This window comes from Pseudomonas sp. GM78 (genome assembly GCF_000282475.1).
Taxonomy (GTDB): Bacteria; Pseudomonadota; Gammaproteobacteria; order Pseudomonadales; family Pseudomonadaceae; genus Aquipseudomonas.
Window position 1 is genome coordinate 55,520 of sequence record NZ_AKJF01000005.1, and the last position, 56,976, is coordinate 112,495.

Here is a 56,976-nt window from a genome sequence, read left to right on the forward strand (position 1 = left end):
AGGTTGATCAGGTAGGGTGCCAGCATGTGCACGCTGAACATGCGGGTGAATGCCGTGGCATCGGTGCCTGGGGTCTCGGCCAGCCATTCGGAGGCGTTATGGATAATCGCCCGCAGGCTGTCGGTGTGTGTTTTCAGTTCACTGATGAAGGTGAGGATCCCGGCTTCGCTGGAGAAGTCCGCGAACAGCCCGATGGCCCCCAGGTCGCGCAGGGTTTGCACGCCGGGACGTTCGCTGCGGTAACTGAAAATCACGCGATGGCCGTCTTCGAGCAATCGCTGCGCGCAATGCAGGCCGACACGCTGGCCGGCACCGGTGATCAGAATGGGGGCTGCAGAAGAGGTCATGAACGGCTCGCGTCGCGGTAAGAGCAAAACTATACCAGCGACGAGCCGTGAGCCTACAGGTTTTGGGTAGTCGGTTGCGCGGGCAATGGCCGTGTGGGCGCGCTGTTCAGCCAGTTGGCCAACAGACGGGTCGACAGCGGAATGAAGAAGTAGACCATCAACGGTGTCAGGCACAGAGTGCTGATCAGCACCCGAGGCAATAGCGTCATCTCGCCCAGCAACGGCCCAAGCATAAAATTGAACAGCAGTGACACCGGAAAGAACGCCAGCCAGATCGCAACGGCCTGTTTCCAGCGTGGCGGGCGTTGTCCCGCTGCGCCGAACCAGCCTTCGATGCCGCTGACCCGATGCTCCGTCGGGTGGGCGAACAAATCGCTGCCACGGGCCAGCCAGGCGGTGCGCGAGGCGGAGTGCTCCCAGGCGTGCAGCGTCGGCTCGTCGGCGAAGCGGAAAATAATCTGGAATTCGTTATCGCCGGGCGGCGGAGCGAGCACGCCGGAGCCCAGGTAACCGGGGAAGTCGGTGGCCAGTTGTTCGCCTTCGCGCAGCCAGGCCATCAAGTCCTGATAGCGTCCATCGGCGACGCGACGCGCAACCATCAGCGTGACGGGGGAGGTAGACATCATGTATCTCCGTAAACAAATGCGTCGCTCCGGGTAGGAGTTTCGCCAGGTGCAGCGCCGGGGTGGTGGGCTGCATCTTGGAACAAGCAAATAGTATTCCCGATTCTACCTGCGACGTCGGTGCCCCCGGTAACAATCTATTTCTTGAATGATTGAGGTGCAGCGGAGGTAGAATGGGACCTGATTAATACATGGACGTAGGCCTCTAAATGCCTGTCTTGACCGACGTTGCCCCGGATGTGTCGCCAGCGCTCTCCCTGGAACGGGTAGAGCTTTTTCCGATACGCGAAGTGGCGCGCCTGACCGGTGTGAACCCGGTCACGCTTCGCGCGTGGGAGCGACGTTATGGCCTGATCGTGCCCACCCGCACCGAAAGCGGGCATCGCCTGTATTCGTTGACCGACATCGAGCGGGTCCGCAGCATCCTCAACTGGATCGAGCGCGGTGTAGCGGTCAGCAAGATCGCCAGGATCCTGGCCAAGGCGGCGCCGTTACAGGCACTGGCGCACATCATCCCCAGCGATCTGGTGCAGGCGGATTACGCACAGTGGCAGCAACAGCTTGCGGCCGCGGTCAGTGCGTTTGACGACGCCCGACTGGAGCAGGTCTACGGACAGATTTTTTCCAGTTACTCCCAACCGGTGGTTTTCCAGGACATCCTGCTTCCGCTGTGGAGGCAATTGCTGCAGCGCCAGGATACGTTTGGCCGGGCCAGCGAATGGTTGTTCCTCGATGGGTTCCTGCGCTCGCGGGTGGTGCAGCGCTTGCTGCTGATCCGTGACCGACACCCCAGGCGAGTCATCGTCAGCGCCTTGGCAGGCCAGTGTCGCGAACTCGAGTTACTGATCGCCGCGCTGTTCCTGGCCAATGATCAAATGGGGGTGCGGGTGCTGACCACCGGGCAACCGTTCGACGAACTGACCCTGGTCTGCGAGCGGATCAAGCCCCGGGCGCTGGTGCTGTTTTCCAATCACGTCCCCACCCCTGACTTGCCCCGACGCCTGAATCGCTTGGCAATGAGCCTGGATTGCCCCTTGTTGCTGGCCGGTGAGGCTTGTGACCTGGCGCAGGAAAGCCTCGCCGGGTCCTCGATCGGTTGCCTGGGCAACGAGGGCACGGTGATGCGCCAGCGCCTGAACCAGTTTCTGGCCGGCAGCCTGGATACCTGATGTTCAGGGGTTCAGAGGTGCAGGGTGGGATGGGTCAAACGATGCTGTTGCAGGATGAACTGACGCAGGCGCTCGGTTTCGTCCAGGTCGTTCTGGCTCAGATGGTAGGCATAGAAACCCTTTTCGGTTTCCTTTTCGAGGGTCCCGCGCAGGGCGATTCGTTCATAGCCTGAGGGGCTGAACCACAGGGCGAAGTGCTTGGGTGCCTTGGTCTTATTGCGAATCTCCAGCAAAACCCCTTTGAACGAAACCTCGTGCACCCACAGGGTGCCGGGTTGGCCCTTGGCGTTTTCCAGCGCCACCGGCTCGTCGAGCACCAACCGCCATGGCCGCACTGATGGCCCGCCTTCATAGATGCTGGGCACACCCAGGCGCAGGTGCATGGCATGAAACTCGTCTTCCACCAGGTGCAGGGGGAAGGTCATTTGCTGGTTTTCGAAATTGGCTTGAAGGGTGACTTGCTCATGCGCGGCCAGGCGCGTGAGCAGGTCACGGATCTGCGACCCACCGTTGACCAGCAGGCTCGACGTCGCATCCCGCACATTCAGCTGCGGGTTGTGTTGCATGGTCTGGATAAAATCCAGCTCATCCTGGGTCAGGAGCGCGTCGCGTTGCATGGTGGGCTCGAAAGATTTAGTTACAGAGGCACTGGTGATTGTAGTTAATGACAATTGATTCGCTGTTTAGTTTTGGCCGTTCGTCGCTTTGAGCGCAGCAAGTTCAGCCTGGACTTCTGCCAGTTGCGCTTCCAGCTGCACCACCCGCTGCTGTGCCTTGACCTGTATGGTCACGTCTTTCTGCACGCCGATAAAATAAACCTGGCCGTCATTCGGATTTTTCACCGTTGAAAGCGACAGTTCGTTCCAGAACGGCGTGCCATCCTTGCGATAATTACGCAGGATTTCCCGGCAGGCGCCTTCACTGTTCAGCGCGTCACGAATCTTCGACAGCGCTTCCTGGTCGCGGTCGCCTGACTGCAGGAAGCGGCAGTCCTGGTAGAGGATTTCTTCACTGGTGTAACCGGTCAGGCGTTCGAAGGCCGGGTTGACGTAGATCAGGATCTTGTCTTGATCGCCTTCCTTTTCGGCAATCACGATACCGTCGTTGGAGGCATTGATCGCCAGCTGCAGCAGTTTCGCGTTGATCATCGGTGAAACCCTTCCTTGTTGGTTGTCTGTGGGATTCTAAAAGAACAATGCAGACCGTGCTGTTAATATCCCGGTCTTTTATTCAGCTTCAGGATCAGATTGATGAAAGTCGCCATCATTTCCGGCTCGGTGTACGGCACGGCTGAAGAAGTTGCCCGCCACGCCGCCAGTATTTTGAAAACCGCCGGTTTCGAAACCTTCCACAACCCCCGGGCAAGCCTTGCCGATCTTCAGGCCTTCGGTCCCGAGGCCTTGCTGGCGGTCACCTCCACCACCGGCATGGGCGAGCTACCGGACAACCTGCAACCCCTGTACTCGACGATTCGCGACCTGTTGCCCGCCGCCTGGCGAGGCTTGCCGGGGGCCGTGATCGGCCTGGGCGACGCGAGCTATGGCGATACCTTTTGCGGCGGTGGCGAGCTGATGCGGGAGCTGTTCGGTGAGCTGGGTGTTCGCGAAGTCCTGCCGATGCTGCGCCTGGATGCCAGTGAAAGCGTGACCCCGGAAACGGATGCCGAGCCCTGGCTGGCGGAACTGGTCGACGCGCTGCGAGGCTGATCGACAACGCTGGTGCAACCGGCAGCCAGGCCATGGACCCCGACTCTTTGAGTCACTGACTCGCTCGGCCATCAAGCTGGCTGCCAATGCAACTACGCGAACCCCGGAGGGTGACTAGACTCGGTAGTCATTGGAAACACTCCATAATAAAAACCGAGGTTCCTTGCCGTGAGCGTAGCCCCCGTCCAGTCCTCCTCCAGTGTCAAAGATCAGGTCAGCGCTGCCGAGTGGCAGACCCGCGTCGACCTGGCTGCCTGCTACCGCCTGGTCGCCCAGCATGGCTGGGATGATCTGATATTCACCCACATCTCCGCCAAGGTGCCGGGCACCGAAGACTTTCTGATCAACCCCTACGGCCTGATGTTCCACGAAATTACCGCGTCGAGCCTGGTCAAGGTCGATCAGGCCGGTAACAAGCTGATGGACAGCCCCTACGAGATCAACCCGGCGGGGTACACCATCCATAGTGCGGTGCACGAGGTTCGCCACGATGTAGAGTGCGTGCTGCACACCCATACGGCTTCGGGCGTGGCGGTGTCGGCGCAGCGACAAGGCATTTTACCGATCAGCCAGCAGTCGCTCTTTGTCCTGTCGAGCCTGGCGTATCACGCCTACGAAGGTGTTGCGGTCAACCATGAGGAAAAGGCGCGACTGCAAGCCGACCTCGGCGCCAGCAATTTCCTGATGCTGCACAACCACGGTCTGCTGACCTGCGGTGGCAGCATCGCCGACACCTTCCTGATGATGTTTATCTTTCAACGCGCCTGCGACATTCAAGTCATGGCGCAAAACGGTGGGGCCGAACTGATTGCCATCGAAGCGCAGATTCTGGCGGGTGCCAAGGCGATGATCGCCGGTGTCACCAAAAGTGCTCAAGGAATGGGCGGAGCGCTGGCCTGGCCAGCGCTGCTGCGCAAGCTCGATAAACTGGACCCGGGGTATAAACTCTAATGCAGCTCGCCGAGATTCCCCTGAGTGTGTGGCGCAAGCGCAGCCAGACTTTCATGTTTCGTGGCCAAGCCATCCGTTACTGGACGGCGGGGCAGGGTGAGCCGTTGTTGCTCATCCATGGCTTCCCGAGCGCAAGTTGGGACTGGCATTACCTTTGGCAACCGTTGGCCCAGCGCTATCGGGTGATTGCCTGTGACATGCTCGGTTTCGGCGACTCGGCCAAACCGGTGGATCACGAATACAGCCTGCTGGAGCAGGCCGATCTGCAACTGGAGTTGTTGGCGCACCTGAAGGTCGAGCAGCCATTGCACCTGCTGGCCCATGATTACGGCGACAGCGTGGCCCAGGAACTGCTGGCCCGGCATTACGAAGCGCGCATCCACCTCGCCAGTTGCGTGTTCCTCAATGGCGGGCTGTTCCCCGAAACCCATCGCGCGGTGCTGATGCAAAAACTCCTGCTCAGCCCGCTGGGCTGGATGATTGGTCGCGCTTTCAGTCGCGATGGGCTGGTGAAGAGTTTCCGCCAGATCTTCGGCCCGCAGACCCGTCCCAGTGAAAGCCAGATGGATGATTTCTGGAGCTTGGTCGAAAGCAATCACGGGCCACGGGTCATGCATAAATTGATTGCCTACATCCCCGAGCGGCGAACCCATCGCGAGCGTTGGGTTGGCGCGATGCAGCGCGGCGAAGTGCCGCTGCGGGTGATCGATGGTGAGGTCGACCCGGTTTCCGGTGCCCACATGGTCGCGCGCTACCGTGAGCTGATACCCAACCCGGACGTGGTCTTGCTCAGCGACATCGGTCATTACCCGCAGATCGAAGCGCCGTGCCAGGTGCTCAAGCACTACCTGGCCTTCCGCGATCGGACGGCCTCACCGCCACTCAAGGTGGCTTGTTCGTAGGAACCGGCTTGCCGGCGAAGGCGTCCTTGAACATTGCGCCGCTCTTGCGGGCATTCTCGCCCCTGTAGGAGCCCGGCTTGCCGCACCGCTGGCTTCTACGACGTTTGTGCTCATCATCCCCCTACCTTATCGCACACCATTCAGCCTTCCCCCTGTTCATTGTGGCCCGTAGCGCCGTGCCTGAAACTCCAAGCCAATGTCCCTGGCCTGCTGGAGTTCCCCATGAATGAGTCTGTGCGTTTCGAAGATAAAGTCGTGATCATCACCGGTGCGGGTGGCGGCCTGGGACGGGCGCACGCACTGCTGTTCGCCAAACAGGGTGCCAAGGTACTGGTCAACGACCTCGGCGGCTCGACCCAGGGCGAAGGCGCCAATGCCTCGGCGGCAGACCGCGTGGTCAACGAAATTCGCGACGCGGGCGGCACCGCCGTGGCCAACCACGACTCGGTCACCGACGGCGACAAGATCGTCCAGCACGCCCTCGACGCCTTCGGCCGCGTCGACGTGGTGGTCAACAACGCCGGCATCCTGCGCGACAAGACCTTCCACAAGATGGAAGACGCCGACTGGGACCTGGTTTACCGCGTCCACGTCGAAGGCGCCTACAAAGTCACCCGCGCCGCCTGGCCGCACCTGCGCGAGCAAAACTACGGCCGGGTGATCTTCACCGCGTCCACCTCAGGCATCTACGGCAACTTCGGCCAGTCCAACTACGGCATGGCCAAGCTCGGCCTCTACGGCCTGACCCGCACCCTGGCCATCGAAGGCCGCAAGAACAACATCCTGGTCAACGCCATCGCCCCCACCGGCGGCACCCGCATGACCGAAGGCCTGATCCCGCCGCAAGTGTTCGAACAACTCAAACCGGAACTGGTCAGCCCGTTGGTGGTGTACCTGGCCAGCGAAAACTGCCAGGAAACCTCCGGGCTGTTCGAAGTCGGCGGCGGCTGGATGGGCAAAGTGCGCTGGGAACGCAGCCTCGGCGCCGGGTTCGATCCGCGGGTGGGTTTCTCGCCGGAAGATGTGGCGGCGCATTGGCAGCAGATTTGTGATTTCGAGGGGGCGGCGCATCCGAAGGACAACATTGAGGCGCTGAAGGAGATGATGGGGAATTTGCAGAAGTATTCGTTGTAAGAAATTGAAAAAGGGTGGCAAGTGTGAGTGCTTGCTCCCTTTTTTACGTGTGTTATCCGGCTTTGAATCCGGTTTTTCCGTTATCTAGTCGCCACTGCTTTATTGCATCTATCACACCTTTCGGGCTGTCCTCAATGCCCTCTCTAGGGTCATACAAAATTCCTGTGCCATCGGGATGCTCTGAGGTGATAACAATGTTCTCAACAATTGCATCGTGTTCTTCTTCAGAAGCGTAATTACCTTCGAACAAACGTTCGACCAGAGCCATGTATTCGGCTTCTGTGTATTCTTCCAGTTTGCTCTTGAGAGTCATTCTTTCACTCCTTTTGCCTTTGTGTGAGTTTGGATGTGCGATTTGGGTGTCATTATTTGAAGGTTGTCCATGTCGTAGACTTCGCCGCCTTCCGCGATTGGGATGATATGGTGGATTTCGTACTTGATTCTCTTACCCACTTGATCTTGAGGAGAGGCGGCTGGGGCGAGACCTTGTTTCATGTCCATTTGCCTCAGTTTTGTAAACTGGCCGTTCAATAGCTCATCGTTACTCACAGCTTTCCAAAATTCGCTGCGGAAATTGTTAAATGTCGAAAATCTCCGTCCTCGGAGCTTATCTGCAATCTGCGCGGGAATCGGCGCACCTTCGGGCATTGAGGCAGTTCCCATCCAATTTCCAGATACTAACTGTCCTGAACCGTTAGATACACCAGGCTCGTTCCGCCGATCCCTGAACATCACAAACTGAGGCGGAATACCCGAGTCAATCGGAAATACATAGACGAAGCCACCGAAGCTATAGAGATCCAGCTCCGGGTTTTCGTCGATCCTTCCTTCGAGGGCGGTTGCGGTAGCTCCGGTGTAGGGCGCGACGTCCGGTTGTGCCGCAGGAAGAGCTGTTGATGCATCGCCCGGGCTGACAATTGGCGTCCATGTCATGCCGGGGGACTGGGCGGTCGAGCTCTCGGTCCTGTAAACATTCAGACCCGGATCGTAGGTCGCGAGACGCACCGGTACTTTGCGCGACACCGAGGTGACATTTGTGGCTGCGACGGAAAACTCTGTGGTGTTATCCACAGTCCGGGTTCCGACGGCGACCGGCAGTTCGATGTCTCCGTTGGCTTGGGCAACGGCACGCAGTTGATTGTCGTCATACGTCGTGAGATCCGAGAGTGGGACGCTCAAGCCGTAGGGTTCTTTGTTGTCCCGTAGCGCGTAGTAAACCAGTGCAGCAACGCCAACAACGATAACCACGCCTGAGGCTGCTCCGACAGCGGCTGCCAATGCGGTGATTGCGGTGGCTGCAGCTGACCGCAGGGCGGTCCTGATCGCAAGCGCGGTTGCTGTTTCAATGGCCAGCGTGCCAGCACCTACAGCGAACACCGGACCATTTGCAGCCGCCGCGCCCGATACGGGAAACGGGCGAATGCCTTTGCCGGCGTTCAGTGTTTCCATCGCGTCACGGAGCGCTTGTTCCTCCGCTTGCCGTTGCATCTCAAGGCGCAACTGCTCGGCTTGCCGTTGAACCTCGGCCTCGGCTTCCAGGCGAGCCTGTTCGGCAGCGATGTAGCGTGCGGCAGCTTCAGCGGCAATCCGCGCTTGCTCGGCGGCTACTCGCTCGGCTTCTGCCAGTGCCGCTAATCGGGCCTGCTCTTGCGCATGGGCGAGTGCCTCAGCTTCTGCCCTGATGCGTGCCTGTTCAGCCGCGACACGTTGTGCTTCCTGTTCCGCGGCAACCCGTCGTTCTTCAGATTGCGCACCGGCAAGTAGATTCTGTACGTGTGCCTGCTGACTATTCAAAAGTTGAATGTGCTCTGTCAGCAGCTTTGCGGAGTAGCCAGCTTTAAAAGACGCAACCCATTTTGAATAGGCAGGACCATAGGGCGTTACTGCCCCATCCAAAGCTTGAGCTCTGGCAAGGTAATCACCAATGGTTGAATTGAGAGGGCTGCGCCCGTAAAAGGAATCGGCGAGTGACGTCTGCGTGTGCAGTTCAGTCGTCTTCTGCTGGGTTAAAATGTTTCTGATGTTCAGTTCGTGCTGGTATGCCTGTGCGGTTGTCGATACTGCGGCCGGGAACTGGGCTCTCAGGTTCGCCAGGTCAGCCTCGATTGCTACTCCTGAATTTGCGGAATTAACCGTCTAGGCAGCTTTAACGGCGTTTTCCGTAGCTTTAATATTGTCTCGGGTTTCGCGCCTTAGTCCTTCTGTATTTGTAATCCCAGAGCCCATTCCTCCAGCTCGTGTTGGTGGAATGCGAAAACCACCACTTTGAGGATTTTTCCCTGGCATTGGTCGTGCTTCTATATAAGTTGTTGCTTCTATAATTCTGCCATCTTCATCTGCTCGGATGTCAATTGGCGGCAGGGGCAACGGTGGTCCTTGTTTCTCTGACATTGGTTAATCTTCCTTGTGCGTGATTAATCGATGCTGCCGAATAATGCTACGTCAGGAATGTTTGGGACGGGTCTGAGGTGGTTGTGAGCTGTTACATATAATGTTGAAAGGAGTTTCGCGGTATTAGATGCGAAGGCAGGAAGTTCGCGCGCCTTAAAAGATATTTCTTATGCAGTTGCAGGAAGTGTCTTGTAGGATCCATGTTAAACACTGAGTTTAAATTGACTGCCACCACAAACCCTTCGCCCATAAAAAAGGCCGCTGCAAACGCAGCGGCCAAAAAAGACGTTGGATCCAGGAGCTACAAATCAACGTCGATGTACACGTGGTGATGACTCGATGCGTTCAAATCATCTGAAATCTGTAGCGAACGGCGAAGGCGCAAGGCCTTTCGTTGCGTCGCGCTGTGCGGCTGTTTTCCCCAAAGCGCATGGCAAGAATAAGTCTTTGCCGGCAAAGGAAAAATAGCGATCGGGGAGATGCACCGTTACCACTGGCGTAACAGTCCTGCCTGGCAGCAGCGTAGACCATGTTTCCAATTGATGCCGCTACATCCAGTGTGTCTATGCCCCGTGCAATCTCCCCGCTCCATGCAGGTATTCATCCTTTGGAGCGACACCACGAATACCTCCTTGGTGCGCTTATCGCTCCCGGCGTGCGGCAGTAGGGTGTGGCCTTCTGTCACTCACCGGGGAAGACGCATGACAAAAACAACAATGCGCGCCATCTTCACACCGCAGGCGTTGGCCGTTTCGGTGGCCTTGGGGTGCTGTGCCCAGGCGCAGGCGCTTTCATTCAACATTGGGGAAATCGAGGGCACGTTCGACTCTTCGCTGTCGGTCGGTGCGAGCTGGGGCATGCGAGATGCCGATGATGCCCTGGTCGGCATCGTCAACGGCGGCAGCGGGCAGGCGTCGACCGGTGACGACGGGCGCCAGAACTTCGGCAAGGGTGAAACCTTCTCGAAGATTTTCAAGGGCATTCACGACCTCGAGTTGAAGTACGGCGACACCGGTGTGTTCGTCCGTGGCAAGTACTGGTACGACTTCGAATTGAAGGACGAAGACCGGCCTTTCAAGCCGATCAGCGATCACAATCGCAAAGAGGGTTCCAAGTCGTCCGGTGGGCAAATCCTCGACGCCTTCGTCTATCACAACTATTCCATCGCCGACCTGCCGGGCACGGTGCGCGCCGGCAAGCAGGTGGTCAGTTGGGGCGAAAGTACCTTCATCAGCAACTCGATCAACAGCATCAACCCGGTCGACGTGTCCGCCTTTCGCCGTCCCGGTGCCGAGATCAAGGAGGGCCTGATTCCGGTCAACATGCTGTTCGCCTCCCAGGGGCTGACCGACAAATTAACGGTCGAAGGCTTCTATCAACTGGAGTGGGACCAGACCGTCGTCGATAACTGCGGCACCTTCTTCGGTGTCGACGTGGTGGCCGATGGTTGTAACAAGGGCTACACCGTGGCGAGCCCGGCCATTGCGCCATTGCAGCCGATTGCCGCCGCCTTCGGCCAGGGTTTCGAGGTCACTAGCGAAGGCGTGGTGGTTCCCCGTGGCGGCGACCGCGATGCCCGCGATTCGGGGCAGTGGGGCACGGCGTTGCGCTGGTTGGGGGACGACACCGAGTACGGTCTGTACTTCATGAACTATCACAGCCGCACGCCCAATGTCGGTACGACAACGGCCGGTCTTGCGACGCTGGCGAGCCTTCCGCGCATCGTCGCCACCGCCAATGCCATCGCCCCCGGCACGGGTTCGGCACTGGCGCAAAGCGTGATGCTCGGTCGCGGCCAGTATTACCTTGAATACCCGGAAGACATTCGCCTGTATGGCGCCAGTTTCTCCACCACCTTGCCCACCGGCACGGCGTGGACCGGCGAGGTCAGCTATCGCCCCAACCTGCCTGTGCAGGTCAACACCAACGACCTGACCCTGGCGATGCTCAACCCGATCGCCGGTGGCGCGGCATCGCCGATAGCGACTTCGCCGGGTGCCGACAACACAGGCTACCGCCGCAAGGAAGTGACCCAGGTCCAGAGCACCCTGACGCACTTCGTCGATCAGATAGCTGGCGCGGATCGCCTGACCCTGGTGGGTGAAGCCGCGGTGGTTCACGTCGGTGGCCTGGAGTCGCGCAGCCAGTTGCGCTACGGCCGGGACTCGGTGTACGGGCAATACGGTTTCGGTGGTGATACCGATGGTTTCGTGACCTCGACCTCCTGGGGTTATCGCGCCCGCGCCATCCTCGATTACAACAACGTCATCGCCGGGATCAATTTCCGGCCCAACCTGTCGTGGTCCCACGACGTCGCCGGCTACGGCCCCAACGGGCTGTTCAATGAAGGTGCCAAGGCCGTCAGCCTCGGCGTCGATGCCGACTACCGCAACACCTATACCGCAAGCCTCAGTTACACCGATTTCTTCGGGGGTGACTACAACGTGCTCGAAGACCGCGATTTCGTGGCGTTGAGCTTTGGCGTGAACTTCTGACCTGGCTGAAAGAGGATGAATTCGATGCGCAAGATGATTCTGCAATTGGGCAGCGCCCTGGCCTTGAGTCTGCTGGCCGTCAACGTGATGGCGGCGGTATCGGCGGAGGAAGCGAACAAGCTCGGTACCAGCCTCACACCGCTGGGCGCCGAGAAGGCCGGTAACGCCGCTGGGTCGATTCCGCCGTGGACCGGCGGCATTGCAAAAAATGCGGGTGCCGTGGACAGCAAGGGCTTCCTGGCCGATCCGTTCGCCAATGAAAAACCCTTGTTCATCATCACCGCGGCGACGGTCGACCAGTACAAGGACAAACTGTCCGATGGCCAGATCGCGATGTTCAAACGCTACCCCGAGACCTACAGGATCCCGGTCTATCCAAGCCATCGCACAGCGGCGCTGCCACCAGAGATTTATGAAGCGGCCAAGCGCAGCGCGCTGAACGTGACACCGACCAATGAGGGCAACGGCCTGGCCAATTTCACCGGCAATCGTTACTACGCCTTTCCGATTCCGAAGAACGGGGTCGAGGTGATCTGGAACCACATCACCCGTTACCACGGCGGCAACCTGCGTCGCACCATTACCCAGGCAACGCCCCAGTCCAATGGCGATTTCACGGTGATCCGCTTCAAGGACGAAGTGGCGGTGCCGTCGCTGCTGGGTGACCTCAAGGCAGGCAGCGATGAAAACGTGCTCAACTATTTCAAGCAGGAAGTGACCGCACCAGCCCGTCTGGCGGGCAACGTGCTGCTGGTGCACGAAACTCTCGACCAGGTCCAGGAACCCCGCAAGGCCTGGATCTACAACGCAGGTCAGCGCCGGGTTCGACGGGCGCCACAAGTGGCCTATGACGGCGTCGGCACCTCCTCTGACGGGTTGCGGACCACGGACAACTTCGACATGTTTTCCGGAGCGCCGGATCGCTATGACTGGAAACTGATCGGCAAAAAAGAAATGTACATCCCCTACAACAGCTACAAACTGGACTCGCCCGATCTCAAGTACACGGATGTGATCAAGGCCGGGCACATCAATCAGGACCTGACCCGTTATGAGCTGCATCGGGTCTGGGAAGTCGTCGCCACGGTCAAGCCCAATGAGCGGCATGTGTATGCCAAGCGTCACATGTACATCGATGAAGACACCTGGCAGGTGGCCCTGGCCGATCACTACGACGGGCGTGGCCAGCTTTGGCGAGTGGCGGAAGGACACGCGCAGTTCTACTACGACCATCAGGTCCCGGCCTACACGGTCGAAGCGCTGTATGACCTGATCGCCGGTCGCTACATCGCCTTGGGGATGAAGAATGAGGAGAAGCGCAGCTTCGAATTCAACATCGCCGCCAAAGCAGGGGACTACACACCGGCGGCGCTACGGAGCACAGGTGTGAGGTAGATTTCCTACAGCGGATACACAAAAAGGTGACCTCGTGGTCACCTTTTTTATAGGGCTTGATCAGTGTGTTGAATACTTCTTCAACAAGCGCTCAACAGAGGACTAGGGTGGCGCCACAAAAATAAAAAAGGCGCACCACTATGACCGCCATGACGACGTGTCTGGACCGTCCTGGACTCCTGCCTCGATTGTCTCCCCATCACTTGTATCGTGCGCGTCTGGTCGAGCCGTTGCTGGCCTCGACGGCGCGGGTGAAATTGCTCTGTGCACCGCCCGGCAGCGGCAAGAGTGCGCTGCTCGCAGAATGCATGTTGAATGCACCGGCAAAATGTGAGGTTCGCTGGCTGCCCTTGGCGGGTGAGGCGATCAGTGTGGGTGGCTTTTGCCAGCGCCTGGCGCAAACGCTGGGGCTGACAACGTCGGATGAGTCCGGACTATTGGAGTCTCTGGCTCGATTACCGACAGCCACCTGGCTGTTTATCGATGACTATTGCAGAGTCCCTGACCCGGAGCTGGACCTGTTGCTCGACCGGTTGCTGGCCGGCAGCAGCCCGATGCTCACCTGGTGGCTGAGTGGGCGGCGGCGTCCGCAATGCAACTGGCCACGGTTGTTGCTCGATGATGAACTGTACGAGGGCGAGTGCGCTGCGCTGGCGTTCAATCAAGGTGAAATCGAAAAGCTGTTGCATCACCTGGAACCGGCCCAGGCCGCGAAAGGTGCCGAGAGGATCTTGCGCCACAGTGGTGGCTGGTGCGCCGGGGTGCGGATTGCGCTGCTGCAAAAATGCGACTGGACGCGCCACGACGCCCTCTACGGTCGAGCGGATACCCTGCACGACTACCTCGAACATGAACTCTTCGCCAACCTGACACCGGAACTTGCCGAAGCCTGGCGGGTGCTGGCGCTGTTGCCGCGATTCAACGCCCGGCTCAGCGATCACCTGTTCGGCGCGGGCGAGGGCGCGCAATACTTGAGTGCGTTGCAGGCGCTGGGCTGTTTCATCGAACCCTGGCAAGGCTCGCCGGACTGGTTGCAGATTTTCGCTCCACTGGCCCTGTTGATGCGCGATGAACAATGGCCGGCCGCACGCTTCTGGCATCGTCGTGCCTGCCAGTGGTTCGTCGCCGAACAGGACTGGAAGGCCGCGTTCGAACAGGCGTTGCTGGCGCAAGAGTTCGAGGTCGCGGTCAGCCTGTTGCAGCATTTCAGTTTCGAGCAGTTGTTCGAAGAGCAGACCGTGGTACTGCTGCTTCGTTTACACGAACAACGGGGCGAGGAACTGCTGTTCGGTTCGCCGCAACTGGTCGGGCTGATTACCGCGGCGCTGTTGTTTGCCGGGCGTTTCGAGCAGGCGGGCGAATGCATCGAACAGTTGTCACGCTTCACGCCCCAGCCGTCGGCAACCCTCCAACGGCAATTGATCGCACGTTGGCAGGCTCAACAAGGGTGGCTGCTGCATTTGCAGGGGCGCATGGACGCATCGCGGGCGCACTTTCTCGAGGCACTGGGCGAACTCGACCCCGAGTGCTGGACTGCCCGGCTGATGTGCCTGTCCGGCTTGACGCAACAGGCTTTGCTGCGGGGCGAGCTTGATGTCGCTCAGGCGCTTAACCGCGAAGCGCTGTGCCTCGCCCGAGCCCAAGGATCGCTGGTTTTCGAGGGGTTGCTGGAACTCGATCACGCCCAGTTGCTCGAGCAGCGCGGAGCATCCTGCAGGGCCGATGACCTGCTCGCCAACATGCACAGCCTGCTCTGCCGGCAGCATTCGAATGCCGAACCCCTGTTGGGACGGATCGCCCTGCGTCGTGGCCGATTGAACTTGAGTCTGGGTCGGGAGCAGCAGGCGGCACTGTACTTCGAGAGCGGGCTGCAGATCTGCTTGCGCAGCCAGGACAAGCGAGCGCTGTATGGTTTTCTGGGGCTGGCACAACTGGCGGCCAATCGCCTGGATTACGCTCAGGCTTTCGACCGGCTGCGTGACGCCGAACGGTTGATGCAACAACGGCGGATTCCCGAGACGGTCTATCGCGGTGTTTTGCTGCACACCAGTATCCATTTCTGGTTGCAACAAAGGCGACCGGAACTGGCTCACCAGGCCCTGACACGGGTGCTGCGTCACTATCACGGCGCCGCTGCACGACAGGCCCCACCGGCAACGCTGGAGATGATCGACGGCCTGGAGTATCTGCTGGTCCTGACCGAGGTTTACCTGGGGCAGGCGCAAACACCTCAGGAGCGGCTTGAAGTCCAACTGCAACGGGCCAGCCGGCGGGGGATGACGGCATTGCAAGCGCAATTGCATCTTGCCTTGGCTGAAGTGGCCTGGCTTAAGGGTGACCCGGACGTTGCCCGGCAATCACTGGCGCAAGGTTTGGCTCTGGTTGAGCGGTGCAATCTGCAACAGGCCTTGCGCGATCTGCAGTTGCGCCAGCCGCAGCTGCCGCAAGCCATTGGCCTGACCGAATCGCGCGATGATCACCAGGCGCCGGGTGCAGCCCAGAACCACTTGAGCCAGCGTGAGATACAGGTGCTGCAGTTAGTGGCGCAGGGCAACTCCAATCAACAAATTGCCGATCTTTTGTTCATTTCCTTGCATACGGTCAAGACTCACGCGCGACGTATCAACGGGAAGCTGGGGGTGGAGCGCAGAACGCAAGCCGTGGCCAAGGCGAAAGTCTTGGGTATTGTTACTTGATGTGCGAATTGTAAGGCGTTTTGTTTGTTCATGAATGCACACAAGTTTCGGGGTGTACTTCTATGGCCGTAGTGCTTATATGTTTGGAGTCGCCCCGGAAGTTTCAATCATTCAGTTTGATTTTTTCTACACGCTGATATGGGGGTTCACAGTAACGACCAGCATAATAATGTATGCAAAAAGGACAGTGCATGGAAATTAATGGATTAACCAATGAGCCCGCGTACAAACTTCAAGAAGAAGTTTTGCGCCCCTCCAGGCAAGCACCCCAGCTGCCGGATTGGCTGCAACGTGCAAGTGAGGAAGATCGCCAGTACTACTTTGATGCCGAGCAGTCCCTGACAGAAAGCGAACAGGCGCTGGATACACTGCTTGGAGAAGTAAAATCCCTCAAGGCGTTCGCCAGATTTCAAGCGCGGGAAGTTGTTCGAATCCTCTGCGGTGAGGTTGTTGACCCGGACCATATTTTCGTCAGCGCTCACTACACATTCTTCGTCGGCAAGCAAAAGGTTGTGCAAAGCAATCGCTTGACGCTTCCCGAATTCATGCTCAACGATTTGTACGGCTCCACCACCCTTCCGTTGGAGATCAAACTGGAAGGGGAGGCGTTACCGTCCGGCGTGACCGCAGAGGATCTTCTGGAGGTGATGGTTGACGCGAGCATGCGCGCATTCTATGCGGAACAATTCGAAAAGAAATACACGGACGAAGCGGTGCTTCAAGCGCAACAGATTCTGTTGAGCAGTCGTATACGACTGAGTTCATTCAGCGCGAAGCTACAAAGGCATATCAGCGACGAGAGCCTGCAGATCGTCGCTATCTCCTCGCAAGGTGATGAGCGTTGTTCCATGGGAGCGATCTCGTTCGGTGATGCGAAGGGCGCTTTCGAGGGGATGATTGTCTGTTGCGGGTCGCAGGGCGAAGAAGGCCTTTGTGTGCTTTATGCACCGCAGGCTCCAGGTGGCAGGAGCTGGTATGAGTTCGCGAGCTTCAGGCAGTTGAATTTCCATTTGTTCGATTGGACCGCTCAACCCGAAGGGCGCAGTTACCTGAGCCGCCAGGCGCTGGCCAGTGAACGCGCCAGCTTCGACGCGTACATGAGACGTCTGCAGGACCTGCCAAGTCAGTGGTGTGGTATCCAGCGCAGCCCTTGGCCAAACAGCGCAGAGGGTGCATTGCGCCAGGGGGTTATGCTGCATGTCGATTGGTTGCGGGGGGAAATGCAAGCGGTTGTTCCTGCCGGCTATCGTTCGGCCACAGCCACCCAGCGACAATGTTTTGCCCGGCTGAACATCGAGCTCAAAGGTTTGACCCGACTTGCAAGCCGCGAGGCAGCGCTGATCAGTTACGAGGATTTCGCCACCAAGCTGATCAAGGAGCGCGCAGAGGAGGTCCTGGCGCAACACGGCGAAACAGTCGACATAGATCCTGACCTGATTGTGGTGAGGCTTGATGATTCCAACGAGATGACCTTGTCCCGGATGATCATCGATGAACATCACATTACCGAAGAGAGTGGCCCAACCCATAACCCCGGAATTTACCCGTCCATACGTCTCTCACCCGGTCATCCACCCGTATCCAGCCTGCTGATCAAGTATTTGCCTGGCTGGTCTAAAACTTTGCGCCCAGGTGAGCGGTACCTCGCCATGTTGAAAGCTGATTACCTGGATCAGAACGCGCCGGGTTATGCCTTGAAGCGCGACGTCTATGCGGATCTGCGGCGCAATGAAATGCATCGTTCAGCGCTGGAAGCGCTGTTCATTGGTCATCTTGAACGCAAGCAATTTGAGCAGATCGAAGGGCTGATTGAACAGTCGCACGAAGTAGAACCTGACCCAATCGAGCATGTTGAAGATCCCGAGTCCCCTCAACGGGAGGGTCTCTACAGGTTTTATCTGCAAGATTGCCAGGTCGACGGTCTTTATGTTTTCCGCCTCATGCACAATGGTGTCGCGGATGATCTGCTGTATACCCCCTCTGCACCGGATTGCAGATCGTTCAGGCCCTTGGCCGAGTTTGCCAGATCGGTGAAAACGGCAGGGCTTGGCAGTTATTACAGCAAGCGAGCCAAGTTGACGCAGCAGAAAGTCGTCAGTGCATACCTCGAGAAAGTGAAGCTGCGCAGCATCGAGGACATCCCTCATCTGCAACTCGATAGTCGAGTCCGGGATTTCTCCCGTTGCTACACCGATGCAATGGCTCAGATCATTGACGACGTTGATGCCAAGACGACCAGTCTTGCGGAGATTGTCGGCAAGCTGATCTACGACACCGCAATCGCGGCGGTCACCATTGTCAGTATCCCTTTTGCACCCATCGGGCTCGCGTTAAGTGCTGTCGTGATGACGAAGGCAGTGTTTGAGGGGGCGAAGGCGTTTCAGGAAGGGAACTACGAGAAGCTGTTCTCAAGTTACCTCGATTGCATGATGGAGCTGGCCACGATGCGCATCGGCAAGTTAGGTTTTTCGATGATGCAGAAGGCCATTGCCAAACAGCTCGGCAATGCTAATACCTGCATGGGTGTCATCTCTGCGTGCACCGGCAAAACGGTGGACCTGGCCATTGTCAGCCAACTGATGAAGGAGTCGCTCGCCGAGCCTGATTCCAGCGAGCAAACGATTTTGATGTAATCCGGCTAGCCGATGACGGTGGGCGGTTCATACCCCATCCGCCAACTCACGGCCCGTGTCGCCGCCAGCAAACGCTGCGCCGCCGGGCCGTTTTCGTCGGCATGAAACAACGAGGCCGGGCCGACAATGGTGACGACTGCCACCACGTGCCCGACGGCGTTGAACACCGGTGCCGACAATGCATCGACACCCGGCATCAACAAACCATGAACATGATGCAAGCCGCGGCTGCGGATCTGCCCACATAGCGTTTCATAGACCTGGTCATCGCCGAGGGGATGAGCGCTGGCCGACAGCAGTTCCTGTTCACGCAACTCTACGGTTTCACGCTTGGGCAGGTACGCGCCGAATACCAGGCCCGTGGAGGAACTGAGCAATGGCAGCACCGACCCCAACTGCGTCACCACCGTCACTGCCCGCACCGCCGGTTCGATATGCACCACGGTGGCGCCCTGATTGCCCCATACCGCCACAAAACAGGTTTCGTTCAGGTCGTCGCGCAACTCGGCCAACGGCAGGGCGGAGACTTTCAGCACGTCCATACTGTTGAGTGCCGCCAATCCGACGCGCAAGGCTTCGCGGCCCAGGCCGTAATGGTTGGTTGCCGCATTCTGTTCGGCAAAGCCACTGGCGATCAGCGCCTGCAAGTATCGGTGAACCTTGCTCGCCGGCATTTGCACGTGCTCGGCCAGGCGCGAGAGCGAAGTCGAGGGCGACAACTCGGCCAAGGCCTTGAGGATGTCGGTACCCACCTCGGCCGAGCGGACTTTCTGTTTACCGTTGCTGTCAGGCTTTTCCATGGAGGCGTTGTGATCCCGGGACGAATGGGCGTCTTTATAGCTTGACGGTCAACGCCAATCAAATTACGTTATGCGTAATTGGATTACGATAAAAATAACCTCGGCGTGCCACGAACTCTGCAGCAGAGCGACCGGCCACTGTCGACTCTCTGTTCAGGAGGCTCCATGAACTCCGATTCAACGACGCCAGCACTGGCTTATCAGTCAGGCTTCGGCAACGAATTCAGCAGTGAAGCATTGCCTGGCGCACTGCCCGTCGGCCAGAACTCCCCGCAAAAAGCCCCTTACGGTCTCTACACCGAACTGTTCTCCGGCACCGCGTTCACCATGGCTCGCAGTGAAGCGCGGCGGACGTGGATGTACCGGATTCAGCCTTCGGCCAATCACCCGGCATTCGTCAAGCTCGATCGGCAATTGGCCGGCGGCCCATTGGGCGAAGTAACCCCCAATCGTCTGCGCTGGAACGCGCTGGACATTCCCGCCGAGCCAACCGATTTCATCGATGGCCTGGTGAGCATGGCGGCCAACGCCGGCGCGGATAAACCGGCGGGGATCAGCATCTACCAGTACTGCGCCAACCGTTCCATGGAGCGCGTATTCTTCAATGCCGACGGCGAAATGCTGCTGGTGCCGCAACAGGGCGGCCTGCGCATCGCCACCGAACTGGGCGTGCTGGAAGTGCAGCCGCTGGAAATTGCGGTATTGCCTCGCGGGCTGAAATGGCGCATCGAACTGCTTGACCCGCAAGCGCGCGGTTACATTGCCGAGAACCACGGAGCGCCAATGCGCCTGCCGGATCTGGGGCCGATCGGCAGCAACGGCCTGGCTAATCCGCGTGATTTCCTGACGCCGGTGGCTGCCTACGAACATCTTCAACAGCCCACGACCCTGGTGCAGAAATTCCTTGGCCAGTTGTGGGGTTGCGAGCTCGATCACTCACCGTTGAACGTGGTCGCCTGGCACGGTAACAACGTGCCGTACAAATATGACCTGCGCCGTTTCAACACCATCGGCTCGGTCAGCTTCGACCATCCGGACCCGTCGATCTTCACGGTGCTGACCTCGCCGACCAGCGTCCACGGCCTGGCCAACCTCGACTTCGTGATCTTTCCACCCCGCTGGATGGTGGCCGAGAAAACCTTCCGTCCACCGTGGTTCCACCGCAACCTGATGAACGAATTCATGGGCTTGATCCAGGGCGAGTACGATGCCAAGGCCGAAGGTTTCGTGCCCGGCGGCGCGTCGCTGCACAGCTGCATGAGCGCTCACGGGCCAGACGGCGAGACCTGCACCAAGGCGATCAACGCCGACCTGAAACCTGCGAAAATCGACAACACCATGGCCTTCATGTTCGAGACCAGCCAGGTGTTGCGCCCGAGCCGATTTGCCCTCGATTGCCCGCAACTGCAAGACAACTACGATGCTTGCTGGGCCACTTTTCCCGCCACTTTCGACCCGACCCGGAGATAACCCATGACGCAAACTTCCATTACTCGCAGCTGGGTTGCTTCGGCCAACGGTCATGCGGATTTCCCGCTGCAAAACCTGCCACTGGGCGTGTTCAGCGTGAAGGGGGCGGCGCCGCGCAGTGGCGTGGCCATCGGCGACCATATCTTCGATCTGGAAGCGGCACTCGATGCCGGCCTGTTCGACGGCGCTGCAAAAGCTGCGGTCGAAGCCAGCCGTGGCGGTCAGTTGAACGCGTTCTTCGAGCTGGGCCGCGAAGCTCGTGTAGCCTTGCGTGAGCGTCTGATCGAGTTGCTCAAGGACGGCAGCACCCTGCACGGCAAGATCGAGGCCCAGGGCGCAAAACTGCTGCCTCTGGCTGCTGATTGCCAGATGCATGTGCCAGCGAAGATCAACGATTACACCGACTTTTACGTAGGCATCGAGCACGCACAGAACGTCGGAAAACTGTTCCGCCCGGACAACCCGTTGCTGCCCAACTACAAGTACGTGCCGATCGGCTATCACGGTCGCGCCTCGACCATACGCCCGTCGGGCACCGACGTGCGCCGTCCGAAAGGCCAGACGCTGCCGGCCGGTCAGACCGAGCCGACGTTCGGGCCCTGTGCACGCCTGGACTACGAATTGGAATTGGGCATCTGGATCGGCCAGGGCAACGACATGGGCGACTCCATCGCCATTGGTGACGCCGCTGACCACATCGCCGGTTTCTGCTTGCTCAATGACTGGTCGGCGCGTGATATCCAGGCTTGGGAATACCAGCCGTTGGGTCCATTCCTGTCGAAGAGTTTCATCACCAGTATTTCCCCGTGGGTCGTGACCGCTGAAGCGCTGGAACCGTTCCGCCTCGCCCAGCCGGCACGTCCGGAAGGCGATCCGCAGCCGCTGCCGTACCTGTTCGATAAACGCGATCAAGCTGCTGGTGCGTTCGACATCGAGCTGGAAGTGCTGCTGCTCACCGAAGCCATGCGCGAGCAGAACCTGCCGGCCCATCGCCTGGCCCTGAGCAACTCGAAACACATGTATTGGACCGTGGCGCAGCTGGTTGCGCATCACAGCGTCAATGGCTGCCAGTTGCAGGCCGGCGACCTGTTCGGTTCGGGCACCTTGTCGGGGCCGCAAAACGACCAGTTCGGCAGCCTCCTGGAAATCACCGAGGGCGGTAAAAAGCCGATCGAACTGGCCTCGGGCGAAGTGCGTAAATTCCTTGAGGACGGCGATGAAATCATCCTGCGTGGCCGTTGCAGCCGCGAAGGGTTTGCGTCCATCGGTTTTGGTGAATGCCGCGGCAAAGTGTTGCCGGCTCGCTAAGGGGATCGGTTCATGGAACTCTATACCTACTACCGCTCGACATCGTCGTATCGGGTACGGATTGCGCTGGCGTTGAAGGGCCTGGATTACCAGGCGCTGCCAGTCAATCTGATCGCGCCATCCGGTGGCGAGCATCGCCAGCCAGCGTACCTGGGTATCAATCCGCAAGGCCGCGTGCCGGCGTTGCGCACCGATGAAGGCGAGCTGCTGATTCAGTCACCGGCGATCATCGAGTACCTGGAGGAACGTTATCCACAGGTGCCGCTGCTGTCGAAGGATCTGGTTGCCCGCGCCCGTGAGCGTGGCGTGGCGGCGCTGATCGGCTGCGATGTGCATCCGCTGCACAATGTCAGCGTGCTCAATCGGCTGCGTCAGTCGGGCTTTGATGAACCGCAGGTGGTCGAGTGGATCGCGCACTGGATCAACCAGGGGCTGGCGACCGTGGAGCAGTTGATTGGCGATGAGGGTTACTGCTTTGGCTCGCAGCCCGGGTTGGCGGATGTGTACCTGATTCCACAGCTATACGCCGCCGAGCGCTTTAACATTTCCCTTGAGGCTTATCCGCGAATCCGCCGGGTAGCCGCGCTGGTGGCCAGTCATCCGGCGTTCATCAAGGCGCATCCGGCTAACCAGCCTGACACGCCTTAACACCTCACGCGTAACCCTGTAGGAGCGAGCCTGCTCGCGATGGACGTGAACGATCACGCGTTAAACCAGATGCCCCGCAGCGCACTCAGGTTTTTCGCGAGCATGCTCGCTCCTACAAAGGGTGTGGTTAGTGAACGATCGAATTAGGCGGCAAATGCCCCAATCGCTCGGTCAGGCGAATCCGCTGGATCGGATCGTCGCTGAGCAGCAGTGCATGTTCCAGGTCGAAGCGCTCGGCATTCGGGCAGTCCAGGCGTTGGTAGAGACTGGCCCGGGCCAGGTAGTCGGAGGCGCTGGCGTCGCCCAGTTCCAGCACGCGTTCGGCGTCGATCAATGCGCCAATGTAATCGTCGTGGGAAAGATGCAGCTGGCGCAGGTTGCGTGACAGGCGTTGGAGCATTTGTGCGGGTGTGGCGGTGACCAGGTGCTCAGCGTTGAGTTGCATGTTCGGGCCGTACTGACGGTGCAGCAGTTCCCGGCAATCGTTGGGATACAGGCGCCGGCCGCCGCAGGGGTCGAGCAGGTGATCGGCGCCTGGCACCCGCAGCAGGAAATGCCCCGGGAAGTTGACGCCGACCAGCGGAATTTCGAGGCCTCTGGCCAGTTCCAGGGCGATCAGCCCCAAGGCCAACGGTTGCCCACGGCGACGCTCCAGGACTTTATTGAGCAACGCCACTTGCGGTCGCAAGGGGGCGAAATCATCCTGAGCAAACCCCAACTCGACCATGCGCCTGAGCAACGGTTGCGCCAACTCGCTCACGGGCAGCATCGGCAAGCCTCCACTGATCCGCAGTTGCAGCTCCTTGAAGTGCGCCAACACTGACTCGGGGTTCACCTGATTGTCATGTTCGACGGCAATCCATAGCGCTGCCTCGAACAGCGCAGGCGGTGATCGTTGCAGGCAGGCGAAAAACGATTGGCGCGGCGTCATGAAAATCTCCGGGCTATGCCTCGTTTTAGACCGGTCTTTGCCATTCGTCCAGTACCGTACAGGGGCCAGTTTCGGTTATTTCCTAAAGCGTGCATGGCGTCTTCGCTTATTCCGGTGCGCTTCTGCAATTTTTGTGCGCAAGCCTATACTGGCGACTACAAGAAGTGATTCGGGAGCCTTACGATGTTCGCTCTCATGCAAAGCACTCGCCTTGAATCGCTACATCTTAGCGTCGACCCGGCCACCGGGTTGAAGGCGGTGATTGCCATTCATAACAGCCGTTTGGGGCCTGCTCTGGGCGGTTGCCGTTATCTTGCCTATCCCAGCGACGAGTCTGCAGTCGAGGATGCGGTGCGCCTTGCCCAAGGCATGAGTTACAAGGCTGCCCTGGCCGGCCTGGCCCAGGGCGGCGGCGTGGCAGTAATCATTCGCCCCGTTCACGTGGCCAATCGCGCTGCGCTGTTCGAAGCGTTCGGGCGCTGCATCAATCAACTCGACGGGCGCTACATCACCGCCATCGACAGTGGCACCTCGGTGGCGGACATGGATTGCATCGCCCAGCAGACCCAGCACGTCACCAGCACCACGTCGGCGGGCGACCCCGCGCCTCATGCGGCGATGGGCGTGTTTACCGGTATCCGCGCCACGGCCATGGCCCGGTTGGGCAGCGATAACCTGGAAGGCCTGCGCGTTGCCATCCAGGGCCTGGGCAACGTCGGATTTGCCCTGGCAGAGCAGTTGCACGCCGCCGGGGCCGAGCTGCTAGTGAGCGACATCGACCATGGCAAGGTCCAACTGGCGATGGAGCAACTGGGCGCGCACCCGATTGCCAACGACGCATTGCTCAGTACGCCTTGCGACATTCTTGCGCCCTGCGGTCTGGGCGGGGTGCTGAACAGCCACAGCGTGACGCAGCTACGCTGCTCGGCAGTGGCCGGTTCGGCGAACAACCAACTGACCCATCTGGACGTTGCCGATCAGCTGGAGCGGCGGGGCATCCTGTATGCGCCGGATTATGTGATCAACGCCGGTGGATTGATCTATGTCTCGCTCAAGCATCGCGGCGAAGAGCTGGGCACCATCACCGCGCACCTGTCGAAAATCAGCTCGCGACTCACCGAAGTCTTCGCCCACGCCCAGGCGGAAAAACGCTCACCGGCCCGAGTGGCGGACGAGTTGGCGGAGAAAGTGCTGTATCGATAGAAAGATCAAAAGATCAAGATCAAAAGATCGCAGCCTGCGGCAGCTCCTACAAGGGCTGCGATCTTTTGATTTTTACGACGTTGACTTCGCTGTTTTCGCAGTCTTGGCAGGCTTGGCCGGGGCAACCGATTCTGCGCTTTTCTCTTCAACAGCCGCAGGCGCTTCAACAGCAGCAGGTGCTTTAACCGGCTCTGCGACTTCTACTGGCGCCGTGAGCAGTTCGGACAAGGCGTCCGGCTGGCTCTTGAACGCCTTGGCGAACACGTCGCGGTTCTTCGCCATGTAGATCCCGACTTCTTCAACTTGCTGTTCGGTCAGGGACGGAACGGCTTTTTGCAATACGTCAGCCAGCAACTCGGCCAGCTCGAGCATTTTGTCATGACGGTCAGCTTCGGCTTTATCCATGAACAAGCGCTCCAGATCTCGGCTGCTGCGGTATACCACTTCGACGGCCATTCACCACCTCACATGCCTTCAAATTTGTTTGTCTGATTCGACTACTGTATCTATATACAGCAAAGGATAAGCGAATCCTCAAGGTTTGGGTAGTGGCTTTTCAATGTAGGCCGGTTTCGGGATTTGTCAGGCCTCTGCTAAAGGTAGCTTGGTAAAGGTAGCTGCGACCAAACGCCACGGAGCAGAATCCGGGGCGGCTCGCCATCATGGTAGTGGCCTTGTTTCTGCATGCAGAACAACCGTCACGTCCAACCTGCATTATCCGGTCGAGCCGACCTAAGGAAGCATCATCGTGAAAATCAACTGGGCCGAAAAGCTGCGGCAGAACGTGCATGAACTGGCCGAGTCACTGGGCAACCTGTTCGTCGAAACCTTCCACTACCTGGCGCTGTTCGCCATTGGAGCGGTGACCGCGTGGGCAGCGGTGATGGAGTTTCTCGGGATGCTCGAGCAGGGGCATATCAAGATCGACGACATCCTGCTGCTGTTCATCTACCTGGAATTGGGTGCGATGGTCGGGATTTACTTCAAGACCAATCACATGCCGGTGCGTTTCCTGATCTATGTGGCGATTACGGCGCTCACGCGGCTGCTGATTTCCAACGTGTCCCATCACAATCCACCGGACCTGGGAATTATTTACCTGTGCGGCGGGATCCTGCTGCTGGCGTTTGCGATCCTGGTGGTGCGCTACGCCTCCTCGCAATTTCCCTCGGTGAAGATCGAGCATCCGCACCGCAAGACCGGTGCGGGCTCGGGTGAACATCCGGAAGTGGAGAAGGGTGAGCTTTAAAGCCTGACGGCCGGGCGCGGCCGGTTTTTCACAGGCGGTGGCGGCAGGCTGTGCGTGCCGCCATCGATCATGGCTTCGAGGATGGCCACCGCGCTGTGGCCCTGTTCGATGGCAATGCCGAACTGAATGCTCTGCACCAGGCGTTTGAGGCGTTGAGGGTCGTTGCGTTGTTCGGCGCTGATCATACGCTTTGCGACTACTCGACCATTGTTGGACAGGGTCAGCATGATGCTGCCATCAAGACCCTGAATGCTCAGGTTGATCTGATAGTCCGCTGCAAAAGCATCGGTAATGAGCTGAAAAGGGTTGTCCATGATGCGTCACCGCTTGATTGAACGTGCAGTTGTTGACCGGCCGTGATCGGGTTGGTTCGCAACGCCGGACCACTGGCCATGTTCTCGTCAATATCGCCATCATTGTTCCAAGGGGGATGTAGCAAGGGACATGCCGGAAAAATTGTCAGACAAGAAATGCAGACGGTACGAGCGAGCTTGCTCGCTATGCAGGTCAACGATGACGCGGGATATCTGGTGCCACTCGGCGCTCTCAGGTTTTTCGCGAACAGGCTCGCTCCTACAGGGGAGCTGCCCGATTCAGGGCACGAACCGCCCGCGTGCCACCAAACCGGTCAGCATTCCACCCAGCTCACTGCCAGGCCACCCCGTGATGTCTCTTTGTACTTGTCGTGCATGTCGGCACCGGTATCGCGCATGGTGCGGATCACCCGATCGAGTGAGATGAAGTGTTTGCCGTCGCCGCGCAGGGCCATTTGCGTGGCGTTGATCGCCTTGACGGCAGCAATCGCATTGCGCTCGATACACGGCACTTGCACCAGCCCGCCGACCGGGTCGCAGGTCAGGCCGAGGTTGTGTTCAAGGCCGATCTCGGCGGCGTTTTCCAATTGCTCCGGCGTGGCGCCGAGCACCTCTGCCAGGCCGGCGGCGGCCATGGCGCAGGCAGAGCCGACCTCGCCCTGGCAGCCGACTTCGGCGCCGGAGATCGAGGCGTTTTTCTTGCACAGGATGCCTACGGCGGCCGCGCCCAGGAAGAACGCCACGACGTCGTCGTCCGACGCGTCGGGGTTGAATTTCATGTAGTAGTGCAGCACCGCCGGAATGATCCCCGCTGCGCCGTTGGTCGGCGCCGTCACCATGCGACCGCCGGCGGCGTTTTCTTCGTTCACGGCGAGGGCGTACAGGTTCACCCACTCCATGGCCGAAAGGGTCGAAGTGATGACGTTCGGCTTGCCGATTTCCAACAGGCTGCGGTGCAATTTCGCCGCACGTCGCGGCACATTCAGACCGCCAGGGAGGATGCCTTCGTGCTCCAGCCCCTGCTCGACGCACTCGCGCATCACCGACCAGATATGCAGCAAGCCCTGGCGTATTTCCTCGTCACTGCGCCAGGCCCGCTCGTTGGCCATCATCAACTCGCTAACACGCAGGCCGTGCTGGTTGCAGAGCTTGAGCAGTTCGGCGGCGCTGGAAAAGTCGTAGGGCAACTCCACGTCGCGGGTCGGCGAAATACCGGACTCGGCTTCTGCCGCCTCGATGATGAAACCTCCACCGACCGAGTAGTAGGTCTGTTCGAACAGTTCGCCGGTTTCGCCGAAGGCTGTCAGGGACATGGCGTTGGGGTGGTAGGGCAAACTCTCGTCAAGCAGCAGGAGATCGCGCGACCAGTTGAAGGCAATGCTCGCTTGGCCAGCCAGCAACAACTCGCCGGTTTCACGCAAGGCATGGATCCGGCTGTCGATGGTGGAGGGATCGATACGGTCCGGCCATTCGCCCATCAGCCCCATCACGCAGGCACGGTCGGTGGCGTGACCGACACCGGTGGCCGACAGGGAGCCGTACAAGCGGATTTCCACTCGCCGTACGTCAGTCACTGAACCCTGGTCCACCAGCGCCTGGGCGAAAGTCGCCGCAGCACGCATGGGACCGACGGTATGGGAGCTGGACGGGCCGATGCCGACTTTGAAGAGATCGAAAACACTGATAGCCATGCTAAAGCCTATTCCTGCAATGGAAGATGAATCGCTGCCATTTTTGTAGGACAAGCGCAATTTCAGCGATACTGCCTCTCTCAGTCCTACGTGACCAACGAAACTTCCTAAGACAGCCTTTAGCAGGACTAAACGATGAGCCGTCAATTACACGCCCAGACTTACGTCTGGCTGCAGGTGTTTTCCTGTGCCGCACGGCACTTGTCGTTCACCCGTTGCGCCGAAGAACTGCACATCACGCCGGGGGCGGTTAGCCAGCAGATTCGGCAACTGGAAGAGCGCCTGGGGTTTCGCCTGTTTCACCGGCGTGCCCGGGGTGTGGAGCTGAGCGCCGAGGGCCAGCGACTGGCCATCACGGTCAACGAGGCCTACGGCAGCATCGACGCGGAATTGCGCCGGTTGGACGCAGGCATGATCAGCGGCACGCTGCGCGTGCGCTCGATTCCGTCGTTTCTGAGCAAGTGGCTGACGCCGCGCCTGCCGCGCTTGCAGCAGCGCTTCCCGGACATCCAGCTACGCCTGGTCGCCGAAGACAGCAGCGTGCCGTTGCACGAAGGCGATTTCGACCTGGCCATCGATCTGAATGACGGCAGCTACCCAGGCTTGTTATCCACAGCCTTGCTCGACGAGCAGATTTTCCCGGTGTGTGCCCCAGGCCTGTTGCGCGGTCGTCCGCCGTTGCATGGCCCGGCGGACCTGCTGCATTTTCCGTTGCTGCATGACATCACTGCCTGGCGCGGCAGTTACGAATACGCGGAATGGGAGTTCTATCTCGATGCCATCGGCTTCGAAGGTGCTGACGTGCGGCGCGGGCATACCTTCAATCGCAATCACTTGACCATCGAGGCGGCCATCGCCGGGATGGGCGTGGCGATCGCACGACGTACGCTGCTCAATGACGAGCTGGAGCGGGGCGCATTGATCGTACCGTTCGGCCTGGCGGTGCCCAATCACAAGCGCTACATGGTGCTCTACGCGCCGGGGGCGTTGAGCCATCCAGGCGTGCGTGCGGTGCATGACTGGCTGGTGGAGGAAGCGGGGATCTTTCGCGGTCTGCACCCGCTGGGGGAGGGGCAAATGTGAGCAATTATTACGTAAGAGCCAGGCTACCCAACTCCCGACCTTAACAGCGCTTTTGCCGGTTGTCCGGCTTTTTTTGCGATTAGATATTTATCTTTTTTTAGGGGTTGAATTGTTCATCGTACAGACCGATTGTGTAAGCAAGAGGTCACGGTGATGACGCCCAAGGGCTTAGCTGACCGGCCTCTCGCGAGCTAGCTGAAATAAGGGATGAACTATGCAAATCCAAGTCAATAGCGATAACCATATTCAAAGCAGCATCCGACTGGAGGAGTGGGTACGAACCACCATTGAGAGCACGCTCGAACGCTACGAAGAGGATCTGACCCGCGTCGAGGTTCACCTGCGGGACGAGAACGGCGACAAGCCTGGTCCCCATGATTTGCGCTGCCAGCTGGAAGCGCGGCCAAAAGGCCACCAACCGATTTCTGTCACCCATAAAGCCGCCAGCCTGGAACTGGCGATCGACGGAGCTGCCGAGAAACTCGAACACGCCCTTGAACACCTGTTCGGCAAACTGCGCGGAAAACCACGCGCTGCCGTGGTGCCTTTCGAGCGCCGGCCTCACGCCGACAAGCTGCTGGAAGAAGAGTTTCTTGAAAACGAACAGGCTGCGCAAAACGCTTGATGCCTGATTGACCTTCCCAATGAAAACGGGCCTGCCATGCAGGCCCGTTTTGTTTTGGGGAGGGGGTAAACGGTCGTTCCCACGCTTTGCGTGGGAATGCATCCCGGGACGCTCCGCGTCCCTGCATTGAAAGCGGACGCGGAGCGTCCATGGCGGCATTCCCACGCAGAGCGTGGGAACGATCATCCCTTGCTCGGTTTAGAACGCCACCGACGTCTGCAAGTAAACCGTCCGCGGTTCCCCCACGTACTTGCCCTTGTTGTTGTCGTCGAACGAACGGGTGAAGTACTGATGGTTGAGGATATTCTTCACGCCCACCGCCACCGTCAGGTCCGATAACTGCGGCCCGAAGTCATAGGCGGCGCGGCTGCTGAACAGCATGTAGCCGGGGATTTTGCCGGTACTGCCATCGGCGCTTTCGGCGGAGGTGTTGGCGTTGTCGGCGAACTGGTCGCTCTGATAGCTGCTGTCCAGGTTCAGCTGCCACGGCCCCTCGGTGTAACCAACGCCCAGGGTGCCTTTGTGTTTTGACGAGAACGGTACACGATTACCCTTGTTCGGACCGTCTTCGCGGATGGTCGCGTCAACATAGGCGTAGGTGGCGTACACATCGAAGCCCGCCAGTGCCGGGCTCAAGTCATCGAGGGCGTAGTTCACACTGGTCTCGATGCCTTGGTGGCGCGTCTCGCCACGGGCGATCACCGAATCGTTGGTCTGGTTACTTTCATACTGGTTATCGAAGTTGATCAGGAACGCGCCGATTTCCGCGCGCAGTGGGCCATTGTCGTAACGGGTGCCCAATTCCCAGGTGCGTGCCTTTTCCGGTTTGACTTCGCCGCTGGTCACGCGATTGGGCATCTGGCTGTACTGCACGCTACCGAACGAACCTTCGGTATTGGCGTACAGGTTCCAGGTGTCGGTCAGGTGATAGAGCACGTTCAATGCCGGCAACGCCGTGTTGTAGTCGCCCTGGTACTTTTCATTGGTCAGGTTGTTGGTTTGCTGCGAGTCGATCATTTCGTAGCGGATGCCGGGTGTGATGGTCCATTTGCCGATGTCGATCCGGTCATCGAGGAAGAATGCATTGGCTTCGGTGCCACCGCGCGTGTCGCGGTCATTGCGGCTGCTGGTGGTCGGGTATTCGTTGCTGGCAATCGATGTGCGGTAGCGCAGTTCGTGGCCGGCCTCGTTGATGTAGCGGTAGCCGATGCCGACTTCGTGGCTGGTGGCGCCGAGGTCAAAGCCTTGGGCAAAACGGGTTTCCAGGCCGCGCACCCAGTACTCGCGTGGCGACAGCGACAGGAAGGTGCCCTGGTCCAGATAGCCACTGCGCAGGGTCTTGGTGAAGAAGGTGTTGGCGGTGAACTCGCGACGATCCTGCTGGTAGCGATAGCCGAAGTTGAACATCGTGCGGCGACCCCAGAACTGGTCTTTCGGGCGGGTCGACTGGTACGGATCGGCATCGTAGTCGGCGACGTTCAGGCCCCCGGGCATGTCGGCCTTGCCTTCGTAGTACTGCGCCATGGCGTTGAAGCTGTTGGCGTCGTCGAGCTGGTATTTGCCCTTGAGAATAAGGTCGTCGATTTCGGTGTCGCTGTGTTCGCGCCAGTCGCCACCGCGCGTGCCGGAATACAGCAGTGCGCCACCCAGGCCATTGTCTGCGGTGCCACCGGCCAGCAGGTTACCTGTGGTCTTGAAGCCGTCGTGGCTGGAGGACGGGCTGGTCTCGGTCTGGAAACCCCCTTTGACCGTCGGCTCATCGGGAATCGCCCGGGTCACGAAGTTGACCACGCCGCCGACGTTCTGCGGACCGTACCGCACGGCACCGCCGCCACGCACCACATCGACCGCGTCCATGTTGCCGAGGCTCACCGGGGCAAACGACAACTGCGGCTGACCGTAGGGCGCGAATGGCACGGGGATGCCGTCCATCAGCACGGTCGAGCGCGAGGCCAGGCGCGGGTTGAGACCGCGAATGCCGAAGTTCAGCGCCATATCGTGGCTGCCGGTACCGTTGTTGTCTGGCGCGTTGACGCCGGGGATGCGGTTGAGCACGTCCCGGGCTTGAGTGGCGCCCTGGCGTTCGAATGCTTCGCGGCGGATCACATCCCGGGCACCGGGGTGTTCGAAGACATTGATTTGCGAAGCATCGCCGAGCCAGTCGCCGACGACGGTTGAACTGTCCAGTTCCAGCGCTGCGCCGCCCACCGGTTGCAGGCTGAAGGCGTTGTCGCCCTCGCTGCGGGCTTGCAGGCCAGTGCCTTCGAGCAGCGCGTTGAGTCCTTGCTCGGGGCTGTAATTGCCTTCAAGGCCACGACTTTGCACACCGCTGGTGACTTGCGAGCCAAAGGTGATGAGCACGCCCGCTTCACGGCCAAATTGGTTGAGGGCGTTTTCCAGGGAAGACGGCGCGATGTGGTAAGCCCTGGTGTCGGCGGCGTACCCCTGCGGCAGGACAGCGAAACTCAGGCTGGCGCCGAGCAGCAGATGACGCAGGGTGCGGGCCAGCGGGGTGAGGCGGGTGGGTTGCATGAAGGACAATCCTGAGAAGGGGAATCAAGGTGGCTTTCCTTCTCTGTCACGCCAGATCTGAAAAACGGCTCATTGATCGTTCCCACGCTCTGCGTGGGAATGCAGCCCGGGACGCTCCGCGTCCCATCAAGCCAGCTAGGCCCGTGCTTCGACGGACACCCAGTACCGCGTAAAGCGCCTCACCTTCACCGGCAGGCTGATCTCCAGCAATTGCAGGATTCGTTCGCTGTCATCCAGCGGATAAGTCCCGGAGATCAGCAGGTCGGCGACCTTCGCATCGCAATGAAGTTGTCCACGTCGATAGCGGCCGAGCTCCTCAAGAAAATCACCGAGTCGCATGTGCGCCGCCACCAGCATGCCGTCGGTCCAGGCACCGCTGTTGGCATCCAGGGGCAGGGCCTTTCCCACGCCTTTTGCTCCAAAACCCAGTTGTCGGGCGCTGGGCAGCATCAGCGGTGAACCGCCATCGGGGGTCAATTCGACGCGGCCTTCGAACACCGCCACTTGGGTGTGGTCGGCAAACTGCCGCACGTTCAGGCGAGCCCCTTGGGTATTCAACAGGCCGTGGGCGGTCCGCACCTGGAATGGCTGGTGGGCGGTGAGCAGCATCTCGCCTTCGAGCAAGCGGATCAGCCGCTGTGGGCCTTCGAGGCGCACGTCCGCCGAGCTGGCAGTGTTGAGTTGCAACTGGTCGCCATTGCCCAATGGCACTGTGTGCCGTTGGCCGACAGGGCTGCGGTAGTCGGCCAGCAAGGGGGGCAACACGTTGTGTTCACGCATGCCCCAGGTGAGCGCCGAGCCGGCGCCGAGAATCAGCAGCAGCTTCAGCGCCTGGCGCCGGCTGGCGGATGTCGGCGCGTTCAATGCGGCGTGCGCCAGCGGAGACGATAAACCGCGCAGCCGCTGGTTGACCCGCTGGATATGCGCCCACGCCCGTTGATGCTCACTGTGCGCGTCATGCCATTGTTGCCACGTCTGTTGCTGGCGCGGGTTCAACGGCCCTTGCTGCATTTCCATCAGCCAGTGCACGGCCTGCTCGGCAACCTGGCTGGAAAAGTCTGCTGGAGTGTTCATAGGGCGAAGTAGCAGCGCATGGCCGCTTTGCTCAGGTGCCGCTTGACCGTGGCGATGGAAATGCCCAGTTCGGCGGCGATCTGTGGATAAGTCAGGCCATCGACCTGGGCCAGGAGAAACGCACGTTTGACCAGGCGCGGCAGGCCGTCGAGCAACTGGTCCAGCTCTACCAGGGTTTGCAGGATGATGGCTTTTTCTTCCTCGGACGGCGCGACCCGTTCCGGCATTTGCGCCAGCGCTTCCAGGTAGGCGCGTTCCAGATCCTGACGGCGGTAATGGTTGAACAGCACGCGTTTGGCGAGGGTGGTCAGGAATGCACGGGGCTCGACGATCTGTGGCGCTTCTCGCGCAGTCAGCACGCGCATGAATGTGTCCTGGGCCAGGTCCGCGGCGCTGTCAGGGCAGCCGAGCTTGCGCCGTAACCAACCGTTGAGCCAACTGTGGTGGGCGTTGTAGAGGGTTTCGACTGGATGGGCTGGCAGCAACGGGATCACTCGGGACGCATCTGGATGCGTTAGAGAACAAGAATTGTTCGCATTGTAATTGTTTAAGACAACTTGCGGCAATCAGTCTGACCAGTCGCTCTCATCCGACAGCTTTGCGTATGAGAATATTTATCATTAGTATTGCGCCTTGCTGGCCCCGTGACGTTCATGCGGCCTCCCACGGTTTCAAGGTCGCGACATGAAAGCCAAAAGCCCCACGCTCCCCGTTTCCTATCGACTGGCGGTCACTTCGCGAGTGCTGGCGGCCGTGTTCGGCGGGTACCTCGTGACGGCGTTGGCCAGCGCTTGCCTGACGCTTTGGGCACCCATGGCCCGCACCGACGCGGTAGTGACCGGGATGATGAGCTCATTCGTGGTCTATCTGCTGGCTGTGATCTGGTGTTTTGCCTGTCGCACGGCGTGGCGGGCATGGTTCGGAATGATCGTGCCTTCTGCGCTTCTGGCGGCGGCAGCGGGCTTGGCGTACTGGATGGAGCGGTCATGAAAGAGGGCTTTCGCCAGGCGATGGCCTGGCTGCACACCTGGGCCGGCTTGATCTTCGGCTGGCTGTTGTTTGCGATTTTTCTAACGGGCACGCTTGCTTATTTCAAGGGCGAGACAAACCACTGGATGCAGCCGGAAATCCCTGCCCGATCAGTGTCCACCGAAGCCAGTCTGGCGTTGGCCCAGACTTATCTTCAACAACACGCTCCGGGCGCTGCGCGCTGGATCATCGATTTACCGGGTGCCCGTGATCCCCGCCTGTCGGTGCGCTGGCAGCAGACGCCAGCCAAGCCCGGTACGCGCGGCCAGCTCACGGAAAAACTTCTCGACCCGCAAACCGGCAATGAAGTGCAGGGCCGCGACACCCGGGGTGGCGAGTTCTTCTATCGCTTCCACTTTCAACTGCAAATGCCTTATCCGTGGGGCCGCTGGTTGTCGACCCTCGCGGCCATGGTGATGTTTGTCGCGCTGATCAGCGGCATCATCACCCACAAGAAAATCTTCAAGGACTTCTTCACCTTCCGCCCGCGCAAGGGCCAGCGTTCCTGGCTCGACGGGCATAACGCGGTGGGCGTGCTGGTGTTGCCCTTCCACCTGATGATTACCTACAGCAGCCTGGTGATCTTCATGGCGATGGTGATGCCGGCGAGCATGCTGGCGGCGTACAAGGGTGATGCCCAGGCTTTTTATGGCGAAGTGTTCCCGGCTGCGAATACGCCGCCATCGGCTGGCCAACCTGCACCGTTGGTGGCGTTGGCGCCATTGCTGGAGCAGGCGCGCGAGCAATGGGCAGGTGGTCGGGCCGCACGCGTGACGGTGAGCAATCCTGGCGATGTGAATGCTTCGGTGGTTCTGGCCCGGGAAAGCGCGGACCGGGTGGTCTACGACTATGGCAGCGCCGTGACCTTCAATGGCGTGAGCGGTCAACTGCTCGACTCGACACCGCCGCGAACGCTGCCGATGGCGATTGCTGGCGGGTTCTATGGCTTGCACATGGGGCATTTTGCCGGCCCGGTGTTGCGCTGGCTGTATTTTATCTGCGGGCTGGCGGGCACGGCGATGATCGGCACCGGGCTGGTGATCTGGCTCGGCAAGCGCCAGCTCAAACATGCCAAGAGCGGTGTGATGCCGTTCGAATTGCGTCTGGTGGAGGTCCTTAACATTGCCAGCATGGCGGGGTTGCTGGTCGCCGTCGCCGTGTTCTTCTGGGCCAACCGATTGCTGCCGGTCGAGATGGCCGGTCGGGCGGATTGGGAGGTCAACAGCTTCTTTGTGGTGTGGGGCTTGAGCATGCTGCATGCCATGGTCCGCCGAGGTCGCGCCGCCTGGATTGAGCAGCTTACGCTGGCGGCGGCGCTGTTCGGCGCGGTGCCGTTGCTCAATGCCTTGACCACGCCATACCACCTTGTCGTCACGCTCGCAGGAGGTGATTGGGCCATGGCCGGTTTCGATCTGGCGTGCCTGGCCAGCGGTCTGTTGCTCGGTTGGGCAGCGTGGAAAATGCAGCGTGCAGGGCGGGCTGAAGTCCGTGGTCAGCAACGCGTCCGATCGACCCGCCTTGTGCAGGAGACGAACTGAATGTTGCTGGCCTCACTGCTTTGCTACCCCGGGTTCATGGCTCTGTGTTTATCGATGGATCGGCACCATGCCGAGTTGCTGGGGCGAAAACCGCCGCGTTGCTTGCGCTTGGGGTTGAAGCTTGTGGGCGGGATACTGTTGACCTTGTCACTCTGGGCCGCGGTGTCGGTCACAGGCGGGGGGCTGGGTTTGGTGGAGTGGTGCGCGGTGCTGATGCTCAGTGCCTTGCTGCTGGTGTTGTTGCTGCCGTATCGCCCGCGCCTGGCGTTGGCGCTGGCCGGGGCGAGCCTGTTGGCCAGCCCGATTGCCGCCATGGCGCAGTACTGAATCGATGACGTCTCCCGAATCTTCCGAAATCGAGCACGCCGAACCACGCGGCGACCGTGCGCATTTTCTCAAGGTGTTTCTCTCCCAGCGTTCGCAAATGGAAGCGCTGGTGAGCCGTCGCGTCGGTTGCCGGGCGACGGCGGCGGACCTGGTGCAAGACTTATTCGTGCGGTTCTGGCGACGCCCTCTGGTGCAAGTTGAAGAACTCAGCACCTATCTGTTGCGCTGCGCCGGCAACATCGCCATCGACCACTTGCGCAGCGAAGGCACGCGGGTGCGGGCCAACGAAGGTTTGATGGCTGAACCGGCAGACAGAGTGGGCAGCGAGCCGCAAGCGGCGCTGGAGGCAGGCAACGATCTGCGCTACGTCGAAGCAGCGTTGCGCGCATTACCTGAGCGCACGCGGCAGATCTTTTTGCTCAACCGCATCCATGGTCGCAAGTACGCCGAGATCGCCAAGGCCATGGGCCTGTCCCAGAGTGCCGTGGAAAAACATATGATGCGCGCGCTCGAGGCCTGCAAGGCCAGCCTTCGGGAACCCGACCCGCGCACGCCAGGGAAAGCACAGTGAATAGCATCGAACGCGTCGTGCCGACGCCTGCTCAGGAACAGCAAGCGCTGGCCTGGTTAAGCCTGTTGCATGACCAGCCCAGCAGCGGTGATCAGGCCACTTTCAGCCAGTGGTTACAGGCCGACCCCGCCCATGCCGAGGCGTACGCCCGTGCACAAGTGCTGTGGGAATTGAGCGAAGTGCCGGCGCGCACGCTCGCCGATGAGGACGCGCTGGCCTTGCAGGGTTACCTCAACGCCATGAATCGCTCACGGCCCAGCAGCGTTCGGCGTTGGTCGGGTGCGCTGGCCATGGCGGCTTGCCTGCTGCTGACGATCAGCCTCGGCAGCGGTTGGCAGCCGTTGCGTTGGATCGACGACCTGGGCGCCGATTATGTCTCGGCGCCAGGGGAAATCCGCACCGTCACCCTGGCCGATCAATCGCAGGTCACCCTGGATGCCGACAGTGCGATTGCCGTGGATTTCAGGGGGGGTGAGCGGCATGTGCAGGTGCGCCGCGGCGCCGGATTTTTCAGTGTGACCCATACCGGCGAGCCGTTTGTGGTCGACGCCGAGAAGGGCCAGGCGCGGGTGCTCGGCACCCAGTTCGAAGTGCGACTGCAGCCCCGTGGGGCGCAGGTGACGGTGTTGTCTGGCCGGGTTGGCGTGACGGCCGACAAGCACGCGCAGCAGCAGATCCTGACGGCCGGCCAGCAAGTGGCTTACGGCGAAGGCTCGGCGGAAAAACTTCACGCGGTGGACAGTGAAGCGCAGTTGGCGTGGCGCCAAGGGTGGCTCACTTACTACAAGGCGACGCTGGCGGATGTGGTTGAGGATCTGCGGCGGTATTACCCGGGAAGGATCGTGGTGCTCAATGATGAGCTGGCCAAGCGCAAGGTCAGCGGCAGTTTTCCGAGCAAGGACCCGCAGGCGGTGTTGAGTTCATTGCAGGGGGTGTTGGGGTTTGAGCAGCATCAGGTACTGGGGCATCTGATTATTTTGCGCTGACATAAAGTCAAAAGATCGCAGCCTTCGGCAGCTCTTACAGGTTCACGCGATCCGATGTAGGAGCTGCCGCAGGCTGCGATCTTTTGATCTTTCTAAAAGTTTTCAACTTTCTGCTGAGGTAAAACCAAACGCCATCCGTGTAGTGACTGAAACTGCGATTCATTCGCATCCGTTGCGGTTCTACACAGGTCATGAGTCATGAAGTCCAGGGCAATATCGGGTTCGATCAAACAATGGTTGGGTGTGTCGGCGTTGAGCTTCGCGGCGTTGACGCTGCTGCCGTTGAACGGGGCGATGGCCGCGCAGGCCGGCACCGCGCAAAGTACGCTGTTCAGCTTTTCGATGGCCGCCAAACCACTGCCCCAGGCCTTGAGCGACTTCAGTCACGTCACCGGCATCAGCGTGGTCTACACCGATGAAGCGCCTTACGGCCTCACTGCCCCGGCGCTCAACGGTCAGTTGAGAGCCGAGCAGGCCCTGCAGCGTTTGCTCAGCGGTTCCGGCCTGACCTCGCGGCGCATCGATGGCCACACCATGGTCCTGGAACCGCTACCGACCGAGGGCGCGTTGAATCTGGGCGCCACCACCATCACCTCGGTAATGGACCAGTACACCAGCTACCAGCCGCCGCCCACCAGTTCGGTGATGCGCTCCTCGACACCGCTTCAGGAAATTCCCCAGACGGTCAACGTGGTCCCGGCCCAGGTCATTCGCGACCAGGCCCCGCGCAACCTGGATGACGCGCTGGCGAACGTCAGCGGCATCACCCAGGGCAACACGCTGGGCAGCACTCAGGACTCGGTGATGACCCGCGGTTTCGGCGATAACCGCAACGGCTCGATCATGCGCGACGGCATGCCGGTGGTGCAGGGGCGGGGCATGAACGCTACCGTGGACCGGGTCGAAGTGCTCAAGGGCCCGGCTTCGTTGCTCTATGGCATCCAGGATCCCGGCGGCGTGGTCAACATGGTCAGCAAGCAGCCGGAGCTTGATCCCTACAACGCCCTGACCCTGCGTGGCTCGACTTATGGCGAGGGCAAGAACGGCAGCGGCGGCACTTTCGACAGCACGGGCGCCCTGGGCGATTCCGGGTTCGCCTACCGCATGGTGCTGGACCACGAAGACGAAGAGTACTGGCGCAACTACGGTGTGCACCGCGAGACGCTGGTAGCGCCGTCGCTGACCTGGTTCGGTGAAAGCACCCAGCTGACGTTCGCCTATGAACACCGGGAGTTCCTGACCCCGTTCGACCGTGGCACGGTGATCGATCCGCGTGACAATCATCCGCTGGACATCCCCCGTGATCGCCGGCTCGACGAACCGTTCAACAACATGGAAGGGCGCTCCGACCTGTATCACTTCCAGGCCGATCACGACCTCAACGACAACTGGAAAGCCCATTTCGGCTACAGCTGGAATCGCGAGACCTATGACGCCAGCCAAGTGCGTGTGACCGCCATCGACACCAGCAAAGGCACGCTGACACGCAGCATGGACGGCACGCAGAATGCGATCAGCACCGACCGTTTCACCACCGCCAGCCTCGAAGGCAAGGTCGATGTCGCCGGCATGCAACATGACCTGGTGCTCGGGATCGATGACGAGTACCGCAAGATCTACCGCGCCGACCTGATCCGCCAGAAAAGCCTGACCACCTTCAGCTACCTCGACCCGGTGTACGGCCGCGAAGTCCCGGGCACCACGGTCAGCCCGGCCGACAGTGCGCAGACCGATATCCTGCGCAGCGATTCGGTGTTTTTGCAGGACTCGATCCACCTCACCGACCAATGGATCCTGGTGGCGGGCGGACGTTTCCAGGAGTATGACCAGTACGCCGGCAAGGGCGTGCCATTCAAGGCAAACACCGACGGCAACGGGCAGAAGTGGGTGCCGCGCGCCGGTCTGGTCTATCGCTACACCAACGAACTGTCGTTCTATGGCAGCTACACCGAGTCGTTCAAACCCAACTCGACCATCGCACCATTGAGCGGCAGCAGCACGGTGCTCGATGGCAGCATTGCGCCGGAAGAAGCCAAGTCGTGGGAAGTGGGGGCCAGGCTGGAAATGCCGGGCCGCGTAACGGGCAACATTGCGCTGTTCGACATCAAGAAACGCAACGTCCTGGTGGCTAACGCCGAAGGCCCGGTGACCCTCTACAGTGCGGCAGGCGAAGTGCGTTCCCGTGGCCTGGAAGTGGACTTGAGCGGCCAGCTCACGGACCGTTGGAGCATGATCGGCAGTTATGCCTACACCGATGCCGAAGTCACCGAAGACCCGGTCTATAAAGGCAAACAACTGCAGAACGTGGCGAAGAACAGCGGCTCGCTGTCGGCGGTGTACGACTTCGGCAGCGTCATCGGTGGCGATCAGTTGCGGGTTGGTGCTGGGGCGCGTTATGTCGGGGAACGAGCGGGCAATGCCGTGAATGATTTCGACCTGTCGAGCTACACCGTGGCCGATGCGTTTGCCACCTACGACACTCAACTCGACGGGCAGCGGCTCAAGTTTCAACTCAACGTGAAGAACCTGTTTGACCGCACGTACTACACCTCGGCGGCGAGCCGGTTCTTTGTGTCGATGGGGGATTCGCGGCAGGTGACGTTGTCGAGCACCCTGGAGTTTTGACGATGGCTGTGCAGTGGGGGTTAGCGGTTTTTTGTGCCTGGAATCACACCGTCCTTGTCGTGCTGCTGGCAAGGACGGTGAGATGAGGGGGGGGAGCGTTATTGACTATTGAGTTTGATTTGCCCCGTTGCCCAATCCAGCGGTCCGTCGACTCCGAGTTTCAGGTTAAGTTTAAAGTCAATTTCTTTAATGCTTCGGTCATCATGCAGCTTGATGTGGATCCGGCCAGCTTTGTCGTGAACGAGAGCATAAACATAGTGACTGTCATCGGCTTGTCTTGCCCAAAAATGCATTTGGTATACAACGCGGAGAGAGTCCTCGGTCTCATCAAAATTCTTGTGAAGTTTAAGTGTCAAGCCGTAGGACTTATCATTGTTGGCGGCGAAAATTTCAAACAGGGATGTATCCTGCCTGGTGGAGACGTTCGCAAAAGAAAAGCCTTTATCGTAGCTTGCAAGGTTGATCGTTGCGGAGCCTTCGGTTTTAGCTCCATCGGTTTCGCTGTTCAGGTTGAATGCTTCAGTGTTACCGGTTGTTGTGGACATAATATAAACTCCTTGGTGAGGGGGGAGTATTACTTGTCCGGGTGGCGAGTGGGTACTGTCAGAAATACTAGGGTCTTGTTATGTTTGATTGTATTTCGAAATAAACAAGGTTGATTTTTGTATTGAAAGTAATCGAAGTTTCTCTTTTTATCGTAAAAACGCCTGCCGATACTCCCCCGGCGTCCCACCCAGTGCATGCCTGAACCGGTTGGTAAAGTGACTGGCACTGGCAAACCCGCACGCCAATGCAATCTCCCCCAACGGCTGCAAGGTGGTGCGCAGCAAATCCCGCGCCCGGCTCAAGCGTCGCGCCAGCACATATTGATGCGGCGGCAAACCGAAACTCTCACGGAACATCCGCGCAAAGTGGTATTCGGATAATGCACACAGCGCAGCCAACTGCCCCAGGCTGATGGCCTCGGCCAACTGATTGTCGATGAATTCCACCAGATGCCGCCGCTGATGCGCAGCCAGGCCACCCTTGAGGCGCAAGCCGGGACGCATGCTGACCTGGCTGAGCAGGGCGTGTGCGAGCATTTCATGGGCCAGGCTGCTGGTAAGCAAGCGTTCTCCGGGTTCGTCCCAGTTGAGGCTGATCAAGTGCCGAAAGCGCAACGCCTGTTGTGGGTCATCCAGAAAAGTTTGCTCACGCAACTGCAGTTGCCGTGGTTCGCGGTCGAGCAGGGTGACGCAGCCAAGGGCAAATTGTTCAGGGCTGAAATACAGGTGGGCCAGGCGAATGTCGCCATTGATCACCCAGCCTGACTGATGGTCGGCCGGCAGGATGCACAGCTTGTCCGGACCGCCCTTGGTGCCCGGCTGGTCACGCCGGAAAGTCCCGGTACCGCCAGAGATGTAGCAGGACAGCGTGTGGTGGCTCGGCGCTTCGTAGTCCTGGGCATCGTGGTGGTTGTTCCACAAGGCTGCTGCCAATCCGTCACCGAGCTCGGCGCTGTGCTCGAGGCGAGCATTGGGCGAGCGGTTGAGGGCTTGAAAGACTTGCAGGGATTCCAGTGCGGGCATGATCGTTTCTCTCCAACGCCTTGCATCCTACTCCGTAGACACCTGCCTGCCAGCCCGTCGCCTGACAAAAGCGCAAGATTATGCAAGTGCCGCGCAACGCGGCGCAGGACACTGGGCGCCTATCGAGGAGCCTTTGCCATGAACCTTTCGTTGTACCTGCTGACCGTGCTGATCTGGGGAACCACCTGGATTGCCCTGAAATGGCAACTGGGCGTGGTGGCGATTCCCGTGTCCATTGTTTATCGCTTTGGTTTGGCGGCACTGGTGCTATTCGTGATCTTGCTGCTCAGCCGCCGCCTGCAAGTGATGAACCGCCGTGGGCATCTGATTTGCCTGGCGCAGGGGTTGTGCCTGTTCTGCGTCAACTTCATGTGTTTCCTGACCGCCAGTCAGTGGATCCCCAGCGGCCTGGTGGCCGTGGTGTTTTCCACGGCCACGCTGTGGAATGCGCTGAACGCACGGGTGTTCTTCGCTCAGAAAATCGCCCGCAATGTGCTGATGGGCGGCGCGCTGGGCTTGCTCGGCCTTGGCCTGTTGTTCTGGCCCGAACTGGCGGGTCACACCGCCAGCCCGCAAACCTTGCTCGGCCTTGGCCTGGCCCTGTGCGGCACCTTGTGCTTCTCGGCGGGGAACATGCTGTCGAGCCTGCAACAAAAGGCCGGGCTCAAGCCACTGACGACCAATGCCTGGGGCATGGCCTACGGCGCGGCGATGTTGTCGGTGTGGTGCCTGTTCAAGGGAATTCCGTTCGACATGGAATGGAACACTCGCTACATCGGCTCGCTGCTGTACCTGGTAATTCCCGGTTCGGTCATCGGTTTCACGGCCTACCTGACCCTGGTCGGGCGCATGGGCCCCGAGCGTGCGGCCTATTGCACTGTGCTGTTTCCGGTGGTGGCGCTGAATGTCTCGGCATTTGCCGAAGGCTACCAATGGACGCCCCCGGCGCTCGTAGGCCTGGTGATGGTCATGCTGGGCAACGTGTTGGTGTTTCGCAAGCCCGGGACGAGCGCCAGGCCCGTGGCGGGGAAGCTGGCCTGAGCGGCAGGCTGTTCAGCGGTCTTTCACTGCGGTGAGATAGATCAGGCCCAGGAACATGTATTGAATGTTGTTTTCTGCCCACGTATAGGTATTGCGATGAGCAGAGTAATCCAGGTCAAACCATTCATTGAGTATGATGACGTATAAAGCCTGATAAACAAAAATACCAATCGCAAGACCAGCGATGGCGAATTTTTTTGCTTCGTGAAACTCGTTGCGTGGCGCAGCGACCTTTCGGCAGAGCTGATAGGTCCCTATCAGGCAACTAAAAGTGTAGATGATCTCGAGCGAAATGATCGCCCAGTAAAAGCGATGATGAAACATGTTGGAGTTGATCGCCCTGTAGCGCCGGGAGTCGTTGCCCTCGGTGTCGCTCATGCTGATGATGCGCCCGATGTAGTCGGCATATGTCGCATAATCGGAGATATTGTTAGCGATGGTCATCAGCCCAAATAATGCCGCTGTCAAAACAATAATTATTTTGCTCCGCCTTGTTACGGAGGCGGTAGTGAGTTTGTTCATGTGGGTATGTTCTCCGAGTGCACGTCTGGTGCTTTTTTTAATGGCTCGAAGTTTATAGCTGTTCAGGAAGGTTCAGTCGGAGACTGCGTTGCGAGTTATGTCGTTTGCGTTATTTAAATAGCAAGTCGTTTGATGTCAGGGGAAATGGCACGTCCAGCCAGACGTGCCATTATTCAATCAGCCTTTCCACACCTGCGGGTTGACCAAGTCTTGTGGGCGCTCACCCAGCAAGGCACTGCGCAGGTTCGCCAGGGCACGGTTGGCCATGGCGTCGCGGGTTTCATGGGTGGCCGAACCGATATGCGGCAAGGTCACGGCGTTTTTCAATTGAAACAGCGGCGACTCGGCCAGCGGTTCTTTTTCATACACATCCAGCCCGGCACCGCGGATGCGGTTGTTTTGCAGCGCTTCGATCAGTGCCGGCTCGTCCACCACCGGGCCACGGGCAATGTTCACCAGGATCGCGCTCGGCTTCATCAGGGCCAATTCGCGATGGCTGATGAGGTGCCTGGTTTTCTCGCTGAGCGGGACCACCAGGCAGACGAAATCGGCTTCAGCCAGCAGCTCGTCCAGGCTGCGCATCTGCGCGCCGAGTTCCTGTTCCAGTGCAGTCTTGCGGCTGTTGCCGCTGTAGATGATCGGCATGTTGAAGCCCAGGCGCCCACGGCGTGCGATGGCCGCGCCGATGTTGCCCATGCCGACGATGCCCAGGGTCTTGCCGTGAACATCGCAGCCGAACAGCGGGGCGCCGACGGTGGCTTGCCATTGACCTGCCTTGGTCCAGGCGTCGAGCTCGGCGACGCGGCGAGCACTGCTCATCAACAAGGCGAAGGCCAGGTCCGCGGTGCTTTCGGTGAGCACATCCGGGGTGTTGGTGAGCATGATCCCGCGTTCGTTGAAATAGGCCACGTCATAGTTGTCATAGCCCACCGAGACGCTGGACACGACTTCCAGGCTGGTGGCGTTTTCCAGTTGTGCGCGACCGAGCTTGCGGCCGACCCCGATCAATCCGTGGGCGTGGGGCAGGGCTTCGTTGAACTGGGCGCTGATGTCACCCTTTTTCGGGTTCGGCACGATGACGTCGAAGTCTTGTTGCAGGCGTTCTACCATTTCTGGCGTGACGCGGCTGAAGGCGAGGACAGTCTTTTTCATGGGTACAGGGCTCGTCGGGCGGCGGAGAATGTGGGGAAAGCTACAAGCTTCAAGCAACAAGCCGCAAGTCAAAAGCTATCCGCAGCGCTTTTAACTTGAAGCGTGCAGCTTGAAGCTTATGGCTGCCGTTCCGTTATACTGGCGTCTTTCGCGGCTCGCTGACCGGGCCCGACACAGTGTGCATCACCCGGAGCTTTTCATGACTTCCCCGAAACAACCGCCGGTAGCCGACGCCTTGGGCGACGAGCAGGCAGAGCTGCCAGACAGCGTCGACTCCAGCGCTGACAGCGAGACCAAAACCGCGATCCCGGCGTTCAAGTTCCCGTTCAAGCCGGGTGAGCTGCAGGCCACCAAGGACGCCAGCCAGCCGTGGTACAAGAACGGCGCCAAGAATGGCCACACCAAGACCCCGGGGATGGCGCCTCCGGGGACACGCCGTTCGATGGGCAAGCGTTAGGGGTCACAGCGATCAGCGCCCGGTGCCTATTTCATCCCCAGGCGCTTGGCCATCCGCCCGAGATTAGCCCGGTCCAGGCCCAGCTCGCGGGCAGCGCTCGCCCAGTTGTGGTGGTGGCGTTCCAGGCAGGCGCCGATCAATTGGCGCTGATAACGCTCGGTGGCTTCGCGCAAATCGCCCGTCACCGTTTCCACGGCCGCAGTGGTGGGTTGCTCGGCGCTGACTTCGACGCTGCCATGCGGCAGATCGAGGTCGGCGGCACTCAAGCTAAGAATCTTCGGCCGCTCCTTGCAGTTACCCAACGCCTTCAACGCACTGCGGCCGATCAGGTGTTCCAGTTCGCGCACGTTGCCGGGCCAACCGTAGGCCAGCAACGCAGCCTGGGCATCGGTGCTCAGGCGCAGGCTGTTGAGGCCCATGCGCGAGCGGTTCTGTTCGAGGAAGTAACCGCTGAGCAGCAACACATCTCGCCCACGGTCACGTAGCGCCGGCACCAGCAAGGGGTAAACACTGAGCCGGTGATAGAAGTCGGCGCGGTAGCGGCCACTGCGCACTTCCTCGGCCAGGTCGCGATTGGTGGCTGCGATCAGTCGCACATCGACCTGATGCTCCTTGTCCGAGCCCAATCGCTGCAGCTGGCCGCTTTGCAGCACGCGCAGCAATTTGGCCTGCACCGTCAGTGACAGTTCGCCCACCTCGTCAAGAAACAGCGTACCGCCATTGGCCAGTTCGAACTTGCCGCGCCGGTCATTCATCGCGCCAGTGAAGGCCCCGCGGACATGCCCGAACAGCTCGCTCTCCACCAGCGTGTCCGGCAAGGCGGCGCAGTTGAGGCTGATGATGGGTTTATCGGCGCGAGGCGAGGCGGCATGGATGGCCTGGGCCACCAGCTCCTTGCCCACCCCGGTTTCGCCGGTGATCAGCACCGTCAGATCGCTGCCGCCCACCAGATTGATTTCTTCCACCAGGCGTTTGTGCGCTTTGCTTTGACCAATCATCTCGCGGTTTTGCTGGCCGCTGGCCTGGCGGTACACCTCGGCGCGCTGGTGTTCGTCTTCGACCCTGTTGTTCAAGCGCTCGATGCGTTCGGCCGCGTTGACTGTCGCCGCCGCGAGGCTGGCGAAGGCCTCCAGGGCGTCGAGTTCGATCGGTTCGAACTGTTCCGGGTTGAGGGCGTCGAGTGTCAGCAGGCCCCACGGCCGTTCGTCGATGAACAACGGGCAACCCATGCAGTCGTGGACTTCCAGATGATCATCCAGGCCATCGACCAGGCCGTCATACGGGTCGGGCATCTCGCTGTCAGCGGCAAACCGCGTAGGGCCGCTACTGCTGAGCAGGGCCTGGAAGCGCGGGTGTTCGCTGACCTTGAAGCGCCGGCCGAGGGTGTCGGTGCTCAAGCCGTCGACAGCCAGCGGCACCAGCCATTCGCCATCGAGGCGCAGCAGGGCGGCGGCATCACAGGGGAGCAAGGCGCGCATGGCTTCCAGCAAGCGTCGATAGCGTTCGCCCTCGGGGAGTTCTCGGGACAGGTCCGCGACCAGTGGCAACAGCGCGGTGAGCAGGGATTTTGCAGTCATAGTGACTCCGTGTAGTCGATAAGACTATAACCTGCTGTGTGTCGTAATGACTACCATGTTGTTAACTGTATGATTTATAACGATTTAATAGTTGGCATGGAAACTGATAAGCCTAAGGCAACTGTTACGAAAACCCCGTTGCCCAGGAGTCACCTTATGCTGAGCGTTCAAGACCGTGCCATCGTCAAGTCCACTGTGCCATTGCTGGAAAGCGGTGGCGAAGCGCTGATCACTCACTTCTATCGCATGATGCTTTCCGAGTATCCAGAAGTGCGTCCGCTGTTCAATCAGGCCCACCAGGCTTCCGGTGACCAGCCGCGCGCCCTGGCGAACGGTGTATTGATGTACGCCCGCCACATCGACCAGCTCGATCAGTTGGGCGACCTGGTGGCCAAGATCATCAACAAGCACGTGGCCCTGCAAATCCTGCCGGAACACTATCCGATCGTCGGTAGCTGCCTGCTGCGTGCCATTGCCGAGGTGCTGGGCGAAGAAATCGCCACCCCTGAAGTGATTGCGGCATGGGGGGCGGCTTACGGCCAGCTGGCGGACATCCTGATCGGTGCCGAAACCAGCATCTACGACCAGAAGGAGCAGGCACCGGGCGGCTGGCGCGGGGCGCGGGAATTCATCGTGGCGGCCAAGGTCGAGGAAAGCGCGGAAATCATCTCCTTCTACTTCGAGCCGGCTGACAAGGGGCCGATCCTGGCTGCCGAGCCTGGCCAGTACATCGGCATGAAACTGATCCTCGATGGCGAAGAGATTCGTCGTAACTATTCGCTGTCGGCCTTGGCGAACAAGGGCCAGTACCGCATCAGCGTCAAGCGTGAAGACGGCGGGCGCGCCTCCAATCACTTGCACGATCAACTGCATGTAGGGGCGAGCATCCAGCTGTTCCCGCCATCGGGCGAGTTCACCCTGAGCGCCAGCGACAAACCGTTGGTGCTGATCAGCGGCGGCGTCGGCATCACTCCGACCCTGGCCATGCTGGAAGCGGCGCTGGAAACCGAGCGGCCGGTGCACTTTATCCACTGCGCGCGCAACGGCAGCGTCCACGCCTTCCGCGACTGGATCGACGGGCTGGCCGAGCGTCATCCGCAACTCAAGCGTTTCTACTGCTACGCCGAAGATGACGGCGTCAGCCCGGCGGCGCACAAGGTCGGGCTGCTGAGCCAGGAACAACTGGCCGCCTGGTTGCCCGAAGAGCGTGACGTGGATGCTTACTTCCTGGGGCCAAAAGGCTTCATGGCGGCGGTCAAGCGTCACCTCAAGGCGCTGGGCGTACCTGAGAAGCAGAGCCGTTACGAGTTCTTCGGGCCGGCTGCGGCGCTTGAATAAACGCTAAGCGCACATCCACACACACCTGTAGGAGCCAGGCTTGCCGGCGAAGGCGATCTCATGAACGCCTTCGCCGGCAAGCCGTGCTCCTACAGGTTTGCATAGAGTTCCCAATCAAATGTACGGTGTGTATCAGCCTTTGAGTTCCTTCAAGTGCTTGTACACCGTCGCCCGGCCCATGTTCAGTACATTGGCCACATAATTGGATGCACTCTTGCCCTTGAAGGCGCCTTCGGCGTGCAGGGCCAGCACCAGTTCGCGTTTGTGGTCGCGGGTCAGCAGGTTCAGGCTCAGCTGGCGTTCGCGCAGCCAGGCGTGGAGGAAGGTGTTGATCCGCTCCTGCCAGTCATCGCGAAACAGTGAGTCGGGCTGCGGAATCAGCTTGGTCGGTGAGAGGAACAAGTCCAGCGCGGCCTTGGCATTCTCGAACAGCGAAATATTCAGGTTGATGCACAGCACCGCCAGCGGGTGTCCCTCGCGGTCGCGCAGCACGGTACTGAGGCTGCGAATCTTCTGACCATCCCAATTGAGCTTTTCGTAGGGCCCGATGTTGCGTTCGCTGACATCGTCACTGAGCATGTCCTCCAATGCCGAATCGTCACCGATTTCCCGTTTTGACAGGTTGTTGGCGATGTAGTCGACCTTTTGCGTGCGCAAATCGTGCAGCACCACCTCGGCGTGGGGGAAAAACAGCGTGGCAATGGCATCGGCGATGGCCCGGAAGTTATCCAGGGACGTCTCGTTCAGGACCGGGTCTTGTTCAGGTGCGTTCATTCAGTGGGGCTCCGGGCAGCTTCAGCGCCCCGTAAAACAGGACGCTGAAAGTGTGCCGCAATCGAGTCGGCGCGTCACCTGAGGGTAACAATCAGCCCAGGCGGGCAGGGGACAGCATCCCGGCATTCAGGCCGAAACGGCTGAGGGGCTCGGGCAGCGGTTCGCCACGAACCAGCGCGGCGCTGGCCTGGCCCATGGCTGGCGAGGTTTGGATACCGTAGCCGCCTTGTGCCGCCACCCAGAACAACCCCGGCACCTGCGAATCGAAACCGGACAGCAAGTCGCCATCGCTGACAAAACTGCGCAGGCCGGCCCAGGTTCGGGTCGGGCGGCGGATGGTCAACGTGGTGGCTTCCTCGATCTGGTAGATGCCCATGGCAATGTCCAGTTCTTCGGGTTGCACGTCGTGGGGTTCGACCGGGTCGGCGTTGGCCGGCGAGCCGAGGAACATCCCGGCGTCGGGTTTCATATAGAAGGATTCGTCGAGGCTGACCAGCATCGGCCAATGATGGATGTCCACACCCTCGGGGCCGGCGAAGATGAACGCGGCGCGACGCTTGGGTTGCAGGCCCAGTGGCCGGGCACCGGCCATTTCGCCGATCTTGTCGGCCCAGGCGCCGGCGGCGTTGATGATCACCGGTGCGCTGAAGGTCTGCCCCTGGGTTTGTACCTGCCACAGGCCTGCGGCATCACGGGTCAGGCTCAGGACTTCGGCGTCGGTATGAACTTCACCTTGATTGCGCCGGATACCACGCAGGTAGCCCTGGTGCAGGGCATCGGTGTCGATGTCGCTGGCGGTCGGATCGTAGATCGCACCGTGGACTTTTTCCCGGCGCAGGATCGGCAGGCGCACGCAGGCCTCTTCGGCGCTGAGCAATTGCATTTCAGGCACCGTGGCCTTGGCGCTCAGGTACTGGTTTTTCAGTTCGGCCGGATCGCCGGTGAAGTCCACTGTCATCTCGCCACGCGGGGTCAGTAGCGGGTGTTCGCAGAAACCGCTGGGCGGGTTGTCGAAGAAATCCCGGCTAGCTTGGGTCAGCGCCCGAACTTGCGGCGTGCCATAGGCGGCGGTGTAAAGCGCGGCGGAACGACCGGTGGAGTGATAGGCCGGATGGGACTCGCGTTCGAGCACGATCACGCGACTGTGCTGCGACAGCCAGAAACCGGTGGAAGCGCCGGCAATCCCGCCGCCGATGATGATGAAGTCTGCCTGGCTCATGAAGGTCTCCTGATCAAGCGCAAATGCCGAAATTGTTGAGATCCTCTGTAGGAGCAAAGCTTGCTCGCGATAGCGGTGTATCAGCTCACATCAATGTTGAATGTAAGTACGCCATCGCGAGCAAGCTTTGCTCCTACAGGGATTTGAGGTGTTAGTGCTGCAGGCGGTAGATGGCATTGGCCAGCGCAATGTCTTCCAGGCCCAGCCCGATGGAGCGGAAGAACACATGGCGTTCGTAGTTGGGGCGCAGCACCTTCTCGCTGAGCAGGTCGGCCAGGTCGCCGACAATCGCATTCTTGTCCCAGCCATGCTGTTCAGCGGCAATCAGCATCTCGCCGGCCGAACCGGGGGTGGTCACACGGTAGTCGCAGAATACCTGCATGTCATTGAGGCTTTGCGGCGGCACCTCGTGGGCGCGCGGTGCGTTGGTGCTGATGGAGGTGATCAGCGCTGGTTTGCCCAGGCTCGACGGATCGATCACCGGACCTGCGGACGAGGTGCAGAGCATGATGACGTCCGCGTCGCTAATGGCGGCCTCGCGACTTTGCGCAATGTTCAGGCGCGGCTCGATACTTTTCAGCAGGCTTACCGTTTCAGGGTCTTCGCTCAGGCTTGGCGAGTACAGGCTGATGCTCTGCCAGTCGCGCAGGCCCTTTACGTAATGCAGGTGCGCCTGGGCCACTTTGCCGCTGCCGATGATTGCCAGGCGGCTTGCCTTGAGCGGCGCGAGGGCGTCGACCGCTACTGCCGTCGTCGCCGCGGTCCGGGCGGTGGTCAGTTCGCCGGCATCGCACAGCAACAGCGGCTGGCCGGTTTGCATCGACATCAGCAGCGTCCACGCCGTCACCAATGGCCCCTGTTCGCGCACGATGTAGGGCGAGGTCTTGACCCCGTACACGCCGTCTTCGGCCAGCACGCCCAGGTAGTTGATGAAGTCGCCAGCACCCTGGGGAAATTCCACCAGTTGCTGTGCCGGCTGCACGGCTTGCCCGGCGGCCAGGTCGCGGAACAGTTTGCGCAGGATCTGCGGCACGTCGACCTGCGCCAGCAACTCGCGGGCCTGGGTTTGATTGATCACGTAAGGGGTGCTGGACATGGTCGGCTCCGGGAGCTTGGCGTAAACTAATTTGTCCATTATGGACTTTTAGTTATCTCTGGCAATCTCCGGGCGAAAAAAAAGCGCAGTCCGTTTCCGGCTGCGCTTGTTCCCTCAACGGCACTCAGTGCGGCCGTTTGCGCTCAATCGGCCGCAATAGATGCGTCGGAGGTGTTTCACAGCTGATCTTGCGTCCCAGCTTTTCTTCGATGGCCGGTAGCTGGTAGGAGTCGTCTTCGCCGGCAAAGCTGATGGACACACCGTCGGCACCGGCACGACCGGTACGACCGATGCGATGCACGTAGTCGTCCGGGACTTCCGGCAGGGTGAAGTTGATCACGTGGCTGATGCCGTCGATGTGGATGCCGCGACCGGCCACGTCGGTGGCGACCAGCACACGAATGTGACCTTCGCGGAAACCTTCCAGGGTCTTGATACGCTTGTGTTGCGGCACATCACCCGACAGCTGCGCGGCGTTGACGCCGTCGCGCACCAGGCGTTCTTCGATGCGGCGCACTTCATCCTTGCGGTTGGCGAAGACGATGACCCGTTCCCAGCCGTTGTCGGTGACCAGGTTGTAGAGCAGTTTGTATTTGTCGGCACCGGCCACCGCGTAGATGTGTTGCTCGACGTTTTCGTTGGCCACGTTCTGCGACTCGATCTCGACGATGGCCGGGTCGGTGGTCCATTGCTTGGCCAGGTTCATCACGTCTTCGGTGAAGGTCGCGGAGAACAGCAGCGTCTGGCGCTCGGACTTCGGCGGAGTCTGGCGAATGATCTGACGCACTTGCGGGATGAAGCCCATGTCGAGCATGCGGTCGGCTTCGTCCAGCACCATCACTTCGACCATGTCCAGGTGCACGTCGCCGCGCTGGTTGAAGTCCAGCAGGCGGCCCGGCGTGGCCACGAGGATGTCGCAGTGACGGGCCTCGAGGTGCTTGAGCTGCTTGTCGAAATCCATGCCGCCGACGAACGTCATGACGTTCAGGCCGGTGTACTTGGTCAGGTCGGCCGCGTCCTTGGCGATCTGCACCACCAGTTCGCGAGTCGGGGCGATGATCAGTGCGCGCGGCTCACCCATGTAGCGCTCTTTCGGCGGTGGGGTCTGCAGCAGCTGGGTGATGATCGAGATCAGGAACGCCGCGGTCTTGCCGGTACCGGTCTGCGCGCGGCCGATGGCGTCTTTGCCGGCGAGGGTGAAGCCCAGCACCTGGGCCTGGATTGGCGTGCAGTACGGGAAGCCCAGGTCCTGGATGGCGTGCATCAGTTCGGGGGCGAGCTTGAAATCGTGGAAACGGGTCTTGCCTTCCTGGGGTTCGACGACGAAGTCTTCGAGTTTCCACGGGATGACCGGCGCCTTCGGCTTCGGTTCGCGGCGGGGTTTGGCAGGTTTTGGCGTTTCGCTGCGTGGCTGCTCGGGGGCAGAGACCACCGCAGGCTGGTCGGCCGGCGTGCTCGCAGGCTCATGTTTCGGTGCCGCTACGGCGGCGGTCCGGCCAGGCTGACTACCGTCGGTGCGGTGGCTGGGGGCGTGAGAAGGAGCGCTGGGGACTGGCGCGAGTTGCTCAGTCTCGCTTTTACCGAACATTTTCTTGAGTGCTTTGAGCACGGTCATCTCATCAATTGGTTAAGGAATGTACGCCGGCCAGTGTAATGCAAGAATCGGGCGCGGCGTAGAGGGATGGATCAAAGGGCGTTTTTAAACATTATTGTTTAGCGCAGGCGCTCGGCGAGCCACACGCCGATGTCGCGAATCTCCTCGGGTAACACTTCATGCCCCATTGGGTACTCTTGCCATGTCACGGTGACACCACGCTGTTTCAAATGCTCGTAGGCACTGCGTCCCATCGAGTTCTGCACCACGTCATCGTACTGGCCGTGCAGCGACAGCACCGGAATGCGCTGCTGGCTGGCGGACAGTTCCAGCGTTTCGCTGAAGGTCGGTGCATAAGTAGAGAGGGCAAGTACGCCACCTAACGGACCCTGCCATTTCAGAAACGCGGTGTGTAGAACCACGGCGCCGCCCTGGGAAAAACCTGCCAGGAAAATTCGCGAGGCGTCTATTCCGCTGGCGCGCTGACCTTCGAGCAATTCGATTATCCAGTTGGCCGATTCTTCCAGTTGCTCGGGGTTGATCGCGCGGGCCGGGCTCATGGCCAATATGTCGTACCAGCTCGGCATCTCGTAACCGCCGTTGATGGTGACGGCACGGGTCGGTGCCTGGGGCAAGACGAAGCGTGTACCCAGCAAAGTTTCCTGCAGCGCTTCGGCCACCGGCAGGAAGTCGTAGCGATCGGCGCCCAGGCCGTGCAGCCAGATCACGCAGGCATCTGCGGTCTTGACGGGTTCAAGAATCAAGGGATTGGTCATGGCTGCTCCAAATATGTGCGTGCGCGCTGATTGAGTGCGAGGTGCGAGTGCGCGCCTGGTTGATCAGTTACGAAGATGTCGCAAGGTTACAAGTTTTGCTATTGACCTGTCGCTTAACCGCTTAAGCGGTCGGTGTGGTACGGGCTTTGCTATAGGGATGTTGGTACGAAAATCCCACATCTGTCGGTAACACTATCAGGCCATTGTTGGCAGTGGGATAGCAAAAAATCCGGTAATGGATGTTCGCCAGTGGCCGCTACGGGCTTCGCGAACGAGAAAGGGCTACAGCCCGTTCGGCCGATTGGTGAGAAGTGAGTTGTCCTTTATGTGGATTTTCTCCTACTAGACTCATGGCTACGGTCCTACGTCGGTTGACCCTAAAAAAAGCCAACACGGGTCACCACCGCCTCAAAAGGGTGCGACTGGACTCACGCTCCGACACAACAAGAGCAAAACTGGAGGTTTGAATGAAGATGTTGAAATCCACCCTGGCAGTCGTGACTGCAGCCGCGGTACTCGGCGTCAGTGGGTTCGCTCAGGCGGGCGCGACCCTGGATGCAGTGCAGAAGAAAGGTTTCGTACAGTGCGGCGTCAGCGATGGCCTGCCTGGCTTCTCGGTTCCGGATTCCACCGGCAAGATCGTCGGCATCGATGCCGACTACTGCCGTGCCGTGGCCGCTGCCGTATTCGGCGACGCGACCAAGGTCAAGTTCAGCCAGTTGAACGCCAAGGAGCGCTTCACCGCGCTGCAGTCGGGCGAAATCGACATCCTGTCGCGCAACACCACCATGACCAGCTCCCGTGACGCAGGCATGGGTCTGAAATTCCCTGGTTTCATCACCTACTACGATGGCATCGGCTTCCTGGTCAACAACAAACTGGGCGTCAAGAGCGCCAAAGAGCTGGACGGCGCGACCATCTGCATCCAGGCCGGTACCACCACCGAACTGAACGTTTCCGACTATTTCCGCGGCAACGGTCTGAAATACACCCCGATCACTTTCGACACCTCCGACGAGAGCGCCAAGTCGCTGGAATCCGGTCGTTGCGACGTACTGACCTCCGACAAGTCCCAGCTGTTCGCCCAGCGCAGCAAGCTGGCCTCGCCGAAGGACTACGTAGTGCTGCCGGAAACCATTTCCAAGGAGCCTCTGGGCCCGGTCGTGCGTAACGGCGACGACGAGTGGCTGGCCATCGTGCGCTGGGTTGGCTACGCCATGCTCAACGCTGAAGAAGCAGGCATCACTTCGAAGAACGTCGAAGCCGAAGCCAAGGGCACCAAGAACCCGGACGTCGCTCGTCTGCTGGGCACCGACGGTGAATACGGCAAAGACCTGAAAGTGAAGAAAGACTGGGTCGTGCAGGTCGTCAAGCAAGTCGGCAACTACGGCGAAGTGTTCGAGAAAAACCTCGGCAAGAGCACTCCGCTGGAAATCGACCGCGGGCTGAACGCCTTGTGGAACGCTGGCGGCATTCAATACGCACCACCAGTGCGCTGATGGTTCTATCACCCGGTGGGCCAACCACCGGGTGATGTTCTGTTCCATTCTTTGCGGGGCACTTCATGCAAAATTCAATCGGCGCACCAAAGCAGAGGCTCAGCCTCAGCGATCCACGAGTGCGTGCGTGGGTATTCCAGATCCTCACCATTGTCGGTGTGGTCTCGCTAGGCTGGTATCTGTTCGACAACACACAGACCAACCTGCAACACCGGGGCATTACCTCCGGCTTTGACTTTCTGGAGCGCAGTGCCGGGTTCGGCATCGCTCAACACCTGATCGCCTACACCGAAGCGGACAGCTATGCCCGGGTGTTTGTCATCGGCTTGCTCAACACCTTGCTGGTGACCTTCATCGGCGTGATCCTGGCGACCATCCTCGGCTTCATTGTCGGTGTGGCACGGCTGTCGAAGAACTGGATCATCGCCAAGGTGGCGACGGTGTACGTGGAAGTCTTCCGTAACATCCCGCCACTGCTGCAGATCCTGTTCTGGTACTTCGCGGTGTTCCTGACCATGCCGGGGCCGCGCAACAGCCACAACTTCGGCGACACCTTCTTCGTCAGCAGCCGCGGCCTGAACATGCCGGCGGCGCTGATGGCCGATGGTTTCTGGGCGTTCATGATCAGCATCGTCGTGGCCATCGTCGCCATCGTGCTGATGACCCGCTGGGCCAACAAGCGCTTTGAGGCCACCGGCGAGCCGTTCCACAAGTTCTGGGTCGGCCTGGCGTTGTTCCTGGTGATCCCGGCCCTGTGCGCGCTGGTTTTCGGCGCGCCGGTGCACTGGGAAATGCCGCAGCTCAAAGGCTTCAACTTCGTCGGTGGCTGGGTGCTGATCCCGGAACTGCTGGCCTTGACCCTGGCGCTGACGGTGTACACCGCGGCGTTCATCGCCGAGATCGTGCGTTCGGGCATCAAGTCGGTCAGTCACGGCCAGACCGAGGCGGCGCATTCCCTCGGCCTGCGCAACGGTCCGACCCTGCGCAAGGTGATCATCCCGCAAGCCCTGCGCGTGATCATTCCACCGCTGACCAGCCAATACCTGAACCTGGCGAAGAACTCCTCGCTGGCGGCCGGTATCGGGTATCCGGAGATGGTGTCGCTGTTCGCGGGCACGGTGCTGAACCAGACCGGCCAGGCGATCGAGGTGATTGCCATCACCATGAGCGTGTACCTGGCGATCAGCATCAGCATTTCCCTGCTGATGAACTGGTACAACAAGCGCATTGCGCTGATCGAGCGGTAAGGAATAGCGCATGAGTACTCATACTTTCAAACCTGATATGCCACCGCCGGCCAAGGTCTTCGGCCCGATGGCGTGGATGCGCGCGAACATGTTCTCCAGCTGGCTCAACACCCTGCTGACCCTGTTCGCGTTCTACCTGATCTACCTGGTGATCCCGCCGATCCTGCAGTGGGCGATTCTCGATGCCAACTGGGTCGGCACCTCCCAGGCCGACTGCACCAAGGAGGGCGCCTGCTGGGTGTTCATCCAGCAGCGCTTCGGCCAGTTCATGTACGGATACTACCCGCCGGAACTGCGCTGGCGCGTGGACCTGACGGTGTGGCTGGCGATTGTCGGCGTGGCGCCGTTGTTCATCTCGCGCTTTCACCATAAGGCGGTGTACGGGCTGAGCTTCCTGGTGCTGTACCCGATCATTGCCTGGTGCCTGCTGCATGGCGGCGTATTGGGTCTGGACGCCGTGGCGACCAGCCAGTGGGGCGGCCTGATGCTGACCCTGGTGATCGCCACCGTCGGCATTGCCGGTGCATTGCCGCTGGGGATCGTCCTGGCATTGGGGCGTCGTTCCAACATGCCGGCGATTCGTGTGGTGTGCGTGACCTTCATCGAATTCTGGCGCGGCGTGCCGTTGATCACGGTGCTGTTCATGTCCTCGGTGATGCTGCCGTTGTTC

Annotated in this window: 52 protein-coding genes and 1 pseudogene (2 of these 53 only partly in view); 28 read left to right on the top strand and 25 right to left on the bottom strand. The window is 60.0% G+C overall.

Annotated elements, in window-relative coordinates:
• On the bottom strand, window positions 1-347 hold the 5' portion of the coding sequence (folM, locus tag PMI35_RS31755) for a dihydromonapterin reductase (protein ID WP_008054407.1). Its footprint begins 364 nt before the window's first position; the window shows 347 of its 711 coding nt (coding positions 1-347); it begins with the start codon at window positions 345-347; its stop codon lies beyond the left edge, outside the window.
• A 53-nt stretch (window positions 348-400) separates the two neighbouring features.
• Window positions 401-970, bottom strand: a complete 570-nt coding sequence (locus PMI35_RS31750) for an antibiotic biosynthesis monooxygenase (protein WP_008054408.1) — start codon at window positions 968-970, stop codon at window positions 401-403.
• 209 nt (window positions 971-1,179) lie between these two features.
• On the opposite strand from PMI35_RS31750, the gene PMI35_RS31745 reads away from it, so the two are divergent.
• Complete coding sequence (locus tag PMI35_RS31745) at window positions 1,180-2,139, top strand: MerR family transcriptional regulator (protein WP_008054409.1); 960 nt, start codon at window positions 1,180-1,182, stop codon at window positions 2,137-2,139.
• Between the two features lie 11 nt (window positions 2,140-2,150).
• Here the strand turns inward: PMI35_RS31745 and PMI35_RS31740 are convergent, their stop codons facing one another.
• Together PMI35_RS31740 and PMI35_RS31735 are read right to left on the bottom strand one after the other, a co-directional pair.
• Window positions 2,151-2,756, bottom strand: a complete 606-nt coding sequence (locus PMI35_RS31740) for a hypothetical protein (RefSeq protein WP_008054410.1) — start codon at window positions 2,754-2,756, stop codon at window positions 2,151-2,153.
• 66 nt (window positions 2,757-2,822) lie between these two features.
• Entirely contained in the window at window positions 2,823-3,287 is a 465-nt protein-coding gene (locus PMI35_RS31735; protein WP_008054412.1) for a PAS domain-containing protein, read from the bottom strand.
• Window positions 3,288-3,389: 102 nt separating this feature from the next.
• On the opposite strand from PMI35_RS31735, the gene PMI35_RS31730 reads away from it, so the two are divergent.
• The 4 genes from PMI35_RS31730 to PMI35_RS31715 all read left to right on the top strand — a co-directional run bounded on the left by PMI35_RS31730 (window position 3,390) and on the right by PMI35_RS31715 (window position 6,832).
• Window positions 3,390-3,845 carry a flavodoxin gene (locus PMI35_RS31730; protein WP_008054413.1) on the top strand — a complete coding sequence of 152 codons (456 nt, stop codon included), beginning with the start codon at window positions 3,390-3,392 and terminating at the stop codon, window positions 3,843-3,845.
• A gap of 168 nt (window positions 3,846-4,013) precedes the next feature.
• A complete protein-coding gene (locus tag PMI35_RS31725) occupies window positions 4,014-4,796 on the top strand; it encodes a class II aldolase/adducin family protein (RefSeq protein ID WP_008054414.1) in 783 nt (260 codons plus the stop codon).
• A complete protein-coding gene (locus PMI35_RS31720) occupies window positions 4,796-5,698 on the top strand; it encodes an alpha/beta fold hydrolase (protein ID WP_008054415.1) in 903 nt (300 codons plus the stop codon). Before PMI35_RS31725 ends, PMI35_RS31720 begins: the two co-directional genes overlap by 1 nt.
• Window positions 5,699-5,920: 222 nt before the next feature.
• Window positions 5,921-6,832 (top strand): SDR family oxidoreductase, encoded by a 912-nt coding sequence (locus tag PMI35_RS31715; RefSeq protein ID WP_008054417.1) that lies wholly within the window; start codon window positions 5,921-5,923, stop codon window positions 6,830-6,832.
• A 52-nt stretch (window positions 6,833-6,884) separates the two neighbouring features.
• On the opposite strand, the gene PMI35_RS31710 is transcribed toward PMI35_RS31715, so the two are convergent.
• From PMI35_RS31710 to PMI35_RS34505, 3 genes are all read right to left on the bottom strand, one after another.
• Window positions 6,885-7,145 carry a bacteriocin immunity protein gene (locus PMI35_RS31710; protein ID WP_008054418.1) on the bottom strand — a complete coding sequence of 87 codons (261 nt, stop codon included), beginning with the start codon at window positions 7,143-7,145 and terminating at the stop codon, window positions 6,885-6,887.
• Window positions 7,142-8,728, bottom strand: a complete 1,587-nt coding sequence (locus tag PMI35_RS31705) for an S-type pyocin domain-containing protein (RefSeq protein WP_008054419.1) — start codon at window positions 8,726-8,728, stop codon at window positions 7,142-7,144. Before PMI35_RS31705 ends, PMI35_RS31710 begins: the two co-directional genes overlap by 4 nt.
• Before the next feature lie 240 nt (window positions 8,729-8,968).
• Entirely contained in the window at window positions 8,969-9,223 is a 255-nt protein-coding gene (locus tag PMI35_RS34505; protein ID WP_157295509.1) for a hypothetical protein, read from the bottom strand.
• Window positions 9,224-9,924: 701 nt separating this feature from the next.
• Between PMI35_RS34505 and PMI35_RS31700 the strand changes: the two genes are divergently transcribed.
• From PMI35_RS31700 to PMI35_RS31685, 4 genes are all read left to right on the top strand, one after another.
• On the top strand, window positions 9,925-11,718 hold the full coding sequence (locus PMI35_RS31700; RefSeq protein ID WP_008054420.1) for a DUF1302 domain-containing protein: 1,794 nt from the start codon (window positions 9,925-9,927) through the stop codon (window positions 11,716-11,718).
• 24 nt (window positions 11,719-11,742) lie between these two features.
• Window positions 11,743-13,113 carry a DUF1329 domain-containing protein gene (locus PMI35_RS31695; RefSeq protein ID WP_008054421.1) on the top strand — a complete coding sequence of 457 codons (1,371 nt, stop codon included), beginning with the start codon at window positions 11,743-11,745 and terminating at the stop codon, window positions 13,111-13,113.
• Between the two features lie 140 nt (window positions 13,114-13,253).
• Complete coding sequence (locus PMI35_RS31690) at window positions 13,254-15,809, top strand: LuxR C-terminal-related transcriptional regulator (RefSeq protein ID WP_008054422.1); 2,556 nt, start codon at window positions 13,254-13,256, stop codon at window positions 15,807-15,809.
• Between the two features lie 191 nt (window positions 15,810-16,000).
• Window positions 16,001-18,442: a dermonecrotic toxin domain-containing protein gene (locus PMI35_RS31685; protein WP_008054423.1), complete on the top strand. Its 2,442-nt coding sequence runs from the start codon at window positions 16,001-16,003 to the stop codon at window positions 18,440-18,442.
• 5 nt (window positions 18,443-18,447) lie between these two features.
• Here PMI35_RS31685 and PMI35_RS31680 read toward each other — a convergent pair whose 3' ends face one another.
• Complete coding sequence (locus PMI35_RS31680; RefSeq protein ID WP_008054424.1) at window positions 18,448-19,242, bottom strand: IclR family transcriptional regulator; 795 nt, start codon at window positions 19,240-19,242, stop codon at window positions 18,448-18,450.
• Window positions 19,243-19,407: 165 nt separating this feature from the next.
• Here PMI35_RS31680 and hmgA point away from each other — a divergent pair, with 165 nt between their 5' ends.
• The 3 genes from hmgA to maiA are packed head-to-tail and all read left to right on the top strand — an operon-like array spanning window position 19,408 to window position 22,668.
• Window positions 19,408-20,712, top strand: coding sequence for a homogentisate 1,2-dioxygenase (gene hmgA, locus PMI35_RS31675; protein ID WP_008054426.1), 1,305 nt, complete (start codon window positions 19,408-19,410; stop codon window positions 20,710-20,712).
• A gap of 3 nt (window positions 20,713-20,715) precedes the next feature.
• Window positions 20,716-22,020: a fumarylacetoacetase gene (gene fahA / locus PMI35_RS31670; protein WP_008054428.1), complete on the top strand. Its 1,305-nt coding sequence runs from the start codon at window positions 20,716-20,718 to the stop codon at window positions 22,018-22,020.
• 12 nt (window positions 22,021-22,032) lie between these two features.
• Window positions 22,033-22,668: a maleylacetoacetate isomerase gene (gene maiA / locus PMI35_RS31665; protein ID WP_008054429.1), complete on the top strand. Its 636-nt coding sequence runs from the start codon at window positions 22,033-22,035 to the stop codon at window positions 22,666-22,668.
• A 127-nt stretch (window positions 22,669-22,795) separates the two neighbouring features.
• Here the strand turns inward: maiA and PMI35_RS31660 are convergent, their stop codons facing one another.
• Entirely contained in the window at window positions 22,796-23,599 is an 804-nt protein-coding gene (locus PMI35_RS31660; protein ID WP_008054430.1) for a SirB1 family protein, read from the bottom strand.
• A 183-nt stretch (window positions 23,600-23,782) separates the two neighbouring features.
• On the opposite strand from PMI35_RS31660, the gene PMI35_RS31655 reads away from it, so the two are divergent.
• Window positions 23,783-24,802, top strand: coding sequence for a Glu/Leu/Phe/Val dehydrogenase family protein (locus PMI35_RS31655; protein WP_008054432.1), 1,020 nt, complete (start codon window positions 23,783-23,785; stop codon window positions 24,800-24,802).
• 216 nt (window positions 24,803-25,018) lie between these two features.
• On the opposite strand, the pseudogene PMI35_RS35105 reads toward PMI35_RS31655, so the two are convergent.
• Window positions 25,019-25,258, bottom strand: a pseudogene (locus PMI35_RS35105) (YebG family protein); the annotation flags it as partial.
• A 292-nt stretch (window positions 25,259-25,550) separates the two neighbouring features.
• Here PMI35_RS35105 and PMI35_RS31645 point away from each other — a divergent pair.
• Complete coding sequence (locus tag PMI35_RS31645; RefSeq protein WP_008054441.1) at window positions 25,551-26,051, top strand: phosphate-starvation-inducible protein PsiE; 501 nt, start codon at window positions 25,551-25,553, stop codon at window positions 26,049-26,051.
• Here the strand turns inward: PMI35_RS31645 and PMI35_RS31640 are convergent.
• Both PMI35_RS31640 and PMI35_RS31635 read right to left on the bottom strand, forming a co-directional pair.
• A complete protein-coding gene (locus tag PMI35_RS31640; protein ID WP_008054442.1) occupies window positions 26,048-26,365 on the bottom strand; it encodes a DUF3509 domain-containing protein in 318 nt (105 codons plus the stop codon). The genes PMI35_RS31645 and PMI35_RS31640 overlap by 4 nt on opposite strands.
• Before the next feature lie 314 nt (window positions 26,366-26,679).
• Window positions 26,680-28,056, bottom strand: a complete 1,377-nt coding sequence (locus PMI35_RS31635; protein ID WP_008054443.1) for an L-serine ammonia-lyase — start codon at window positions 28,054-28,056, stop codon at window positions 26,680-26,682.
• Between the two features lie 135 nt (window positions 28,057-28,191).
• On the opposite strand from PMI35_RS31635, the gene PMI35_RS31630 reads away from it, so the two are divergent.
• Window positions 28,192-29,139, top strand: coding sequence for a LysR substrate-binding domain-containing protein (locus PMI35_RS31630; RefSeq protein WP_008054444.1), 948 nt, complete (start codon window positions 28,192-28,194; stop codon window positions 29,137-29,139).
• A gap of 214 nt (window positions 29,140-29,353) precedes the next feature.
• Window positions 29,354-29,764, top strand: a complete 411-nt coding sequence (locus PMI35_RS31625; RefSeq protein ID WP_008054445.1) for an HPF/RaiA family ribosome-associated protein — start codon at window positions 29,354-29,356, stop codon at window positions 29,762-29,764.
• Between the two features lie 198 nt (window positions 29,765-29,962).
• On the opposite strand, the gene fecA is transcribed toward PMI35_RS31625, so the two are convergent.
• The 3 genes from fecA to PMI35_RS31610 all read right to left on the bottom strand — a co-directional run bounded on the left by fecA (window position 29,963) and on the right by PMI35_RS31610 (window position 33,855).
• The gene (gene fecA, locus PMI35_RS31620; protein ID WP_008054446.1) at window positions 29,963-32,296 is read right to left on the bottom strand and encodes a TonB-dependent Fe(3+) dicitrate receptor FecA; all 2,334 of its coding nucleotides are present in this window, start codon (window positions 32,294-32,296) and stop codon (window positions 29,963-29,965) included.
• Between the two features lie 135 nt (window positions 32,297-32,431).
• Window positions 32,432-33,370 (bottom strand): FecR domain-containing protein, encoded by a 939-nt coding sequence (locus PMI35_RS31615; RefSeq protein WP_008054447.1) that lies wholly within the window; start codon window positions 33,368-33,370, stop codon window positions 32,432-32,434.
• Window positions 33,367-33,855, bottom strand: a complete 489-nt coding sequence (locus PMI35_RS31610) for a sigma-70 family RNA polymerase sigma factor (RefSeq protein ID WP_008054448.1) — start codon at window positions 33,853-33,855, stop codon at window positions 33,367-33,369. The genes PMI35_RS31615 and PMI35_RS31610 overlap by 4 nt, the downstream gene beginning before the upstream one ends.
• Window positions 33,856-34,054: 199 nt before the next feature.
• Here PMI35_RS31610 and PMI35_RS31605 point away from each other — a divergent pair, with 199 nt between their 5' ends.
• The 6 genes from PMI35_RS31605 (at window position 34,055) to PMI35_RS31580 (ending at window position 40,446) form a co-directional block, all read left to right on the top strand.
• Window positions 34,055-34,360, top strand: coding sequence for a DUF3649 domain-containing protein (locus PMI35_RS31605; RefSeq protein ID WP_008054449.1), 306 nt, complete (start codon window positions 34,055-34,057; stop codon window positions 34,358-34,360).
• Window positions 34,357-35,937 (top strand): PepSY-associated TM helix domain-containing protein, encoded by a 1,581-nt coding sequence (locus tag PMI35_RS31600; protein ID WP_008054450.1) that lies wholly within the window; start codon window positions 34,357-34,359, stop codon window positions 35,935-35,937. The genes PMI35_RS31605 and PMI35_RS31600 overlap by 4 nt, the downstream gene beginning before the upstream one ends.
• Entirely contained in the window at window positions 35,938-36,264 is a 327-nt protein-coding gene (locus PMI35_RS31595) for a DUF3325 domain-containing protein (RefSeq protein WP_008054451.1), read from the top strand.
• Window positions 36,265-36,268: 4 nt separating this feature from the next.
• Complete coding sequence (locus PMI35_RS31590) at window positions 36,269-36,835, top strand: RNA polymerase sigma factor (RefSeq protein ID WP_008054452.1); 567 nt, start codon at window positions 36,269-36,271, stop codon at window positions 36,833-36,835.
• Complete coding sequence (locus PMI35_RS31585; RefSeq protein WP_008054453.1) at window positions 36,832-37,821, top strand: FecR family protein; 990 nt, start codon at window positions 36,832-36,834, stop codon at window positions 37,819-37,821. The genes PMI35_RS31590 and PMI35_RS31585 overlap by 4 nt, the downstream gene beginning before the upstream one ends.
• Window positions 37,822-38,019: 198 nt before the next feature.
• Window positions 38,020-40,446, top strand: a complete 2,427-nt coding sequence (locus PMI35_RS31580; protein WP_008054455.1) for a TonB-dependent siderophore receptor — start codon at window positions 38,020-38,022, stop codon at window positions 40,444-40,446.
• A gap of 98 nt (window positions 40,447-40,544) precedes the next feature.
• On the opposite strand, the gene PMI35_RS31575 is transcribed toward PMI35_RS31580, so the two are convergent.
• Complete coding sequence (locus tag PMI35_RS31575; RefSeq protein ID WP_008054456.1) at window positions 40,545-40,991, bottom strand: hypothetical protein; 447 nt, start codon at window positions 40,989-40,991, stop codon at window positions 40,545-40,547.
• A 147-nt stretch (window positions 40,992-41,138) separates the two neighbouring features.
• A complete protein-coding gene (locus PMI35_RS31570; RefSeq protein WP_008054457.1) occupies window positions 41,139-42,014 on the bottom strand; it encodes a helix-turn-helix domain-containing protein in 876 nt (291 codons plus the stop codon).
• 138 nt (window positions 42,015-42,152) lie between these two features.
• Between PMI35_RS31570 and PMI35_RS31565 the strand changes: the two genes are divergently transcribed.
• Window positions 42,153-43,055 (top strand): DMT family transporter, encoded by a 903-nt coding sequence (locus PMI35_RS31565; protein ID WP_008054458.1) that lies wholly within the window; start codon window positions 42,153-42,155, stop codon window positions 43,053-43,055.
• 12 nt (window positions 43,056-43,067) lie between these two features.
• On the opposite strand, the gene PMI35_RS31560 is transcribed toward PMI35_RS31565, so the two are convergent.
• Both PMI35_RS31560 and PMI35_RS31555 read right to left on the bottom strand, forming a co-directional pair.
• Window positions 43,068-43,577 carry a DUF2165 family protein gene (locus PMI35_RS31560; protein ID WP_008054459.1) on the bottom strand — a complete coding sequence of 170 codons (510 nt, stop codon included), beginning with the start codon at window positions 43,575-43,577 and terminating at the stop codon, window positions 43,068-43,070.
• 177 nt (window positions 43,578-43,754) lie between these two features.
• Window positions 43,755-44,729 (bottom strand): 2-hydroxyacid dehydrogenase, encoded by a 975-nt coding sequence (locus PMI35_RS31555; protein WP_008054461.1) that lies wholly within the window; start codon window positions 44,727-44,729, stop codon window positions 43,755-43,757.
• Between the two features lie 199 nt (window positions 44,730-44,928).
• Between PMI35_RS31555 and PMI35_RS31550 the strand changes: the two genes are divergently transcribed.
• Window positions 44,929-45,186 carry a hypothetical protein gene (locus PMI35_RS31550; protein ID WP_008054462.1) on the top strand — a complete coding sequence of 86 codons (258 nt, stop codon included), beginning with the start codon at window positions 44,929-44,931 and terminating at the stop codon, window positions 45,184-45,186.
• Window positions 45,187-45,212: 26 nt separating this feature from the next.
• Here PMI35_RS31550 and norR read toward each other — a convergent pair whose 3' ends face one another.
• Window positions 45,213-46,763, bottom strand: a complete 1,551-nt coding sequence (gene norR, locus PMI35_RS31545; protein ID WP_008054463.1) for a nitric oxide reductase transcriptional regulator NorR — start codon at window positions 46,761-46,763, stop codon at window positions 45,213-45,215.
• A 156-nt stretch (window positions 46,764-46,919) separates the two neighbouring features.
• On the opposite strand from norR, the gene hmpA reads away from it, so the two are divergent.
• Window positions 46,920-48,101, top strand: coding sequence for an NO-inducible flavohemoprotein (gene hmpA / locus PMI35_RS31540; RefSeq protein ID WP_008054464.1), 1,182 nt, complete (start codon window positions 46,920-46,922; stop codon window positions 48,099-48,101).
• 132 nt (window positions 48,102-48,233) lie between these two features.
• On the opposite strand, the gene PMI35_RS31535 is transcribed toward hmpA, so the two are convergent.
• The 5 genes from PMI35_RS31535 to PMI35_RS31515 form a co-directional block, all read right to left on the bottom strand.
• A complete protein-coding gene (locus PMI35_RS31535; protein WP_008054465.1) occupies window positions 48,234-48,875 on the bottom strand; it encodes a helix-turn-helix transcriptional regulator in 642 nt (213 codons plus the stop codon).
• Window positions 48,876-48,966: 91 nt separating this feature from the next.
• Complete coding sequence (locus PMI35_RS31530) at window positions 48,967-50,094, bottom strand: NAD(P)/FAD-dependent oxidoreductase (RefSeq protein ID WP_008054467.1); 1,128 nt, start codon at window positions 50,092-50,094, stop codon at window positions 48,967-48,969.
• A 151-nt stretch (window positions 50,095-50,245) separates the two neighbouring features.
• Window positions 50,246-51,190, bottom strand: a complete 945-nt coding sequence (locus PMI35_RS31525) for an ornithine cyclodeaminase family protein (protein WP_008054468.1) — start codon at window positions 51,188-51,190, stop codon at window positions 50,246-50,248.
• Between the two features lie 124 nt (window positions 51,191-51,314).
• Entirely contained in the window at window positions 51,315-52,805 is a 1,491-nt protein-coding gene (gene rhlB, locus PMI35_RS31520) for an ATP-dependent RNA helicase RhlB (RefSeq protein WP_008054469.1), read from the bottom strand.
• A 98-nt stretch (window positions 52,806-52,903) separates the two neighbouring features.
• Window positions 52,904-53,560 carry an alpha/beta hydrolase gene (locus PMI35_RS31515; RefSeq protein ID WP_008054470.1) on the bottom strand — a complete coding sequence of 219 codons (657 nt, stop codon included), beginning with the start codon at window positions 53,558-53,560 and terminating at the stop codon, window positions 52,904-52,906.
• Between the two features lie 467 nt (window positions 53,561-54,027).
• Here PMI35_RS31515 and PMI35_RS31510 point away from each other — a divergent pair, with 467 nt between their 5' ends.
• The 3 genes from PMI35_RS31510 to PMI35_RS31500 form a co-directional block, all read left to right on the top strand.
• Window positions 54,028-55,059, top strand: a complete 1,032-nt coding sequence (locus PMI35_RS31510; RefSeq protein WP_008054471.1) for an amino acid ABC transporter substrate-binding protein — start codon at window positions 54,028-54,030, stop codon at window positions 55,057-55,059.
• A gap of 65 nt (window positions 55,060-55,124) precedes the next feature.
• A complete protein-coding gene (locus tag PMI35_RS31505; RefSeq protein ID WP_008054472.1) occupies window positions 55,125-56,306 on the top strand; it encodes an amino acid ABC transporter permease in 1,182 nt (393 codons plus the stop codon).
• A gap of 10 nt (window positions 56,307-56,316) precedes the next feature.
• Window positions 56,317-56,976, top strand: the 5' portion of a protein-coding gene (locus PMI35_RS31500; RefSeq protein WP_008054473.1) for an amino acid ABC transporter permease. 438 nt of this gene lie beyond the right edge of the window; only the first 660 of its 1,098 coding nucleotides appear in the window; its start codon is at window positions 56,317-56,319; its stop codon lies off the right edge, out of view.

Coding starts and splice junctions, on each gene's coding strand:
- PMI35_RS31690 (WP_008054422.1), top strand. CDS start 13,254: ATGACCGCCATGACGACGTGTCTGGACCGTCCTGGACTCCTGCCTCGA.
- PMI35_RS31730 (WP_008054413.1), top strand. CDS start 3,390: ATGAAAGTCGCCATCATTTCCGGCTCGGTGTACGGCACGGCTGAAGAA.
- PMI35_RS31750 (WP_008054408.1), bottom strand. CDS start 970: ATGTCTACCTCCCCCGTCACGCTGATGGTTGCGCGTCGCGTCGCCGAT.
- PMI35_RS31595 (WP_008054451.1), top strand. CDS start 35,938: ATGTTGCTGGCCTCACTGCTTTGCTACCCCGGGTTCATGGCTCTGTGT.
- PMI35_RS31745 (WP_008054409.1), top strand. CDS start 1,180: ATGCCTGTCTTGACCGACGTTGCCCCGGATGTGTCGCCAGCGCTCTCC.
- PMI35_RS31600 (WP_008054450.1), top strand. CDS start 34,357: ATGAAAGAGGGCTTTCGCCAGGCGATGGCCTGGCTGCACACCTGGGCC.
- PMI35_RS31505 (WP_008054472.1), top strand. CDS start 55,125: ATGCAAAATTCAATCGGCGCACCAAAGCAGAGGCTCAGCCTCAGCGAT.
- fecA (WP_008054446.1), bottom strand. CDS start 32,296: ATGCAACCCACCCGCCTCACCCCGCTGGCCCGCACCCTGCGTCATCTG.
- PMI35_RS31525 (WP_008054468.1), bottom strand. CDS start 51,190: ATGTCCAGCACCCCTTACGTGATCAATCAAACCCAGGCCCGCGAGTTG.
- PMI35_RS31515 (WP_008054470.1), bottom strand. CDS start 53,560: ATGACCAATCCCTTGATTCTTGAACCCGTCAAGACCGCAGATGCCTGC.
- PMI35_RS31700 (WP_008054420.1), top strand. CDS start 9,925: ATGACAAAAACAACAATGCGCGCCATCTTCACACCGCAGGCGTTGGCC.
- PMI35_RS31635 (WP_008054443.1), bottom strand. CDS start 28,056: ATGGCTATCAGTGTTTTCGATCTCTTCAAAGTCGGCATCGGCCCGTCC.
- norR (WP_008054463.1), bottom strand. CDS start 46,763: ATGACTGCAAAATCCCTGCTCACCGCGCTGTTGCCACTGGTCGCGGAC.
- PMI35_RS31625 (WP_008054445.1), top strand. CDS start 29,354: ATGCAAATCCAAGTCAATAGCGATAACCATATTCAAAGCAGCATCCGA.
- PMI35_RS31605 (WP_008054449.1), top strand. CDS start 34,055: ATGAAAGCCAAAAGCCCCACGCTCCCCGTTTCCTATCGACTGGCGGTC.
- PMI35_RS31590 (WP_008054452.1), top strand. CDS start 36,269: ATGACGTCTCCCGAATCTTCCGAAATCGAGCACGCCGAACCACGCGGC.
- PMI35_RS31575 (WP_008054456.1), bottom strand. CDS start 40,991: ATGTCCACAACAACCGGTAACACTGAAGCATTCAACCTGAACAGCGAA.
- PMI35_RS31710 (WP_008054418.1), bottom strand. CDS start 7,145: ATGACTCTCAAGAGCAAACTGGAAGAATACACAGAAGCCGAATACATG.
- PMI35_RS31630 (WP_008054444.1), top strand. CDS start 28,192: ATGAGCCGTCAATTACACGCCCAGACTTACGTCTGGCTGCAGGTGTTT.
- fahA (WP_008054428.1), top strand. CDS start 20,716: ATGACGCAAACTTCCATTACTCGCAGCTGGGTTGCTTCGGCCAACGGT.
- PMI35_RS31535 (WP_008054465.1), bottom strand. CDS start 48,875: ATGAACGCACCTGAACAAGACCCGGTCCTGAACGAGACGTCCCTGGAT.
- PMI35_RS31555 (WP_008054461.1), bottom strand. CDS start 44,729: ATGAAAAAGACTGTCCTCGCCTTCAGCCGCGTCACGCCAGAAATGGTA.
- PMI35_RS31565 (WP_008054458.1), top strand. CDS start 42,153: ATGAACCTTTCGTTGTACCTGCTGACCGTGCTGATCTGGGGAACCACC.
- PMI35_RS31740 (WP_008054410.1), bottom strand. CDS start 2,756: ATGCAACGCGACGCGCTCCTGACCCAGGATGAGCTGGATTTTATCCAG.
- PMI35_RS31615 (WP_008054447.1), bottom strand. CDS start 33,370: ATGAACACTCCAGCAGACTTTTCCAGCCAGGTTGCCGAGCAGGCCGTG.
- PMI35_RS31715 (WP_008054417.1), top strand. CDS start 5,921: ATGAATGAGTCTGTGCGTTTCGAAGATAAAGTCGTGATCATCACCGGT.
- hmpA (WP_008054464.1), top strand. CDS start 46,920: ATGCTGAGCGTTCAAGACCGTGCCATCGTCAAGTCCACTGTGCCATTG.
- PMI35_RS34505 (WP_157295509.1), bottom strand. CDS start 9,223: ATGTCAGAGAAACAAGGACCACCGTTGCCCCTGCCGCCAATTGACATC.
- PMI35_RS31680 (WP_008054424.1), bottom strand. CDS start 19,242: ATGGAAAAGCCTGACAGCAACGGTAAACAGAAAGTCCGCTCGGCCGAG.
- PMI35_RS31560 (WP_008054459.1), bottom strand. CDS start 43,577: ATGAACAAACTCACTACCGCCTCCGTAACAAGGCGGAGCAAAATAATT.
- PMI35_RS31550 (WP_008054462.1), top strand. CDS start 44,929: ATGACTTCCCCGAAACAACCGCCGGTAGCCGACGCCTTGGGCGACGAG.
- PMI35_RS31685 (WP_008054423.1), top strand. CDS start 16,001: ATGGAAATTAATGGATTAACCAATGAGCCCGCGTACAAACTTCAAGAA.
- PMI35_RS31530 (WP_008054467.1), bottom strand. CDS start 50,094: ATGAGCCAGGCAGACTTCATCATCATCGGCGGCGGGATTGCCGGCGCT.
- hmgA (WP_008054426.1), top strand. CDS start 19,408: ATGAACTCCGATTCAACGACGCCAGCACTGGCTTATCAGTCAGGCTTC.
- maiA (WP_008054429.1), top strand. CDS start 22,033: ATGGAACTCTATACCTACTACCGCTCGACATCGTCGTATCGGGTACGG.
- PMI35_RS31640 (WP_008054442.1), bottom strand. CDS start 26,365: ATGGACAACCCTTTTCAGCTCATTACCGATGCTTTTGCAGCGGACTAT.
- PMI35_RS31720 (WP_008054415.1), top strand. CDS start 4,796: ATGCAGCTCGCCGAGATTCCCCTGAGTGTGTGGCGCAAGCGCAGCCAG.
- PMI35_RS31655 (WP_008054432.1), top strand. CDS start 23,783: ATGTTCGCTCTCATGCAAAGCACTCGCCTTGAATCGCTACATCTTAGC.
- PMI35_RS31660 (WP_008054430.1), bottom strand. CDS start 23,599: ATGACGCCGCGCCAATCGTTTTTCGCCTGCCTGCAACGATCACCGCCT.
- PMI35_RS31510 (WP_008054471.1), top strand. CDS start 54,028: ATGAAGATGTTGAAATCCACCCTGGCAGTCGTGACTGCAGCCGCGGTA.
- PMI35_RS31580 (WP_008054455.1), top strand. CDS start 38,020: ATGAAGTCCAGGGCAATATCGGGTTCGATCAAACAATGGTTGGGTGTG.
- PMI35_RS31695 (WP_008054421.1), top strand. CDS start 11,743: ATGCGCAAGATGATTCTGCAATTGGGCAGCGCCCTGGCCTTGAGTCTG.
- PMI35_RS31735 (WP_008054412.1), bottom strand. CDS start 3,287: ATGATCAACGCGAAACTGCTGCAGCTGGCGATCAATGCCTCCAACGAC.
- rhlB (WP_008054469.1), bottom strand. CDS start 52,805: ATGACCGTGCTCAAAGCACTCAAGAAAATGTTCGGTAAAAGCGAGACT.
- PMI35_RS31570 (WP_008054457.1), bottom strand. CDS start 42,014: ATGCCCGCACTGGAATCCCTGCAAGTCTTTCAAGCCCTCAACCGCTCG.